This is a genomic window from Pontibacter beigongshangensis, from assembly GCF_014332515.1.
Taxonomy (GTDB): Bacteria; Bacteroidota; Bacteroidia; order Cytophagales; family Hymenobacteraceae; genus Pontibacter; species Pontibacter beigongshangensis.
The window spans coordinates 229,908-287,578 of sequence record NZ_VFSD01000003.1 but is presented as its reverse complement, the minus strand read 5'-3'; the positions used below and the strand labels follow the sequence as shown (position 1 = coordinate 287,578).

General features: G+C 50.8%; 47 protein-coding genes and 1 pseudogene (2 of these 48 cut by a window edge). 32 read left to right on the top strand and 16 right to left on the bottom strand.

Features of this window, described 5'->3' with window-relative positions:
* The 7 genes from FJM74_RS04830 to FJM74_RS04800 all read left to right on the top strand — a co-directional run.
* Nucleotides 1–225: the 3' end of a hypothetical protein gene (locus FJM74_RS04830; RefSeq protein ID WP_187261432.1), read on the top strand. The gene continues 246 nt to the left of window position 1, outside the view; only the last 225 of its 471 coding nucleotides appear in the window; its start codon lies off the left edge, out of view; it ends in the stop codon at nt 223–225.
* A gap of 765 nt (nt 226–990) precedes the next feature.
* Nucleotides 991–1,578 carry a hypothetical protein gene (locus FJM74_RS04825; RefSeq protein ID WP_187261431.1) on the top strand — a complete coding sequence of 196 codons (588 nt, stop codon included), beginning with the start codon at nt 991–993 and terminating at the stop codon, nt 1,576–1,578.
* Nucleotides 1,579–2,266: 688 nt separating this feature from the next.
* Nucleotides 2,267–5,689 (top strand): SusC/RagA family TonB-linked outer membrane protein, encoded by a 3,423-nt coding sequence (locus tag FJM74_RS04820; RefSeq protein WP_187261430.1) that lies wholly within the window; start codon nt 2,267–2,269, stop codon nt 5,687–5,689.
* 15 nt (nt 5,690–5,704) lie between these two features.
* On the top strand, nt 5,705–7,162 hold the full coding sequence (locus tag FJM74_RS04815; protein ID WP_187261429.1) for a RagB/SusD family nutrient uptake outer membrane protein: 1,458 nt from the start codon (nt 5,705–5,707) through the stop codon (nt 7,160–7,162).
* Between the two features lie 16 nt (nt 7,163–7,178).
* Nucleotides 7,179–8,024 (top strand): zinc-binding metallopeptidase, encoded by an 846-nt coding sequence (locus FJM74_RS04810; RefSeq protein WP_187261428.1) that lies wholly within the window; start codon nt 7,179–7,181, stop codon nt 8,022–8,024.
* Between the two features lie 17 nt (nt 8,025–8,041).
* Nucleotides 8,042–9,340: a DUF4302 domain-containing protein gene (locus tag FJM74_RS04805; RefSeq protein WP_187261427.1), complete on the top strand. Its 1,299-nt coding sequence runs from the start codon at nt 8,042–8,044 to the stop codon at nt 9,338–9,340.
* Between the two features lie 159 nt (nt 9,341–9,499).
* Entirely contained in the window at nt 9,500–10,585 is a 1,086-nt protein-coding gene (locus FJM74_RS04800) for an FUSC family protein (protein WP_187261426.1), read from the top strand.
* 504 nt (nt 10,586–11,089) lie between these two features.
* Here the strand turns inward: FJM74_RS04800 and FJM74_RS04795 are convergent.
* Nucleotides 11,090–13,477, bottom strand: coding sequence for an endonuclease MutS2 (locus FJM74_RS04795; protein ID WP_187261425.1), 2,388 nt, complete (start codon nt 13,475–13,477; stop codon nt 11,090–11,092).
* Between the two features lie 207 nt (nt 13,478–13,684).
* Here FJM74_RS04795 and FJM74_RS04790 point away from each other — a divergent pair, with 207 nt between their 5' ends.
* On the top strand, nt 13,685–14,134 hold the full coding sequence (locus FJM74_RS04790) for a YhcH/YjgK/YiaL family protein (RefSeq protein ID WP_187261424.1): 450 nt from the start codon (nt 13,685–13,687) through the stop codon (nt 14,132–14,134).
* 349 nt (nt 14,135–14,483) lie between these two features.
* Entirely contained in the window at nt 14,484–15,056 is a 573-nt protein-coding gene (locus tag FJM74_RS04785; protein WP_187261423.1) for a pentapeptide repeat-containing protein, read from the top strand.
* An 85-nt stretch (nt 15,057–15,141) separates the two neighbouring features.
* Here FJM74_RS04785 and FJM74_RS04780 read toward each other — a convergent pair whose 3' ends face one another.
* The 3 genes from FJM74_RS04780 to FJM74_RS04770 form a co-directional block, all read right to left on the bottom strand.
* A complete protein-coding gene (locus tag FJM74_RS04780) occupies nt 15,142–15,918 on the bottom strand; it encodes a TIGR02757 family protein (protein ID WP_187261422.1) in 777 nt (258 codons plus the stop codon).
* Nucleotides 15,919–16,297: 379 nt separating this feature from the next.
* A complete protein-coding gene (locus tag FJM74_RS04775) occupies nt 16,298–17,314 on the bottom strand; it encodes a LysM peptidoglycan-binding domain-containing protein (RefSeq protein WP_187261421.1) in 1,017 nt (338 codons plus the stop codon).
* 14 nt (nt 17,315–17,328) lie between these two features.
* A complete protein-coding gene (locus tag FJM74_RS04770) occupies nt 17,329–18,138 on the bottom strand; it encodes a DUF4905 domain-containing protein (RefSeq protein ID WP_187261468.1) in 810 nt (269 codons plus the stop codon).
* A 57-nt stretch (nt 18,139–18,195) separates the two neighbouring features.
* Between FJM74_RS04770 and FJM74_RS04765 the strand changes: the two genes are divergently transcribed.
* Together FJM74_RS04765 and FJM74_RS04760 are read left to right on the top strand one after the other, a co-directional pair.
* Entirely contained in the window at nt 18,196–19,566 is a 1,371-nt protein-coding gene (locus tag FJM74_RS04765) for an NfeD family protein (RefSeq protein ID WP_187261420.1), read from the top strand.
* A gap of 233 nt (nt 19,567–19,799) precedes the next feature.
* Nucleotides 19,800–20,147, top strand: coding sequence for a hypothetical protein (locus FJM74_RS04760; RefSeq protein WP_187261419.1), 348 nt, complete (start codon nt 19,800–19,802; stop codon nt 20,145–20,147).
* Between the two features lie 230 nt (nt 20,148–20,377).
* Here FJM74_RS04760 and FJM74_RS04755 read toward each other — a convergent pair whose 3' ends face one another.
* A complete protein-coding gene (locus FJM74_RS04755; protein WP_187261418.1) occupies nt 20,378–20,974 on the bottom strand; it encodes a hypothetical protein in 597 nt (198 codons plus the stop codon).
* Between the two features lie 787 nt (nt 20,975–21,761).
* On the opposite strand from FJM74_RS04755, the gene FJM74_RS04750 reads away from it, so the two are divergent.
* The 3 genes from FJM74_RS04750 (at nt 21,762) to FJM74_RS04740 (ending at nt 24,404) form a co-directional block, all read left to right on the top strand.
* Nucleotides 21,762–22,907 carry an acyltransferase family protein gene (locus FJM74_RS04750; RefSeq protein ID WP_187261417.1) on the top strand — a complete coding sequence of 382 codons (1,146 nt, stop codon included), beginning with the start codon at nt 21,762–21,764 and terminating at the stop codon, nt 22,905–22,907.
* 670 nt (nt 22,908–23,577) lie between these two features.
* Nucleotides 23,578–23,898, top strand: a complete 321-nt coding sequence (locus tag FJM74_RS04745; protein WP_187261416.1) for an ArsR/SmtB family transcription factor — start codon at nt 23,578–23,580, stop codon at nt 23,896–23,898.
* On the top strand, nt 23,895–24,404 hold the full coding sequence (locus FJM74_RS04740; RefSeq protein WP_187261415.1) for an SRPBCC family protein: 510 nt from the start codon (nt 23,895–23,897) through the stop codon (nt 24,402–24,404). The genes FJM74_RS04745 and FJM74_RS04740 overlap by 4 nt, the downstream gene beginning before the upstream one ends.
* 252 nt (nt 24,405–24,656) lie before the next feature.
* On the opposite strand, the gene FJM74_RS04735 is transcribed toward FJM74_RS04740, so the two are convergent.
* Together FJM74_RS04735 and FJM74_RS04730 are read right to left on the bottom strand one after the other, a co-directional pair.
* Entirely contained in the window at nt 24,657–24,998 is a 342-nt protein-coding gene (locus FJM74_RS04735) for an ASCH domain-containing protein (RefSeq protein ID WP_187261414.1), read from the bottom strand.
* A gap of 74 nt (nt 24,999–25,072) precedes the next feature.
* Nucleotides 25,073–25,618 carry an REP-associated tyrosine transposase gene (locus FJM74_RS04730; protein ID WP_187261413.1) on the bottom strand — a complete coding sequence of 182 codons (546 nt, stop codon included), beginning with the start codon at nt 25,616–25,618 and terminating at the stop codon, nt 25,073–25,075.
* Between the two features lie 310 nt (nt 25,619–25,928).
* Between FJM74_RS04730 and FJM74_RS04725 the strand changes: the two genes are divergently transcribed.
* Nucleotides 25,929–27,662 (top strand): DUF262 domain-containing protein, encoded by a 1,734-nt coding sequence (locus tag FJM74_RS04725; protein WP_187261412.1) that lies wholly within the window; start codon nt 25,929–25,931, stop codon nt 27,660–27,662.
* 150 nt (nt 27,663–27,812) lie between these two features.
* Complete coding sequence (hrpB, locus tag FJM74_RS04720; protein ID WP_187261411.1) at nt 27,813–30,269, top strand: ATP-dependent helicase HrpB; 2,457 nt, start codon at nt 27,813–27,815, stop codon at nt 30,267–30,269.
* Between the two features lie 83 nt (nt 30,270–30,352).
* On the opposite strand, the gene FJM74_RS04715 is transcribed toward hrpB, so the two are convergent.
* Nucleotides 30,353–30,772 (bottom strand): winged helix-turn-helix transcriptional regulator, encoded by a 420-nt coding sequence (locus FJM74_RS04715; RefSeq protein WP_187261410.1) that lies wholly within the window; start codon nt 30,770–30,772, stop codon nt 30,353–30,355.
* A gap of 115 nt (nt 30,773–30,887) precedes the next feature.
* Here FJM74_RS04715 and FJM74_RS04710 point away from each other — a divergent pair, with 115 nt between their 5' ends.
* The 6 genes from FJM74_RS04710 to FJM74_RS04685 all read left to right on the top strand — a co-directional run bounded on the left by FJM74_RS04710 (nt 30,888) and on the right by FJM74_RS04685 (nt 36,326).
* Entirely contained in the window at nt 30,888–31,520 is a 633-nt protein-coding gene (locus FJM74_RS04710) for an NAD(P)H-dependent oxidoreductase (protein WP_187261409.1), read from the top strand.
* A 34-nt stretch (nt 31,521–31,554) separates the two neighbouring features.
* Nucleotides 31,555–32,256: a DsbA family oxidoreductase gene (locus FJM74_RS04705; RefSeq protein WP_187261408.1), complete on the top strand. Its 702-nt coding sequence runs from the start codon at nt 31,555–31,557 to the stop codon at nt 32,254–32,256.
* A 482-nt stretch (nt 32,257–32,738) separates the two neighbouring features.
* The gene (locus tag FJM74_RS04700) at nt 32,739–33,230 is read left to right on the top strand and encodes a VOC family protein (RefSeq protein WP_187261407.1); all 492 of its coding nucleotides are present in this window, start codon (nt 32,739–32,741) and stop codon (nt 33,228–33,230) included.
* Between the two features lie 603 nt (nt 33,231–33,833).
* Nucleotides 33,834–35,279: an NAD-dependent succinate-semialdehyde dehydrogenase gene (locus tag FJM74_RS04695; protein ID WP_187261406.1), complete on the top strand. Its 1,446-nt coding sequence runs from the start codon at nt 33,834–33,836 to the stop codon at nt 35,277–35,279.
* A 504-nt stretch (nt 35,280–35,783) separates the two neighbouring features.
* Nucleotides 35,784–35,975: a cold-shock protein gene (locus FJM74_RS04690; protein ID WP_187261405.1), complete on the top strand. Its 192-nt coding sequence runs from the start codon at nt 35,784–35,786 to the stop codon at nt 35,973–35,975.
* A 177-nt stretch (nt 35,976–36,152) separates the two neighbouring features.
* Entirely contained in the window at nt 36,153–36,326 is a 174-nt protein-coding gene (locus tag FJM74_RS04685) for a hypothetical protein (protein WP_241738947.1), read from the top strand.
* Nucleotides 36,327–36,414: 88 nt separating this feature from the next.
* Here FJM74_RS04685 and FJM74_RS04680 read toward each other — a convergent pair whose 3' ends face one another.
* Nucleotides 36,415–37,023 carry a hypothetical protein gene (locus FJM74_RS04680; RefSeq protein WP_187261403.1) on the bottom strand — a complete coding sequence of 203 codons (609 nt, stop codon included), beginning with the start codon at nt 37,021–37,023 and terminating at the stop codon, nt 36,415–36,417.
* Between the two features lie 526 nt (nt 37,024–37,549).
* Here FJM74_RS04680 and FJM74_RS04675 point away from each other — a divergent pair.
* The 5 genes from FJM74_RS04675 (at nt 37,550) to FJM74_RS04660 (ending at nt 43,543) form a co-directional block, all read left to right on the top strand.
* Nucleotides 37,550–38,389, top strand: a complete 840-nt coding sequence (locus FJM74_RS04675) for a hypothetical protein (RefSeq protein ID WP_187261402.1) — start codon at nt 37,550–37,552, stop codon at nt 38,387–38,389.
* A gap of 125 nt (nt 38,390–38,514) precedes the next feature.
* Nucleotides 38,515–39,789: a nucleoside hydrolase-like domain-containing protein gene (locus tag FJM74_RS04670; RefSeq protein ID WP_187261401.1), complete on the top strand. Its 1,275-nt coding sequence runs from the start codon at nt 38,515–38,517 to the stop codon at nt 39,787–39,789.
* Nucleotides 39,790–40,320: 531 nt separating this feature from the next.
* Nucleotides 40,321–42,048, top strand: coding sequence for a DUF5060 domain-containing protein (locus tag FJM74_RS04665; protein WP_187261400.1), 1,728 nt, complete (start codon nt 40,321–40,323; stop codon nt 42,046–42,048).
* A 53-nt stretch (nt 42,049–42,101) separates the two neighbouring features.
* Nucleotides 42,102–42,236, top strand: coding sequence for a hypothetical protein (locus tag FJM74_RS22515; protein ID WP_262890423.1), 135 nt, complete (start codon nt 42,102–42,104; stop codon nt 42,234–42,236).
* Nucleotides 42,237–42,280: 44 nt separating this feature from the next.
* Entirely contained in the window at nt 42,281–43,543 is a 1,263-nt protein-coding gene (locus FJM74_RS04660; protein ID WP_187261399.1) for an acyloxyacyl hydrolase, read from the top strand.
* Nucleotides 43,544–43,968: 425 nt separating this feature from the next.
* On the opposite strand, the gene FJM74_RS22185 is transcribed toward FJM74_RS04660, so the two are convergent.
* The 6 genes and pseudogenes from FJM74_RS22185 to FJM74_RS04635 all read right to left on the bottom strand — a co-directional run bounded on the left by FJM74_RS22185 (nt 43,969) and on the right by FJM74_RS04635 (nt 48,643).
* Nucleotides 43,969–44,532 (bottom strand): molybdopterin cofactor-binding domain-containing protein, encoded by a 564-nt coding sequence (locus FJM74_RS22185; RefSeq protein ID WP_241738953.1) that lies wholly within the window; start codon nt 44,530–44,532, stop codon nt 43,969–43,971.
* Nucleotides 44,512–46,110 (bottom strand): annotated as a pseudogene (locus FJM74_RS22180) (molybdopterin cofactor-binding domain-containing protein); the annotation flags it as partial. The pseudogene FJM74_RS22180 and the gene FJM74_RS22185, both read right to left, overlap by 21 nt.
* 16 nt (nt 46,111–46,126) lie before the next feature.
* Entirely contained in the window at nt 46,127–46,576 is a 450-nt protein-coding gene (locus FJM74_RS04650; RefSeq protein WP_187261398.1) for a (2Fe-2S)-binding protein, read from the bottom strand.
* A gap of 172 nt (nt 46,577–46,748) precedes the next feature.
* Nucleotides 46,749–47,036 carry a cold-shock protein gene (locus FJM74_RS22175; RefSeq protein ID WP_206683998.1) on the bottom strand — a complete coding sequence of 96 codons (288 nt, stop codon included), beginning with the start codon at nt 47,034–47,036 and terminating at the stop codon, nt 46,749–46,751.
* A 247-nt stretch (nt 47,037–47,283) separates the two neighbouring features.
* On the bottom strand, nt 47,284–47,478 hold the full coding sequence (locus tag FJM74_RS04640) for a DUF2158 domain-containing protein (protein WP_187261397.1): 195 nt from the start codon (nt 47,476–47,478) through the stop codon (nt 47,284–47,286).
* 49 nt (nt 47,479–47,527) lie between these two features.
* On the bottom strand, nt 47,528–48,643 hold the full coding sequence (locus FJM74_RS04635) for a fatty acid desaturase family protein (RefSeq protein ID WP_187261396.1): 1,116 nt from the start codon (nt 48,641–48,643) through the stop codon (nt 47,528–47,530).
* An 892-nt stretch (nt 48,644–49,535) separates the two neighbouring features.
* Here FJM74_RS04635 and FJM74_RS04630 point away from each other — a divergent pair.
* From FJM74_RS04630 to FJM74_RS04610, 5 genes are all read left to right on the top strand, one after another.
* Nucleotides 49,536–50,798: a hypothetical protein gene (locus tag FJM74_RS04630; RefSeq protein ID WP_187261395.1), complete on the top strand. Its 1,263-nt coding sequence runs from the start codon at nt 49,536–49,538 to the stop codon at nt 50,796–50,798.
* 24 nt (nt 50,799–50,822) lie between these two features.
* Complete coding sequence (locus FJM74_RS04625; protein ID WP_187261394.1) at nt 50,823–51,872, top strand: sensor histidine kinase; 1,050 nt, start codon at nt 50,823–50,825, stop codon at nt 51,870–51,872.
* 653 nt (nt 51,873–52,525) lie between these two features.
* On the top strand, nt 52,526–53,293 hold the full coding sequence (locus FJM74_RS04620; protein WP_187261393.1) for a LytR/AlgR family response regulator transcription factor: 768 nt from the start codon (nt 52,526–52,528) through the stop codon (nt 53,291–53,293).
* 271 nt (nt 53,294–53,564) lie between these two features.
* Nucleotides 53,565–56,294, top strand: a complete 2,730-nt coding sequence (locus FJM74_RS04615; RefSeq protein ID WP_187261392.1) for a TonB-dependent receptor — start codon at nt 53,565–53,567, stop codon at nt 56,292–56,294.
* Between the two features lie 661 nt (nt 56,295–56,955).
* The gene (locus tag FJM74_RS04610) at nt 56,956–57,171 is read left to right on the top strand and encodes a hypothetical protein (protein ID WP_187261469.1); all 216 of its coding nucleotides are present in this window, start codon (nt 56,956–56,958) and stop codon (nt 57,169–57,171) included.
* 109 nt (nt 57,172–57,280) lie between these two features.
* Here FJM74_RS04610 and FJM74_RS04605 read toward each other — a convergent pair whose 3' ends face one another.
* Nucleotides 57,281–57,671: the 3' portion of a hypothetical protein gene (locus FJM74_RS04605; RefSeq protein ID WP_187261391.1), read on the bottom strand. The gene runs 299 nt beyond the window's last position; the window shows 391 of its 690 coding nt (coding positions 300–690); its start codon lies off the right edge, out of view; it ends in the stop codon at nt 57,281–57,283.

Below are 57,671 nucleotides of genomic sequence, written 5' to 3'. Positions count from 1 at the left end.
ACGGCCACGTATTCCGAAAAAGGCCAATCAGTGCCGCTTTCTGGCACCTGGGAGCTGCGCAAAGAAGACACGTCAATCTATTTTGACCTGCTCTCTACCTTTGGGCTGAACGAAGAAGTAGACATCAAAACCTTGACGGCGACCAGCCTTATTCTCACCACTACAGTAACGGTTCCTAACAATCCTTTACAAATCCCACTAGAAGTGCACTTTGTAAGCAATTAGTACCAAGCCGAACAGGCCGTACCGGCATCTCGGAACTTACCAGACTGCCAAAGCCAGAAAACATTTCATGCTCATCGGCCTGGTCAGCGCTAGCAGCCGGGCTGTGCTAAATATTTTGAGTGTAGAACTTACTGGCAGCTGACAGGGAGGACGCTAGAGGGCTACTGCCTGGCCTGATATCAGGCCATCGATCAGATTCCGGACGCTGGCTTGAAAGGCCGACCTTGCAATAAAACAGGGAAAGGACACCTGCCAGAGCGGCAGCGGAGACAGGTGCAAGCTACTTTATTGGTTACACCCTCCAATTATTCAAATAAAAAAGGCCCTCCAGAGGTGTTTTTACTTGTTACTGCTGCTGACCAGCATCTCAGCAACAACTAAGGCAAAGCATAGTTCTTAGAAGGCGAGCCAATTTTAAGTGGAGCAGCTTCTATGTACCATCACGTTAGCATTGCCGGGCTCGTTAGAGAAAGGCCTGGCAGGGCACTCGAATTATTCTAATCAAAAATGCCCTTCAGAGGCCTCTGCTGCCCCTGCTGATCCTGCTTTTGTGCGACGGGTTTTGCTTGCATGCAGGTAGCGTTGTACTCCCTGAGGAAAGCCCGGGTAGTGCGGCCAGGGTTATGGCCTTCTGTTTTTGGCGCTATAGCATAACAATTTGTTCAGACTCAAATAATAAAAGTGAAAACAATATTTAAATTCCTCAAAAAAACTTACTTTCCGATTTAATATGAATCACCATTCAACCCTCAACTTTCGATACTTATGAAAAAACTGCTTTACTTTATCATGTTCATAGGGCTTGCCTTTGGGCAGGCTTGTGAAGGCCCTGAAGGACCAGAAGGTGCTCCGGGACCACAAGGCCCGCAGGGGCCACAGGGACCGCAGGGGCCTGCCGGCACACCTGGCACGGCTACAGGAACTACAGCCCGGGTGTTTGACCTGGAAGCCACCTTTAATGCAGCAAATGAATACAGCGAAGGATTTGACCTGTCGAGCCTGGGAGCAGCCGAGTCCGACATGGTGCTGGTATATATGCCCACCTATACCCTTGATGATGGCACGCCACTCTGGAGCCCCCTCCCCCAGACTATTTTCCTGGAAGCGGGGCCCGTAATTTTTAATTTCGCCGCCTCCAACACGGTCTTGTTCCTTCTTCTGGAGGCAACAGATGCAGTACTGGCAGGCATAAACGCCGAAAACCTGACCGACATGTGGTTCAGGGCCGTAATAATTCCAGGTGAATTCGAAGGTGGCAGAAAGGCCTCTGCAAATGTGGATTACAGCAATTATGAGGAAGTTGTGAAATACTACAACATCTCGGAGCAGAACATCCCGAAAATCAGAAAATAATAGCCCTGGCAGTTAAGGCCATTAAACTAAACATGGCGGACTGTATCTAAAACAGCCCGCCATGTTTAGTTTAATGGCCTTAACTGCCCCTACAGTTTTCAGATCAGTAATGCCCAGGAACCTGACTGGCCGACATATTTTGAAGCGGAGCGGCAAGGCCCTACTTCTGACACCCTTAACCTTGAAGCCGGCAAAACTCCTTCACAACACTAGGATCTATGGCACCAAGCATACCTCCTGCTGCACATAAAATTAGTGGCTGAACAAAAAACTTAAACAGGGGTAATGAGTATAATTTACCTGAAATAGCATACAATTCCTTGCCGCCTGATAAGAGAGAGAACGCCGCCTGTCGCTGCAGAAAACGCGGCAATAGGTTTTCAGGATTATGCAATAAAGCTGACTTCGGTAGCTTGTGCCTCCCTTTTTTCCAGGTTATACTATACAGTTTACAGTGTTTTCCGGAAACTCCTGCTTTGATTTAGAAATAAGTAGTTACTAAAGTCGTCAGAACAATTTCAGCAAGTCAAAATTAAAAATCAGACACAAAACGCCTCTAGTGTTGTTAGAAAGCAGCTGTGTGAAAATTTATGGTTTTGAATTTCTAAGTAATTATTTGACGAAGCTCCCAAGCTTACTTGTTAGAAAAATACTGCCAACCCTTACCCCCAGGAAAGATCTGAATTATATGGATATCGATTTCTACAAAAAGAGAGTTTGCCTTCACCTCCTGCTCTTGCTGCCGCTCCTCCCAGTCACCTTTCTGGCACCCACTCTGGCTCTTGCGGCAGCCCGGCCGGTGCAGCAGGATGGCTTGCTGGTAAAGGGCACCGTGCTCATACCCGGCGCAAGAGGCGCAGCAGCAGAACCCATGATGGGCGTGGTAATAATGGAGAAAGGCACCAGCAACGGCACCGCCACCGACATGGACGGCAACTACCAGCTCAGGGTGCAGGACAACAACGCTGTACTGGTCTTTACCATGATCGGCTACAAGACTACCGAGGTTCCCGTGGCGGGCCAGCAGACCATTAACCTCACCCTGCAGGAGAACACCAATGTGCTGCAAGAGGTGGTGGTAACCGGCTACCAGACCATAGACCGCAAGATGTTTACAGGCTCCGCCGTGCTGCTGAAGGGCGACGATGCCAAACGCGAGGGTATAACCGATGTGAGCCGGATGCTGGAAGGGCGTGTGGCCGGCGTATCGGTGCAGAACGTGTCGGGCACGTTCGGGGCGGCCCCTAAAATACGGGTGCGCGGCGCCACCTCCATTACTGGCGACAATAAGCCGCTCTGGGTGGTAGACGGCATCATCCTGGAAGACGTGGTGAACGTGTCGAACGAGCAGCTTTCCACCGGCGACCCCTCCACCCTGATCGGCTCTTCGGTGGCTGGCCTAAACCCGGATGACATCGAAAGCTTTCAGATCCTGAAAGACGCCTCCGCCACGGCACTTTATGGCGCACGTGCCATGAACGGGGTGGTGGTAATCACGACCAAACGCGGCAAGATCGGCAAGCCGATTGTTTCCTACACCGGCAACTACTCCACCTACCTGAAGCCCAGCTACAGCAACTTCGATATCATGAACTCAGCGGACCAGATGGCCCTCTACCTCGAAATGGAAGGGAAAGGCTGGCTGCGGTACTCAGAGGTTTCGCGGGCGCAGAACGGGGGCGTGTATTCCAAAATGGCCGACCTTATCACAGATTCCTACGATCCTGCTACCGGCACTTTCGGGCTCATGAACACACCGGAAGCAAGAGGTGAATTCCTGAAGCGCTACGCCCGCGCCAACACCGACTGGTTCGATGTGCTGTTTAAGAACTCCTTTATGCAGGAGCACTCCCTCAGCATCTCGTCGGGCACCGAAAAATCGCAGCTCTATTTCTCTACCAGCTACCTGCAGGACGATGGCTGGACCGTGGCCGACAAAGTGAAACGCTTTACCGGAAATGCCAGGGCAAATTTCAATGTATCCGATAAGCTGTCTGTCGGCCTGATCTCCCAGGGCTCGATCCGCGATCAGCAGGCACCGGGAACCGTAACCCGAATCAGCGACCCTGTTACGGGAGCTTACAACCGCGACTTCGACATCAATCCCTTCAGCTACGTAGTGAACACCAGCCGCACCCTCACCCCCTACGATGAGAACGGCAACCGGGAGTTCTTCAGAAGAAACTACTCCCCTTTCAACATCCTGCACGAGCTGGACAACAACAGCCTCGACATCTCGGTGCTGGACCTGAAACTGCAGGGCGACGTGAACTACAAAATCCTGCCCAACCTGACTTACAACTTCTCAGGAGCCATCCGCTACGCCAAAACAAACCGGGAGCATAAGGTGCGCGAGGCTGCCAACATGGCCATGGCCTACCGGGCCGGCACCATTTATGGCCTAGGGGGAGTAGATGCCACCATCCAGGATCGCAACAAATTCCTGTACCGCGATCCGGACGACCCGGAAGCCCAGCCCGTATCGGTGCTGCCATACGGTGGTTTCTACATCGCTAACGACGACAACCTATCCAGCTACTACCTCCGCAACACCCTCGACTGGGAAAATACCTACAACGAAGTGCACATGGTGCGGCTGTTTACCTCGCAGGAGCTGCGCTATGCCGATCGGCAGAACAAAGGCTTTACCGGCTATGGCTACCAGTACGACAAAGGCGGAGTTCCTTTCATAGACCCGAATGCCATTAAGCAAGGCGTGGAAGGCAACTTCAATTACTATAACATGAACTATCGGTACGACAGGTTTCTGGCGTACATGGCAAACGCCGCCTACTCCTACAACCAGAAATATAACCTGAACGCCACTGTGCGTTATGATGGCTCTAACCTGCTCGGCGTATCGCGCACGGCTCGTTGGTTGCCTACCTGGAACGTGAGCGGCTCCTGGAATATCGACACAGAACCATTTATGGCATCCCTGGAGATGGTGAACCGGATGACCCTGCGCGCCACCTACGGCCTAACCGCCAGCATGGGCAATGCCACTAACTCCAGCCTGGTGCTGCAGAGCGGCAGTACCCGCCGGCCTTACCTGACTGAAGTAGAATCCATGATCTACATCCAGAACCTAGAAAACTCGGAACTGACCTGGGAGAAGCAGTACGAAACCAACGTGGGGCTGGATGTAGGCATGTTCAACGAGCGCCTGCAGCTCACCGTAGACGGCTACCTGCGCAACGGCTTCGACCTGATCGGCCGCATCCGGACCTCTGGTATTGGTGGGGAGGAATATAAAGTGGCCAACTACGCCGACATGCGCTCCTATGGAGTGGAAGTGACCCTTGGCGGCGGCGTGATCGACAACCAGGACCTGAAACTCAGAACGCAGTTCACACTAGGCTTTAACCGTGGAGAAATAACGAACCTGAAGAGCAACCCCGATATCTGGTCGCTGGTGATTCCGGAAGGCGGCCCGCGCGAAGGCTATCCGTACAGAGGCCTTTTTTCGATCCGCTACCAGGGCCTCGACTCGGAAGATGGCACGCCGATTTTCCGAAACGAAAACGGAGAAAGCAGTGGCAATGTGTATTTGCAGAGCGACAAGATATCTTACCTGAAGTACGAAGGCCCCGTAGACCCGATCCTTACAGGCGGCTGGTTTAACAGCCTGCGCTTTAAAGATTTTACGCTTTCTGCTCTGGTGACCTATAGTGGCGGCAATAAAATCAGGCTCACCCCTGCCTTCCGGACAAGCTACACCTCCATAGATGCTTTACCGAATTATTTCCTCTACCGGTGGGTGATGCCCATAGATGAGGAAAGAACAGATGTGCCCTCGCTGCTGGAGCTTTTTGAGGCATCGCAGCTTACAGAGGGTTACCCGTACAACAACTACAACTACTCCTCCGCCCGGGTGGTGGATGGTGATTTTGTGAGGCTAAAACAAGTGTCGCTGGGGTACGCCCTGCCCGCCAGGTACAGCAGCGCGGTGGGCATGAGCAACCTGTCGCTGAGCATTGTTTCTAACAACCTCTGGCTGATCTATGCCGACAAGCGCTTAAATGGCCAGGACCCGGAATTCTTTAACTCCGGCGGTGTAGCCATGCCAGTGCCGCGCCAGTTTACCTTGTCTCTTAAAGCCGGGTTCTAATTCAGTTTGATGACCATGAAGAAAATAATATTCTATACTTTTCTAGGCAGCATGGTAGCTGTGTCGGGTTGCAACGATTACCTGGAGCAGGCCGTGGACCAGCGTACCCAACTGGATTCTGTGCAGAAGGTAAGCGAGCTGCTAGCTACGGCCTATCCGCAGGCCGATTATGCCACTTTTACCGAAGCCATGTCGGACCTGGCGTTGGACAAGGGCAATACCTCTGGTGCTGTGGTGGATGAGCGAAACCGCAACCCGTACTTTTTTCAGGATGTGCAAAGTAAGGCCCAGGGCTCGCCAGACAACTACTGGAATGCCTGCTACGCTGCCATAGCGGCTGCCAACCATGCCCTCGATGCCATTGCCAACGCACCGGACCCTGCAGCCTACAACGCCCAGAAAGGCGAAGCCCTAGTAGCCAGAGCCTACGCCCACTTTATGCTGGTTACGCTGTTTGCCAAAGTGTACGACCCGGCTACGGCTGCCTCAGATCCGGGCATTCCGTATGTGACGGAACCGGAAAGAGTCGTGCTGGCGCAGTATGACCGTGGCACGGTGGCAAGCGTGTACCAGCAGATAGAAACAGACCTGACGACGGGCATTCCACTACTCAACAACAATGCCTACCGTGTTACCAAGTACCATTTTAACACGGCGGCTGCCCATGCCTTCGCCACCCGTTTCTACCTCTTCAAAAAAGAGTATCAGAAAGTGATAGACCATGCCAACCAGGTTTTTGCAGGCGGCAACATAGAGCCAAACCTCCGCCCCTGGGTAAGCGTGTACAGCAACCTGACCGCAAACGAGGGTCTGGCCATCTATACGCAAGCATCGCAAAACGCCAACCTGCTACTCGTAGAAACCGCCTCTTTATGGGCCCGTAACTATGCCCGCTACCGCTATGGCTTCGCAACACCTATCGTCAATCAACTCTTCAGGAGCAATAATGTGACTGGTGCCCGCTGGGTGCAACCGCTGTATACACAGGGCACCGACCATTGGCTGGTTCTGAAGTTCCGGGAGCATTTTGTCCGGACAGATCCTAATGCCGAGATAGGGTTTCCTTATACCATCTTCCCGCTTTTTACCGCCGAGGAGGTACTGTTTAACCGGGCGGAGGCATATCTGGGGCTCAACCAGCTGGCAGAAGCCCGGGCTGATCTGACAGTTTACGCCCGAAACCGTATTGCCAATTACAATGCTGGCAACCACGCTATTACCGACGCAAAGCTTCGAGCCTTTTATGGAACTTCCGATGTGAGGCAAGGGCTCCTGCTGGCGCTGCTAGACTTTAAAGCGGCCGAGTTTGTGCAGGAAGGCATGCGGTGGTTCGATATACTTCGCCACAACCTGACCGTAACGCACCCCACCGCCGACGGGCAAACCTACACCCTGACTCCGGACGACCCGCGAAGGGTGCTGCAGATACCGCAGGAGGCAACCCTGGCTGGCATTGAACTAAATCCCCGTTAAGAAAAGAAAGGCTCAGATGAAAAAGCACCTATTAAAGATATTGATGCTGTGTATGGCCACCACCCTGGCCACTTCCTGTTCCGACGAAGAGGAACTCAATATTTCAAACATCGACTTTACCCCCGACAGCTGGACACCCGGTGCCCTCGACAACTGGCTCATCCAGAATTTTGTAGTGCCTTATAATATCGAAGTAAAATACCGCTTCGATCGCCATGAGTTGGCGCTGGACCGGGTGCTGGCCCCCGTACGGGAGGATAAGGTGATTCCGGTAATGGAGACCATCAAATACACCTGGATTGACCCATATGAAACTGAGGCTGGCTCCACTTTTATCAAGCGCTTATCGCCGAAGCAGTTCGTGCTGGTAGGTAGTGCCTCATACAACAACAACGGCACTATTACACTAGGTACGGCAGAGGGTGGCCGCAAAATCGTGCTCTTTGTGATCAACAACTTCGCCAAAACTGAAAAAGGCGAAGTGCGGCAGATGCTGCACACCATCCATCACGAATTCGCCCACATTCTGCACCAGACCATTATGTACCCGCAGCCCTACCGCAACATCAGCACCGGCTATACCGCCAGCTGGAATGACTATTCCCTGCAGGAAGCCCTCTCCAAAGGATTTATCACCCAGTATGCCCGCAGCAGCCCCGACGAGGATTTTGTGGAGATGATCTCTATTATGCTGATTGAAGGCAGAGCAGGCTTCGATGCTATTGTGAACAGTGCGCCAGCTGAGGCACAACCTTTGTTCCGGCAAAAAGAGCAGATCGTGGTGCAGTATTTTAAAGATGCCTGGAACATTGATTTTTACAGCCTTCAGACCAGAACCCAGACGGCTATTGCCACCCTTTAAGACCAAGACTTACGGAGATGAGAAAGATACTTCTGCTTTGCCTTTTGCTTACTGCGTTCCTTACGGCCTGCCGCGAAGACAATGAGCCTGCACCTGGCGAGCGGCCGGAGGAGCGGCTAAGCAAGGCCCTGAGCGAATACAAAGCCCAGCTGATCAGCTCCCCCTACGGCTGGAAAGCTACTTTATACCCTAGGGGCGGAGGTGGCTACAACTTCCTGTTTAAGTTTACGGAAGATGATCGCGTGATCATGTCCAGCGATATAAATGCCTCTACCGCCACAGCCCTGGAAAGCACCTATCGCCTGAAAACCATGCAGCGCCCTTCCCTCCTGTTCGATACCTACTCTTACCTGCACATCCTCTCTGACCCGGACGCCACGGTCAGTGGCGGCGACTGGGGTGCAGGTAAGAATTCTGACTTTGAGTTCTCGTTTACGGAAGTCACACCCGATATAATTACGCTTACCGGCAACATCATGACCAGCCGCCTTGTGCTCACAAGAGCTACCCAGGCCGAAGCGGAAAGTTACATAGCAGGAGTTACCGCCTCGGCACAAATGTTTGCCAACTTCAGCAGGTTTACATCCTATTTCAAGCGACTTACCATCGGCACCAACGCCTTCGACATTAACTTCGACCCGGATAACCGTAGAATAACCTTTATTTATTTTGAAGGCGAGACACCCCGATCCTTTACCACCAGCTTTAGCTTTAAGGCCGATGGCATTATGCTGCTGGAGCCTTTTGCGGCTGCGGGAGTCAGTATACTTTCCTTCGATGCGGTGCAGTACGATATGGCGGCAAACCGGTTCAACCTGACAGTGAGCGGCGAGGCAGCCACCATTCAGGAAGCAGCCCGGCCGGCACGGGTGGATGTGCAGGCCGCCCGGGCTTTTCATAACGCAGGGGCAGACTACTGGGCCTCACCAGGCGGATTTACCATTAACGGTGTGGAAGATGCGCATAACCTGCGCTCCTTACCTAACTTCTATCAATTAAGCTACTGGGCGAAGTACGATGTATACCAGAACAAAGAGTACGATCTGCTTGGGTTCCTGTTTATTAACGCAGCCGGCAATGCCCTGGAGCTTCCTTACGGACTGGCTGCTTTTCCTACCTTTACCGGAGACGGCCGCATCGTTTTCGCGCAGCTGGGAACGTTGGGAACAATCCCTGAACAACACCAGGCTGCCGTGAGTGCCACCATGCAGCAATGGACCGATCCGCAGGGCTACTACCTGATCAGAACCAGCGAAAATACCGCCGACCTGGTAAGCGCCCGTGACGGAAAGGCCTGGTTGCCTTTGGCCAGATAAATGAGGCTGGAACTGGCGGATGCTTGATGCTTCAGGGAGCGATCTTCTGCCCTAAAATCTTCCGTTTACATGTACCCTACAGCCTCAGCACCTAACCACCTCTTGATCATGACTAAAATAAGGACGAACTAAATTGCATCCGGGAAGTAAGAATCATCTGTGAACAGGTTCATAGAAATACTCGAAAAGTTTGGGCTGACCTTACAGATTGTAAAAACAGCCTTTGCCGCTGCCCTGTCCTGGTTTATAGCAGCCAGCCTGCTGCACTCCGAATACCCTTATTTTGCAGCTGTTGCCGCTATTATTACCGTGCAGGTAACCGTGGCAGACTCCGTAGATAAAGCCACCCAGCGCATTGTAGGCATAATCGGCGGCGTGCTGCTCAGCCTGCTGCTGGGGCATTGGTTTAGCATAGGGGCGGTCTCTGTTTTTTTCATCATCCTGATCGGAATGGCTATCGCCAAAGCGTTGCGCATGAACCAGCAGATCATTTCGCAGGTGGCTATTAGCTCCCTGCTGGTTTTTGCCTTCAGCCAGTCTAAAGAAGGATACGCCTATGAAAGGATATTTGAGACCATCTTAGGTTCTATTATAGCAGTACTGATAAATGCCCTGGTGGTGCCTCAGAATGCGGTGCCTGATGTAAAACAAAGTATCCTTAGCTTTACCAAGCTGGCGGCAGGCACGCTCACCAGCCTCACTGCCCTGCTCGATACGGAGGGCACGAAAGTAAAAACCGGGCGATCTGAAGTGGATGCTCTAATTGAGGAGGCGGAGAAGTGCCGGAAAACGCTTGAACTGGCGGAGCAGAGCCTCAAATACAACCTGTTGCTGACGCACAAACGCAACAGGCTGGCTGAACTTACTGAGTGCGTCGTCGAGCTGGAAAGCATCACCATCCAAATCAGGGGAATCCGCAGGAGCCTGGCTGACATGCAGTTAAGCCAGCGCTCCCAGCTGCAGGAACCTTATGCCCAGCAGCTAAAGCTCACCATGGAGGCGACCGCCAACTATATTTCTGCCTATGGTCAGGCAGCCATTGATGCCTCTCCTGAAAACCTGGAAAACCTGAGCAAAGCAATAGAACAGGCACAGGTTGCACAAAAGCGGAGCCTGCTAAGCCTGCATAATTTAAACTCACTGACCCTGCTGCGGGACATGGGAAGCATTATGACTGATTTAGGCAGAATTGTAGCAGAGACAGAGACCCTGTACCCTCTTTCTCCTGAGGTAAAAGTTAGTTAATGACAAGACCATACCGTGCAGCAGCAGACCAGAACAGCTCCGGAGGGGCCTTTTCATTAGAATAATTGAAGTGTCTGACCTCGGAAGGGGCATCTGATTTTTTAACCTGGAGGCGTGTTCCATGCGAGTTGAAAACTCGCTTCATAAAAACCACGAGCTGAAAGCTCGCGGGAGTAGTCTTGCTGCCTGAAGAACACATGCCTAAAGTCCATATGGCACAACCCTATAGCCGTCAGGATGAGAAGGAAAAAGGCCGTCAGACGCTAATTTGAAACATTCACAAAGGGAACAGCAGCTGTGCTTGTTGGCGAAAAACGCCACTCCAGGGCCGACGGTGAAGTTTTCTGGAAGAACAGCACGAAAGCGTTTTGCTTAGCCTGACGGCTATGGACACTACTCTAACCCGGCTAAAAACGATTAAAACTCAAACAAATCAGAGCTGTTAAAACAAGAGAGGGCTCCAGTTGCTGGAGCCCTCTCTTGTTTTAACAGCTTTTTCTCACCCTACTTCAGCACCGCCAGCGTAGCACCGTCTCCGCCTCTTTCTTCGGCTTCGCTGCTCAGGCTGGCAACTTCGCGCACCGAGTACAGGTAATCGCGCACGATCTGGCGCAGAATGCCGTTGCCACGGCCGTGAATGATCTTGATCTCAGGCATGCCGAGCATGATGGCTTCGTCGGTAAAGTTCATGACTTTGGTCAGGGCATCTTCGGCATATTCTCCCCTTATGTCGAGGGTGGAGGTGAAATCGGCCATGCGTTGGGTAATGTTCATGCCGCGGGCAAAGCCTGTTTCTGCCTTGGCTTTCTTTTTCGTAGCCACCTGCCCTTCTACCCTTTCCAGGTTATCGACCTTCACGATCGTTTTCATGCCGCCAAACATCACTTCGGCCGTTTTGCCTTTAATCCCGACAATCTGCCCTACAGAGTCCTGCCCGATCAGCGCCACGTTGTCTCCTTCTTTCAGGGTGCCGGCTGCTACGCGTTTGTAGGCTGGCCGTGGCTCCTCCTTCCGCACTTCGGTGGCAAAGGTCTCCAGCTCCTGGCGCGCCTGCTTGGTCTGCTCCTTCTCGGCCTGGCTCTGCTTTATCTGCTGAATAGTGGCCTCTATTTTCTGGTTGGCGTCTTTCAGCAGGAGCTTGGCTTTGCCTTTGGCCTCGCGCATGATATCCTGCTTGCTCTCGTCGAGGAAGTTCTTCAGGTCGGTATAGTCTTTTACCGAGGCTTTCAGCTTCCGTTCCTGTGTCGCGACCTCGCGCAGCTTGTTCTCCAGCTCCATTTTCTCGCTTTCCAGTTCTTCGAGCAACCGGTCGTAGCGGATCTTATCTTTCCCTACCAGGCTGCTGGCTTTGTCTACGATATGCTTTGGCAACCCGATCTTTCGGGCTATCTCGATGGCAAACGACGAACCGGGCTTGCCAATTTCGAGCTGGTAGAGCGGCTGCAGGTTTTTGTGGTCGTAGCGCATGGCCCCGTTCACGATGCCGGGTGTGCGCTCGGCAAAGTTCTTCAGGTTGGTGTAGTGCGTAGTGATGACACCAAACACTTTGCTCTCGTTGAGGTTCTGGAGCACAGCCTCGGCTATAGCACCACCCAGCACTGGTTCTGTGCCGGTACCAAACTCGTCTATCAGCACCAGGCTGTTCTTGTCGGCCACGGTCACGAACTTTTTCATGTTGGTGAGGTGGGAGCTGTAGGTACTCAGGTCGTTTTCGATGGATTGCTCATCCCCGATGTCAATAAAAATATCCTGGAAGATACCGGCCTCCGAACCATCAGCTGCTGAAATCAGCATGCCGCACTGCAGCATATACTGCAGCAGGCCCACCGTTTTCAGGCTCACCGATTTACCCCCTGCGTTCGGACCCGAAATAAGCAAGATGCGCTGGTCGCGGTTCAGTTGCAGGTTCATGGGCACGGTTGGCCGCCCCAGCTGCTTGTGCGAGAGGTAGAGCAAGGGGTGAAAAGCCTCTTTCCAACTGATGTGCGGGTATTTCAACAAGGTTGGGATGGTTCCCTCCACACGACGTGCAAAAGCGGCTTTGGCCCGGATAAAGTCGAGCAGGCCCAGGTACTGATAGGCTTTCCGCAGCTCCGGCACGTGGCCACGCAGGGTGTTGGTCAGGCCGATCAGGATCCGGATAAGCTCCCGGTGATAGGCGTTCTCCAGGTCCTTGATATCGTTGTTGAGCTCGAAAATCGATTCCGGCTCAATAAAAACGGTCTGCCCTGTGTTCGACTCATCGTGAATCAGGCCTTTAAGGCGGCGCTTGTGCTCGGCAATAACCGGGATCACGAGACGGCCGCCGCGAATGGTCGGCTCCGCGTCGCCGGGGGTCCAGCCCTGGCTCTTGGCATGCTTGATGATAGACTGGATCTGCTTGCGCAGGATGCCTTGCTGGTGAATCAGCTCCCGCTTCAGGCGCTGCAGCTCAGGCGTGGCATCGTCCCGGACAAGTCCGGCATCGTCTACTACCTTATCTAAAGCAGCAATAAGCGAGCGCTCCACGGCCACGTTGGCACCGAGGGCTTTCAGGGCCTCAAACTTACCTTCTTCCGTTCCTGAAATAAAGGTGAGCGAGCCACGAATGGTTCGCAGCGACATCTTGATCTCGAAAAAAGCCGACACATCGAGGTAGGAACCTTCCAGCGTTGCCCGGTCGAGGTAAGCGGTTACGTCGTAGTAGTGCTGCAGCGGAATTTCGGCATCCGACTCCAGGAGTTGTTTAAATTCGTCTGTTTGCTGTAAAAGCTTCTGCACCAGGTCGTGCCGGGTCAGGAACTGCATGCGTTTCACGAAGTGGCGGCCCAACGGACTCAGGCAAAGCTCCGAAAGCATGTCGCGCACCTGCGAAAAACCGATTTTTATTTCAAAGTTATCTGGATAGATCAATGTTATCTTTTAATTTGTAGCAAAATTAGCCTTTTTCATAACATATTTGGCTATCTGTTTCGTTCGCTGCCGCTGCAAATTCAAAATGGAATTTTGAGGATTTGAAGATTTGAAGATTTGAAAATGTGGTTGGTTTGGGATGATTGACAAAAGCAAGCAATAAATACCAACTTATAACTTATAACTTATAACTTTTAACTAAATAACGTGATCTTAGATAAACTACAGAACGCATCGCGCTACTACGGCATGCACCCGCTTTTTGAGAAGGCTTTCAACTTTTTACAGGCCTTCGATATGGAGACTATTAACCAGGGCAAGCACACGCTGCAGGACGATGAGCTGTTTGCGATCGTATCGGAAGGTACCGGTGTGCCGCAGGACCAGACCCGCATGGAGGCGCATAAAAAGTACATCGACATCCAGTACATCGTGTCGGGCGTGGACCGCATGGGCTGGCAGGACCTGAGCCTCTGCTCAGCCCCTTCTGAGCCCTACACCGAAGAGCGCGATGTGGCCTTTTTCCCTGACAAGCCCAACTCCTGGATAGATGTGCCCGCAGGTTTCTACACCATCTTTTTCCCGGAAGATGTGCACGCGCCACTTGGTAGCCCCACGCCTCACCGGAAGGTGGTGATCAAGATCGCGGTGCAATAGCAGTTTATTTTGCCTCCGGAGGGGCTTTTTGATTAGAATAATTGGTTGCTAATAGTTAGTTGTTGATTGCTGGACTAATCAGGCCTGAAAAAAGACCTCGCAGCGTGCGCAGCTCCTGCGAGTGTCTGTAGGCAAAGCAGAAGCTATTGGCAACAAACACTCGCAGGAGCTGCAGGTTATTGGCTGTACCAGATTATTTGAATGAAAAAGCCCCTCCGGAGGCTCTGCTCCTGCTAAAAGGACACAGGGCTTTCCAAAATGAAAGCGGAATTTTCATTTTAGAAATCTTCCCCGGAAGTTAATCCCTGAATCTTCAGATCTTCAAATTTGCAAATTTTCAAATCAACCAATGGAAGAAGCCTACCACCAGCACAAAACGTTTGAAAAAGTAAGTTACGCAGGGCAGCACGTGAGCGGCAGGGAGTTTGAGAGCTGCACGTTTAAGGCTTGCGATTTCTCCGGCAGCAGCTTCTCCGGCTGCCGCTTCCTCGATTGCACATTTGTAGGCTGCAACCTGGCCATGCTAAAGCTGAACAGAACAACCCTGAACCAGGTAGAATTTAAGGAATGTAAGCTGACAGGCGTAAACTTCAGCGAGTGCGAAGACATGCTTTTTACGGTTCATTTTGAGGGATGCATCCTGGATTACGCCTCCTTTATGCGGAAGAAAATGCCTGGCACCAAGTTTATCAACTCATCGCTGCGAGAGGTTATGTTCAGCCAGGCAAATTTAGAAAAGGCCGTCTTTGATAACTCGAACCTCGAAAGAGCGATCTTTAACCAAACCCAGCTAAAAAGCGCCGACTTCCTGACAGCCTATAACTTCGACATAGACCCGGACCTGAACAACATCAAAAAAGCCAGGTTCTCGCAGTATGGCCTCGCCGGACTGCTAACCAGGCACGAACTGCGGGTGGAGTAGCGCTATTTCAAATTCAAAATTAGAAATTGATTTTGGCGCGCCCTCCTGCCTGTTTTGATAAGACAGCGTACTCAATTAGCATCCCCTAAAACTTCTCCTCCACCCCCAGCCCAAACAGCGCAAAGTCGTAGCGCACCGGGTCGGCTGGGTCGAAGGCGCTGAGGTGAGCGGTGAGTTCCTCGGCTGTTTCCCAGTCCATTTGTTTGCGGGAAATGAGGCCGAGCCGGCGGGCTACGCGCTCCACGTGCACATCGCAGGGGCAAATGAGGTCGGCCATGGGCAGGTTGCGCCAGATACCGAAATCGACCCCGGCCTTGTCTTGCCTCACCATCCAGCGCAGGTACATGTTCAGGCGCTTGCAGGCCGATTTTCGGGCCGGCGTGGAGATGTGCTTGCGGGTGCGGTGCGGCGCTTCTTCCAGGCTGAAGACAGTGTTATGAAAATGCTCCAGCCGCTGCTTCTGGGTCTGCAGCTGGTTTTGCTCCCCCGTAAATGCGGTTTCGAGGCTCTCGTGGCGCTGGTAGTACTGCCTGAAAAAGAACAGCAGGTACAGCAGGTCGGTATCGTTGAAGGTGCGGTGCTTAAAGCCGAGGAAGCGGGTCAGGTCCTGCTCCTGGTGGTGCAGCACAAAATCGTGTGGCGCGTAGTCCATGAAGTCCATCAGCTTCAGGCAGTTGTTGATGATGGTTTTGCGCTGCCCCCAGGCCAGGATGGCCGCAAAGAAGCCGCTTATCTCGATGTCCTGTTTTTTAGTGAAGCGATGCGGAATGGAGATCGGGTCGTGTGGAATAAAGCCGGGCTGGTTGTATTTTTCAGCACGATCGTCGAGCAAGGCCTTCACGCTGTTAAAGTCTGGTTTCATGTAGAGGTTGGTTTTTAGCTGTTATGGTTTTTGAGGAGGATCCGGGTTTAACTTTTCGCTTTGTTACGCAAGCAATTTTGTGTCTCCCTTGGGGGTAATGGCCCTCGCATAGTAATTTATGCGTAACAGCAATTATCAGATGAATGGTTGTCGCATTCTACTTTTATCTCCAATTATTGCGCCAGTCACCTGCCTCGCCCCCTACTACTTATTCCTCAATTAAGTAAACAGAAGAGCCTGAACTACTACAGCTCAGGCTCTTGCATACTATCTTTCAAATTATTCCAATCAAAACGGCCCTTCAGAAGTTCTGCTGCTGCTTATAAAGTAAAACGTATACTCAAGTGAAATATCGAACAATCAACAGGCAGCAACCAACCTACGGCACATACGAGAGTTCTACCCGGAACCGCTGGTCCACAGCGCCGAGCTTCTGATAGGCTTTTTTAGAAAGCCGCACAATTACTTTGTCGTTGGAGCCGGTGTCGGGCAGTTTGCCGATGACGCGCACATACACCACCTGGTTGTTCATGGCATTTTTTACCTGCATGATGGTGCCTACCGGGGCCGACTTGTGCAGCGCCAGGTATTTGTTGGTGTCTGTTTTAGGGTCTATCATTTCGGCCATGCCAGATTCCAGCACCTTCTTCACGCCGGCCATGTTCTCCTCCGTGTCGTTGTGGGCTGTGGTTGTTTCGGCGGAGGGGGTTCCGGCGGCTGCACCAATCGTGGTATATTCTGGGGTAGTGGCTGGTCCGGAGGGGCTGCCCGCAGGCACTGCAGCGGCAGTGGCCGTTTCGGCAGCGCGGTCCCGGTTTATCACATCATCCGACTCCGGCACGTATTGCGGCTTAGACGAGGTAACCGGCACATTTTTGCCTACAATCAGCCGGGCGCCTATATTTACCTGGTTGCCCGGAAGATTGTTCCAGGCCTTAACGTCCTCAATTCGCACGTCGTGCATCCGGGAGATGGCGTACAAGGTCTGCCCCGGCTCTACCACATGTATTTTGTCGCCGCGTTCTGTTACCACAAAGGTGCGGTTGCTGGCAGCGGCTGCCGGAGTGCCGGCAGGTGTGGCGGCTACCGGCGCAGTGCGCACCGGCGCTGCTGCAGCTGTAGCCCCTGCCCTGCTACGCGGAATAAGCACAACCTGACCGATTTTGATAGTGCTCTCCACAGAAGGGTTCGCTTCCACGATCTGCGCAACCGAAACGCCATACTTCCGCGCCAAGGCATACAGCGTTTCTTTGGGCTCCACCTTATGCTGCACAAATAGCCTCCCGTTTTTAGACTCAACGCCCACAGAATCGCGAACGGCATCTGTCCCTAACGCTGCGGCTGAAAAAGAAAGAAATGGCGCTACCAAAAGGGCAGCAAATAATACTCGGTTCATGGCTAAAATATAAACTAAAATTGCAGGCTGTGAATCTGCAGAATCTCCTTTTGCTGAATAAAATATAAATCGCCCCTAAAGATAAAAAAAGTATCTGAACCTATTCCACTTAATTCGGAGGCGAGACTCTCTGAGAAACAGAAATTTCCTTCCAGCTCAAAAACAACCAGAAGGTTCTCTAACTTTTCATTTTTCGTTCTTACGTAATAGCTTATCAGGATATATGCCTCTGTCTCAGCATATTCTATGGCGCTTACGGGGGTTACCGCCAGTGTATGAGCCAGAAAGCGGCGCACCTCCTCAAAATAGGGCTCCCCCTCCAGGTACAGCACCGGATAAACGCACTCGCTGAAACGAGCCCTGTTGAACTGGGCCACCTCCTCGGCCGCCTTTACCTGGCTTACGCGATGCCGGGCCTCCTCGCCAGCCGGCAGGTGCAACAGCCGGAAATCGGAGCCTGGCTGCGCTACCTCGTGGGCATACAGGCCACACTCCCCCAGCCCGTAAAAGGCGAGGTCCGGCTTTTCCCAGAGCACCTGCCCGCCTGCCGCCAGTGCGCTGATGCCTTTGTGCTGCCCCAGCTTCCGGTCGCCGTAGCCGTGCAGCAGCACCAGGCCGGCATGAGCGTCTTCCAGCCCTTGCCACCAGGCATTGGGCTGGGTCAGTTGCAGCTCCTGCAGCTCCAGCCGATCGCAGTCGAGCAGGAAAAAAGAGGCCAGCAATAGGTCGCCATCCCGGACCTCCAGCGCTAGTTTTCGACAGGCGGTATCGAGCTTGAGGCGCCAGAGGGCGGCTCCGAAGCTATATTTAAATCTGAGAGAGATGATATGCTATCTTTATTTTTGTTAACTTATTGGATTCTTATCAAGTTACTCAAATTTATGAAATCTATAACAAAGCAACCGCATGGGCAGCTACTCTGCATGGTGTTATATTTCCTGCTGCTGCCCCTTTTGGCGTCTGCCCAGGAGCAGAAGCCAAAGGTGTTTGTGATGAAGATCGAATCAGAGATTGATCCCCGCACCAACCGCTACAGCAAGCTGGCCCTGGAAGAAGCTACCCGCCAGGAAGCCGACCATGTTTTGCTTGAGCTCGACACCTTTGGCGGAGCCCTGAACGACGCCGACGAAATACGGAAACGCCTCATGGAATATCCGAAGCCGGTCTATGTGTTCATCAACTCCAACGCCGCCTCTGCCGGTGCCCTCATCTCGCTGGCCTGCGACAGCATTTACATGGCGCCGGGCGGCAACATTGGCGCTGCCACCGTGGTGGGCGCCGATGGCCAGGCCGCTCCCGGCAAGTACCAGTCGTATATGCGCTCCATTATGCGCTCCACGGCGGAGTCTAATGGCCGCAACCCGCATCTGGCCGAGGCCATGGTAGAGGCCAGCGTAGACAGCACGCTCTCTGCCGGCCAGGTCCTGAGTCTGACTACCTCCGAAGCCATTAAACTGGGTTTTTGCGAAGGCAAGGCTTCCTCCATACCCGAAGTGCTGCAGCAGTTGAACCTTGCCGATGCCGAAATAATTCATTTTGAACTTGGTACTGCCGACAATATCATCTCTTTTTTTCTGAACCCCTTTATCAGCGGCATTCTGCTGCTCATTATCCTGGGCGGACTGTATTTTGAGCTGCAGACGCCGGGCGTAGGATTCCCGCTTCTGGCTGCCCTGGTAGCCGGTTTTCTGTACCTGACGCCTTACTACCTGAACGGGCTTGCCGAGAACTGGGAGATCCTGCTGTTTATTCTGGGTCTGGTCCTGATCGCGCTGGAAGTATTCGTAATTCCCGGTTTTGGCATTACCGGCATCAGTGGCATTGTGGTGGTGTTTCTGTCGCTGGTGCTGGTCATGGTGAACAACCAGAACTTCGACTTCACGTTTGTTGCCTCCGAGGACCTGATGAAAAGCATGATCGCGGTAGTGGTGGGGATGATCGGGGCCGTCATTCTGATCACGCTCACCTGGAGCCACGTGGTGGGAAGCAAAGCCATGCAGCGCATGGTGCTGCAAAACACCTTCGAGAGTGAGGAAGGTTACCGCTCTGCCAACAACACCGACCACCTGATCGGCAAAACAGGCATCGCCCACACCCGCATGGTACCCACCGGCCGGGTGCTCATAGACGACGTGATGTACGACGCACAGGCGCTGGACGGCTATATCGACAAAGGAGAGACGGTGCAGGTAATAGATCAGAGCACTTTCTCGCTGCGGGTAAAGCGGGTCGAGATTAAGTCGGTGAGCTGAGGCAGCGTGGTAGCAGGCATGAGGTTGTAGAGCAGCAGAAGCTCTGGAGGGGCATTTTCATTCAAATAATCTGAATTGGCACAGACCTGGCAGCTTCTGTGAGGGTTTCGTTCAGGCGAGCTTCTGCTACACCCCAGCCGCTCGCAGGAGCTGCGCACACTGCGAGGTCTTTCTCAGGCCAGATCAGGCCAGCAACTGACAATCAACAACCAACCATCAACCAAATTATGCGAATGAAAAAGCCCCTCCGGACGGTTCTGCTCTTGCTGCTACCTCTCCTGCTCGTCCTGAACGCCTGCACCGACAAATCCAAGGCTCTTACAGAGGAGGCCGATGGCATGCTGTTCTGGTCTGGTGAATACATGGTGGATGGCTGCGGCTTTCATCTGGTCATAAACGATACCAACTACAAACCCGACAATGAGGACGATATAGGCGATGCCTTCAAAACGGAAGCGTCCGTGCCGGTCAGGGTCAGGTTTGAGCGACTCCAGCAGCAGATAGATCGTCGCTGCGGCCTTGCCACCCAAAGCCGGGCTATGCCAGGTATCCGGGTTCTTTCTATCAGCAGGAGAGAATAGGCATGCGGGAATCGTTCTGGCCTGCTGCAGAAACTGCCGCACCTAAGCTGCCGACTGGTATTGTTCCAGTTTAACTTCAAAAAAGGTTGGAGACTTTCCAAGCTGCCAGAGAGCCCGGCTGCCATAATTTCTACTTTTGAATTTCTAATTCTTTATATAGCAAAGCATATCTCTTGTTACCAGCGCAACCTGGGAGCGCCCTTATGGTCGGCGCTTCAGCGACTCTGGTCCTACTGCCCGGCGGTTAACAAGAGCACAGCCACCAGGTTTGCCCCAAACGCGATTCCCCAGTTTTTCCAGACTTTGCCTTGTTTTATTTTTTTGGCCTGGTGGGTGTATCCCATCAGATAATCAGATTGCACCATCAGACCTGCATCCGGCGAGTACAGACTCATGGGCTGAGGAGATGTGGACGAGCAGGCAATAGCCGGTATCAGGCCCAGCAGCGGCGACACCAGGCCAGCCACCAGGGTACCGGTCGCGGCTGGCTTATAGCCGCCGTAATACATCATGGCATCGGCCTGGCCTTTCATGTAGTAGTTAATAGCAGGAGCCGCGGTGGCAGAAGCATAAGCAGCCTGCTGCGGGTCGGCACTGAAAAGGTCGCTGGTGCCATTCTCATAGAGCACCAGCAGGATCTCAGACTTCGGAATAATGAACGTAGGCCCTTCCAGGTTGTCGAACCGCTTGTACTTTACCTCCGTTTGCCCCACTTCAAAAATCCTGGCCTGAATCTCCAGGCCCGCCCTGGTGGTAATAACATCCTGTCCAAAACAGAGCGTGAGCGCAAAGAGGCTTGCAAAAACAGTAAGTACAGATTTCTTCATTGTATGGTTATGATAATAGATAGTGCTCAGGCTACAGATTGCCAGGAGCTGCAACTGTAGCATTTCTATCAGAAAGGAAACAGACCCACGCTTTCTCCTCCCTGATCTCAATAAAATAAATATTCCTTTTTGCCTCAATAATACTATAAATAATAATACCTGCCACTGCTGATCCAAAATATTTCAGAAAATCATTATACACACTCTTCCGGAAACTCCCGGGCAAACGTTTTCCTCACTACCCTCCTCGACTATACTCCCGCAAAATGCGCTCTGTACAGCCCCTCCTGCTTCTGAAATCTATACTCCCGGCCCATGTTCAGGATTATACTGCCAGTAGCTGTTTTCAGGCCCAGGAGTTGACTTTATACCGCTAACTTGCTGAGAGTTACTGGCAATTCTACAATCGCTGGTACTTACTGGCGCGAGCTTGCAGCTCGTGCCTCCGTTGTTCCGGCCATGTCCTTTATCAATAGCGTGCCGCTAGCAAAGTGTTTGAGGCTTATATTTAATGTTACGGCTCGTTCCTTAGCCCCACATAACCTCCGGGAGAATAAAATACCCCTTTGGCTCTAACCTTTGCTTTAGCAGGAAAAAAATTACCAGGATAGGGAAAGGCACGTGCAATAGGCGGGTCGATGAAGGATTTTGAAAAGTGAGCTAGCCGCAATGTCAGATCAAATAAAATATAAAAAATGATGCACAGTAATTTTATTATAATTATATTTATTAAAAATAAAATTAAAACAAGCACCCAACACTTGTAGCGTTTTAATCTGGCTGGAACATGAATTATATTTCGCAACTGGACAGTCTCCGAGCTATTGCAGTGTTACTGGTGGTGGTTACCCATTGGTTTCCTGAAAACCATTGGGTCAATCATTATACAAGTTTTTATAATGGAGTAGATATATTCTTTGTATTAAGCGGCTTTCTGATAACAACAATATTGCTACAGAGTAGGCGCAAGGCGGTGGTGGAAAGTATATCCAAAGGCAAACTGATTAAAGTCTTCTTTATAAGAAGGATACTTCGCATTTTCCCGATTTATTACCTGGTAATTGCTGGGGTGTTTATTTTAGGTCCTTCTACAGGTACAAACATCAGGAGCGACATTTTGTATTACATCACATATGTCACCAACCTGCATTTCTTCTACTCTCAGAACTGGGATGGCATGCTTTCTCACCTCTGGTCGTTGGCTGTTGAAGAGCAGTTTTATTTATTGTGGCCATGGCTTATGGTGTTTCTGCACAGAAAATTAGTTCTTCCCTTTATTATAGCTTCCATCCTAACCGGACTGACAGCTCAATTTCTACTGAAGGATATCATGCTTGGGGATATCCTCACGGTGTCATGTTTTGATGGCCTTGGGCTAGGCGCCTTATTAGCCTGGGTATATGTTAACAAGCCGGATCTGATAAGGGCTCATTATCTAACTTTGTTTTTTCTGGCAATAGGATGTACTATTCTACAAGTTGTGCGGGTAACTGGCACAGGTCCGTATATTCTTCCCTCCCGTACGCTTACAGCGGTTTGTACGGTATGGGCAATATGTGGCATTATCCTAAACAAAGAGAGTAAATCTACTCTGTATAACCTGATCCTGAACAATAAACCTTTGATATTCATAGGCAAACTAAGCTACGGAATTTACCTGTACCACCTGCTGTTACCACACTTCACAAATAAAACATTTACATTTTTAAATTCTCATTTACCCGCATCTGTATTCCGCTATAACCTCTACCTTTTAAGCGCGGAGAAATTTTGTTTGCTGCTATTTGTCTCCTACGTTTCCTGGAAATTAATTGAACAGCCAATATTAAGTTTAAAGAAGCACTTCCAATACCAAAAAGATGTGCCAGCCATGATGTCACCTGTAAAGGCAGATGCACCTCCCTCTCAAGTTGGGGCGGTGCCGGCAAAGTAGGAATAGTCCTGACCTTAAAGTAAGAAAACAATCCAGTTAACGCAGGCGCATAGGGAAAAGTGAATAATTTATTCTGTTAATAATCAGAATCTTAGAGGAGTTGCAAATGAAGGACTGCAGCGGAGTTAGTGGCCAGTTAAGTCTTCCAGCCTTTCTCCTCAATCCGTTCTTCATTGTACCCTGGAAGAAAATTAGCGTATTGCCTGCTATTGTCTTGCGCCAATATACCTGCTGGCGCGAGCTCTAAGCCTTATCCTGTCCCATAAATCAGCAGATTTAACAAGCCGAAGCACCCGGCTCTTTCCCCCGGCAGAACCACATTTTGGGCGACTTATGACGCTTGCAGGTAATACTCAGCCTTGTAAGGGGGTAGGGAACGGAGAAGCAAAGGACGCGGCTGCATTGAATGTATAAAAAAGACACGGCTGCCGATCTGATAGCCGATGTAGCGCTTCCCGACCAGGTATGGGACAGGATAAGGCTGAAAGCGCGTGCCAGCGGGGAAGCAGGTTAGCTGATGACACTCTTCTACTTCCACTGCTCCGGCTCCAAAACAAAGGCAGCGGCTTCTATTTCAGCAGGTTAACTGAAAATAAATCAAAAAAAATTTGCGCAACCGATTAATTGCTCATATATTAGCAATCATTAGGTTGCGTATTTTAATTTAGAAATGAGAAGAGACGTTTTTCAGGCGATAGCAGACCCTACCCGAAGAGCCATTATTGGTTTAATTGCCTTGCAGGCCATGACGCCGAATGCTATTGCCGAACATTTTGACACCAGTCGGCAAGCTGTTTCAAAGCACTTGCAGATACTTGTAGAGTGCCAGCTTGTAAAACAGGAGCAGCAGGGGCGGGAAATTTACTATCTGCTTGAAGTTGCTAAAATGAAAGAAATAGACAAATGGCTGGAACAGTTCCGAAAGATCTGGGAAGACCGTTTTAACGAACTTGACACCGTATTATCAAACCTAAAAACAGATAAGCCATGAAAAAAGACCTGGAATTCGAGTTTTCCGTGAACAAGGAAAACAAAACAATCACCGTTAAAAGGGAGTTTGCAGCAGAGCTCCCGCTGGTGTGGGATGCTTACACAAAAAGTGAGATACTGGACCAGTGGTGGGCGCCTAAACCCTGGAAAGCCCGCACCAAAACCATGGATTTCAGAGAAGGCGGCTACTGGCACTATGCCATGGTTGGTCCGGAAGGGGAAGAGCATTGGGCATTGGCTAATTACAGGACCATTGACCCTAAAAAGCGCTTTACCGCGCTGGATGGCTTTGCAGATGCGGAAGGCGTGGTAAACACAGAAATGCCGCAATCGAAGTGGGAAGTAAGCTTTACACCCAGAGAGGAAGATACCTTAGTAGAGAACCTGATCACGTTCGATGACCTGGCACAACTCGAAACCACCATCCAGATGGGCTTTAAAGAAGGCCTGACCATGGCCATGGAAGGCCTTGACGCCTTATTGGCTGCTCAGAAACAGGAAGCCTAAGGTTTGTAGGCTGCAGAGAAAAGAGATTATATTGAATAGCATACTATAAAAGCGGGGCTGGTGCATAACCTTAGAGTCCCGCTTTTATAGTTTTTAGTGGTCTTTCATTGTCTGATTCTCCGTGCTGCTAGCCGGGTAATTACTTTTACTGAAAACATTGCTTGGTGAAAATAAGGATAGTATAGCTGCGAAGTAGAAAAAGGCACGAGCTACAAGCTCGCGCCAGCGAAGGAATCTCTTGCATTTTAATTTTTAAGCGGGTAGCAACTTAAAGTAAATAATGGTACAACGGTCTTCAGCTGTAATGTCTGGATAAAACACTTTAAGGTCTGCCCGGAGGTTTTCCAGGCTCTCACAGCCATCCGTTAGGGCATCAGCCTCGGTTAAGTCGGCAAACGATTTGGTAAAATCCAGCTTTTCTATATGTGCCTTTTCTGGTAAAGGCATATCGCCAAAAACCAGCGGCAACTGTATGGCGTTTGGCAGAACATACCCTAACCGGACGGTAGACGTTTTCTGGCCCTGCTGCACCAGCTCAAGGTATTTTTCATAAAAGTGCAGGTGGTTGATGATCTCCGTTTCAGTTTTTCTCATGCGCTAATGTACTTAAAATATACCAGGCTGTTACACCCGCTGGCGCGAGCTTTTAGCTCGTGTCTCCCTATACTTCAGGCAATATCAATCTCCAGCACACCAATAACGCCGCTATAGTTTATCGCACTGCTATACTTCCAATGCTCCGGCTCCGACACAAAACCTGCCTCCACTGGATTGTTGTGAATATAGTCGATTTTTTGGTCTATCACCGTGGCGCTCCACAGCTCAATAGGCTTATTGTGCTGCTGCCAGAACTGCCGGTGCTTCACGTTGCTGTTCTTCAGGCCTGCCCGTTCCATCAGCCACAGCATCCACTCTTTACGGCTCTCCTGGTTGTGTTCGGAGATAGCTTTTTGGATTTGTTTGGAAGTATGAGTTTTCAGCTCCTTCAGCAGCACGCTTGGGTTATTGTCTCTTGCTCGAAAGACGAGGTGCACGTGGCTTGGCATGATGCACCAGGCATAGATCTCCATGCCTTTGTTTTTCCGGCAGTAGTCCAGGCTGTTGGTAAGTATAGCAAAGTACTCCTCCCGCGTAAAAACGTCTATCCAGTACACCACCGTAAAGCTCACAAAGTACAGCCCTTCCTGGTTATGAAATTTATACTTCCGGCTCATGTTCAGGATTATACTGTCAATAGCTATTTTCAGGTTCAGAAGCTACCTATTTACCGGAACCTTGCAGAGCGTTGCTGGCAATTATATAATTGCTGGTACTTGCTGGCGCGAGCTTGCAGCTCGTGCCTCCGTTGTTCTGACCATGTACATACCTATAGCATGCTGCTACCAAAGTGTTTGGGGCTTCTGTTTAAAGTTAAAGCTCGTGGAGAGGGAAAAGCACGAGCTGCAAGCTCGCGCCAGCGGGGGATATTAACTTTTATTAATATATTGTAACTTCTTGAACAAGTTATTAAAAAAATTATAAAGGATGGATTTAACTACAGTTGATAATTTACTAAAACATGGCATTTTCACTATTCCAGAATATCAACGCGGCTACTCATGGACAAAGGAACAAATACAAGAGTTCAAAGATGACTTAGAAGATGTTGAGTATGTAAAGGAACATTATACTGGAACAATTACTCTTATTAGAGTAGAAAATGGTGATGAAAAAATTGGAATTAAAACACGTCCAAAATATGATATTGTAGATGGTCAACAAAGATTAACTACAATTCATCTTTTTCTAATAAGTCTTTATTTTAGACTTAAAAAGCTTGGCAAGGCTGATGAAGAGATTATAAACAACGTAATTTTTAAGGATAAAACCTTCCTTAGGTTAAACGACCCAAGTAATCAGAACTTTCTTAAGTATTTAATTACAGAAGAAGATATAAAGAACTTAGAAAATAAAACCCCACAGAACAAGACTCAGAAGAATTTAATATTTGCAAGAATTTATTTTGAGAAATATTTTGAAAGAATTAAGGAAAGAAAGGCACTTCAACTTTATGATAATTTATTATCCAAGTTTAAAGTCAACATTTTTGAATTGGAACAAGAAGCTGAAGTAGGACTTATTTTTGAAACTATGAATGATAGGGGACTACCATTATCAGATATAGACAAAATTAAGAACTACCTTGTTTATGTGTGTCATCGGTTGAATAAAAATAAACTTGCTATAGAAGTTAATAGGAAGTTTGGTGAACTTTTTTCCGACCTGATGAAGATTAGGAATTTTACCAATATTACTAAATTAGAAAATCAGTTTTTAAAGGACTCCTATTTAGTATTCACAGGTCAGACTAAAGATCTAGGTGATATTCACAAAAAAGTAAAGACTGACTTAATCCCTAAGAAAATAATTCATAAAGATATGGATTTATTTGACACAAATGAAAAGCTAAAAGAGTCAAAGGTAAATGATATTAAAGATTTCATCAATTTTTTAGTAAAGTCAGCTAAAGAGTATAAAAAGCTTTCAAACCAGACATTTGAGAGTAAAGAAATAAATGATGGTTTACACAGATTGCGAATACTTAATAAGTTAGATGCTTTTATTCCGATCTTATTAGCTGTTATGACCAATCCTAAATATAAATTAAGCTATCTAAAACCTATTTTAGATATACTCGAAGTACTTGCTATTCGGCTATACTGTATTGGTGACAAAAAGGCAAATACAGGGCAGCAATTAATATATGAGTTAGCTTATAAAGTGAAGACAAACAAAATAAATTTTACAGATCTTAAAAAAGAACTTAGATCCATAATTGCAAAGTATAACACCAATAACGACTTCAAAAACGCAATAGTAAATAAGCAGGCATACAATGATTGGGAAACTGATACTATTAAGTACTTCCTATATGAATATGAGGTTTTTAGAACATTAGAAAATAGATCAAGCTTCACTTTACAAGAGTTAAAGAAGTTCTTTGATTGTAAAAATTATACAGTTGAGCACATTCATTCACAAAATTCGATTCCAGGAGAAAAGAGTTTGATGAATACTCATTATTTAGGCAATCTTGTAATTACAAAGAATAATGGACAGCTCACTAACAAAGACTTTAACAGTAAAAAGAAGATTTATTCTAACTCGGAATTAACATCTAAGCGAGACATCGCTGAGTATGACGTTTGGGATGATAAGATGATTATCCAAAGAGGAAAACTATTAGCTAAGTTTGCTGTTGAAAGATGGAAAAACTAAATTGAGTTAAATAACGAAAACCGATCTAGATCGGCTTTCGTTATTGTTCTACTTGCACAAATTTGTGATATTCTGTCATTGGTTGTTCTCGCCTTTACCTAAATTTGTCATATCATTTAAATTGTAAATTCATTACTTCAAATATCCCCCTTGCCTTTCAACCCATTCACCATAGACCTCCCTGTTCGGGAAATCATACCTGCCGTCAGAGAGCACCTGTCAGTGCAGAACACGCTGATTGTAAACGCCCCTCCCGGAGCCGGTAAAAGCACTTTGCTGCCGCTGGCTTTGCTGGACGAGGCCTGGCTGCAGGGCCAGAAGATCATCATGCTGGAGCCGCGGCGGCTGGCGGCCAAAACCATTGCCGAGCGCCTGGCGCAGCTGCTGGGCGAGGAGGTAGGCCAGACCGTCGGTTACCGCATCCGTTTCGAGACCCGCATCTCGGAGCACACCCGCATCGAGGTCGTAACCGAAGGCATCCTCACCCGCATGATCCACAGCGACCGCTCCCTTACAGGAGTAGGCATCGTGATCTTTGATGAATTTCATGAGCGCAGCATCCATGCCGATGTCGCCATGGCCCTGAGCCGGGAAGCGCAGCACACGCTGCGCCCGGACCTCCGTATCCTGGTGATGTCGGCCACGCTGGACATGCCGCAGCTCACGAGCCTGCTCAAGGCCCCGGTGGCGCAAAGCATGGGGCGGCAATACCCCATCGAAACGATCTACACCGGCGATGCCGACGACCGTATGCTGCCCGAACTAACGGCCAAGGTCGTGCAGCAGGCAGCGCAGGAGCAGCAGGGCGATATACTGGTGTTTCTGCCCGGCGAAAACGACATCCGGAAAGTGGAGGAGCTCCTGCGGCGGCAGCTGCGCGGTTTTGCCATACATCCCTTGTTTGGAATGCTGCCCTTCAACAAGCAGTACGCCGCCATTATGCCCGACCGCAACGGCAAACGCAAAGTAGTGCTCGCCACCAGCATCGCCGAAACCAGCCTCACTATAGAAGGCATTTCGGTGGTGGTAGATACCGGCTACGGCAAAACCTCCCGCTTCGATCCGAAGTCGGGTTTGTCGCGGCTCGAGACGGTGCGCATCTCCAAAGACGCCGCCGACCAGCGCGCCGGTCGCGCCGGTCGCTTGGGGCCCGGCACCGCCTACCGCATGTGGAGTAAAACCACGCACGAGCGCATGGCCCCGCACCGCACCCCCGAAATTCTGGAAGCCGACCTGTCCTCGCTGGTGCTCGATATGGCGCAGTGGGGCATCATGGATATCCGGGGCCTGACCTGGCTGAATCCGCCGCCACGCGCGGCGCTGCAATATGCTACCGACATGCTGCACCAGCTGCAGGCGCTGGAGCATGGCCGCATTACGGAGCATGGCAAAAAGATGCACGCGCTGCCCTGCCACCCGCGCATCGCACATATGCTGCTCAAAGCCGAAGAAGCCGACCAGGTAGCGCTGGCCTCCGATATTGCCGCTATCCTGGAAGAGCGCGACCCGCTGGACCGCAACGCCGGCATCGACATTAATTTAAGAATAGAAGCCTTGCGACGTTACCGGAAGGAGCAGGGACAGGGCAAGCGTTTCGGCAAGATCGAGAAAGTAGCCCGCTCGTACCGCAGCCTCTTCAGCATAGAACCCGACAACAGCCCCTACGACGAATTTGAAACCGGCGTGCTGCTGGCGCACTGCTACCCCGAGCGCATCGCCTACGCCCGCCCCGGCAACAACGCGCAGTTCCAGCTGGCCAACGGCAAATACGCCTCCGCCGGCCACCGCGACGACCTGGCGCACGAGCCCTGGCTCGCCATCGCGCACCTGCACGCTGGCGGAAGCGACAATCCAGGCCGCATCTTCCTGGCCTCACCGCTCAACCCCAAAGACCTGGCCCCGCTCGTAAAGCAGCAGGAAGTCTACCACTGGGATGTAAACGACGGCGAACTCACCGCCTCCCTCGACACCCGCATCGGCAGCATCGTGCTGCAAAGCAAACCGCTTCCGGCCCCGGATGAGAAGCACCGGCTACCCGCCATCTCCGAAGCCATTAAACACGAAGGCGAGCACCTGCTGGACTTCAATGAGGCCGTAACGCAATGGCAGAACCGCGTGCTGAGTCTCCGCAAGTGGCGCCCACAGGAAAGCTGGCCCGACGTCAGCACCTCCACGCTGCTCATGACCAACTGGGACTGGCTCCGCCCTTACCTCCCGGACATAGAGGCCCCCGACGACCTGATGCAACTGGAGCTGCTGCCGATATTGGAAGCCAAGTACCTGAACGATGAACAACGCGCCCGCCTCAATGTTCTGGCCCCGGCCACTCTGGTGTTGCCGGATGGTTCCTCCATAGAGCTGGCCTATAAGCTGAACGGAGAGCAGCCAAAGCTGGAAATACGCCTGCAGGATGTGCTGGCCTGGGAGCATAGCCCGACCGTAGACGAAGGCGAGATGACTGTAGAACTGGCCCTGCTCACCCCGGACCTAAAACCGATCACTACTGTATCGGACCTGGCAGGTTTCTGGAAAGGAAATTACCGGGTGATCAGGCGGCAGCTGGAGGCCGTGTTCCCGGAGGTGAAATGGGAGCGACTGGCAGGATAAGGCCTTTACTTGTAGCTATTTGTGCGGCAGCTACCTGCTAAAAACGCATGGCTGCTGCTGCTGCACAAATAGCTTACCTACGCTCACTGCTGCGCGTACCGTTGGCGGGCGTCCAGTATTTCCTGGATATGCAGCTTGGCCCAGTCGGCCAGTTGGAGCAGCTGCAGCAGCAGGCCCTGGCCAAGCTCCGTGAGCCTGTACTCCACCCGGGGCGGAATTTCGGGGTAAACAGTTCGCGTTACCAGGCCATCCTCTTCCAGCGATCGTAGCGTAACTGTGAGCATGCGCTGCGAGATGCCCGAGATCAGCCCCTTCAGCTCGTTGAACCGAAGCTTTTCTTCCCGGCCCAGCATCAGGATGGTATAAATGGACCACTTGTCGCCGAAGCGGCCCAGAATGTCCTTAATGGGGCAGCAGCCAGAGAGGCCTTGCCTGTCGTCGAAAATATTATTTATCTTTTCCTGTACCTTAACCCGCTGGTTCTCAATATTAGTTACATCCATGTTCCTTAGTGTAGTGCTTGTGCCTTCTTGCGTACGTCAAAGTTACTAAATACTTTTGAGTTACTAAAAGTAACCTAGTATTGAATCATTACTGTTGTATATACGTTAATAGAACATGAGCAAGATAATAGAATCACTGAACTGGCGCTATGCCTCTAAAAGAATGAATGGCCGGAAAGTGCCTGCCGATAAAGTGAACAACATCCTGGAAGCAATACGCCTCGCGCCTTCCTCTATGGGTCTGCAGCCTTACACGGTGCTCGTCATAGAAGATCCGGAGCTGAGAAAGCAGATACAGCCGATAGCCTTTAACCAGCCGCAGATTGTGGAGAGCTCGCACCTGCTGGTGTTCGCCGCCTGGGACAACGTGACACCCGATCATATAAACGAATATATCAGCCACACCGCCACCGTCCGAAACATGCCGGAGGAGAACCTGGCAGATTTTAAGAACACCTTGCTTCGGATGGCTGAAAACAACACGCAGGAGCAGAACCACACCTGGGCTGCCAAACAGGCCTACATCGCCTTTGGCACCGCCTTGCTGGCAGCAGCAGCCGAGCAAGTAGACGCCACGCCTATGGAAGGTTTCGACAACGCCAAACTGGATGAGTTGCTGCACCTGAAGGAGAAAGGTCTGCGCAGCGTTACCCTGATGCCACTGGGCTACCGTGATGCTTCTAACGACTGGCTGGCGGCTTTACCAAAAGTAAGACGACAGAAAGAGAAACTGTTTATTGTTAGTTAACAACATCCCGGCATTACACAAAAAACTTAACAGCATGACAAAGCAGAAAATAAAAATAGACATTGTTTCGGATATAAACTGCCCCTGGTGCTACGTAGGCGATCATCGCCTGAAAAAAGCCATGGCCGAGGCAACAGACAAGTTTGAGTTTGAAGTAGGCTTTAAGCCTTTTGAGCTGAACCCCAATATTCCGCAGGAGGGCATGGACCGCGAGGAGTACTTCACGAGAAACTACGGTCCGCAGATTATAGCGCAACTAGGCGCCATGAACCAGCGCCTGACAGAGGCCGGGGCAGCAGAGGGCATCGACTTTAACTTCGACAGGCTGACTGCCGTGAACAACACCTTTAACGGCCACCGGCTAATCTGGCTGGCCGGCGAATGCGGGGTGCAGCAACAGGTGGCCGAGGCCCTTTTCTACAGCTACTTCACCGAAGGAAAGAACATGAACGACACCCGCCTGCTAACTGAAATAGGCATTGCCAACGGCATACCGGCCGAACGGCTGGAGGGCTTTTTTGAGGGAGAGGAAGGTAACGAGGCGGTGCTGGAGATGGAACGCTGGGCAAAAGCTTCCGGCATAACCGGCGTGCCTGCCTTCATCATCAACAACAAATACCTGATTAGTGGCGCGCAGCCGCCCGAGGCATTCCACCAGGTGTTCGCTCAGGTGAGCCCGGCCTTTGAAGAAATAAGCCAGGCCGGCGATAGCTGCGGCGTAGATGGTAATTGCTAAAAGGTCTTGCCCCTTTCTGGCCCGAAGCTAAAGGTAAAATGCTTAGCATTCTTTTAAAACAAAGATTATCCCGGAGCAGTAATAATAGCTAAGGCTGCCTTGTAGAAAAGTGTGTTGAAGCAATAAAGGCGTCGGCACACTTTTTTTGTTTATGGAGCATGTTGTTTATGGCTCACTTAATTTCAGATTACCAGTATTTTCTTTCTATCACCGATATCAACTATAAATAACTTCGAGAGGATATATTTAGAGGAGAAGTCCCCCTTTGTAGGGGGTAAGGGGGATGAATCACGGGCTGCAGAAAGAAAGAGTTTACCCCGCCACTTGATTTATTTATTCTCAGGTTTAGGTCATTCCCTACCTCCTTCTTTATAGAGGGTCTCAACCTCCGAGGTGGACAATAAACTGCCTGAGTAAGATCTTTTTTTCGTAACCAGATGACAGCTTCAGTCTAACTTCTAATAACTAGCATCAAAAAAGAAATGGAAGAGAACTATACCATACCAGCACAGACCCGAATCGGGCATGTGCACCTGAAGGTGGCCAACATAGACCGCGCCCTGAAGTTTTACCGCGACCTGCTGGGTTTCGAAATCACCACCACCTATGGCAAAGACGCCGTTTTTATCTCGGCGGGAGGTTACCATCACCACATCGGGCTGAACACCTGGTACAGCAAAGATGGCTCCCCTCCTCCTGCCAGTAGCACAGGCCTTTTCCATACGGCCATCCTGTACCCGACCCGCAAAGACCTGGCCGCGATCCTGCGCCGCTTGCTCGATGCCGGTTACCCGCTTACCGGTGCCTCCGACCACGGCGTATCCGAAGCCCTTTACCTCAACGACCCCGACCAGAACGGGGTGGAACTGTACTGGGACCGGCCAAAAGAAGAATGGCCCTCCAACCCCGACGGCTCTCTTAACATGTACACCCGCCCCCTCGATGTGCACGGGCTCCTAAAAGAACTCGACTGAAACCACCCTTCCTGCCCCTGAGCGTTCAAAATTATTCGGTTTATAACATATATAGGGATATGGAAATAGCAATCATTAGTTACACAAGGTTGTTGCACGGCATCAGACTTGGCTATCTCACAAATCCCAGTCGCTGGCCATCGGCGCCTTGAGAGGTCCGGTGCCGCAGGCAGCCTGAGAGAGAGCGAGTCTAAAAAGGGCCCCTGCACCCCTGGCAGGAGCGAACACAGCGCCGATGGCCAGGGACGAGGCCTCGCTTATAGAGGGCCCCTTCCCCAGCCGTGAGCGCCCGGAGCCCCAGCTATGCAATAGAATGGTTAAATGCACCGGACCGAGCAGCAGCTAAGACAGATGGAACCTGTAGGTAGTAGAATTTCTATATCCATACCCCCAGCATGTATCATATATCCTAGATTATTCTAATCAAAATGGCCCTCCGGAGGCAAAACTACTGCTGATGCTCCTGTTGCTATCCAAAGATGCAAACCACTTCCTTCAGTAGTTCGTTGCCTTGCGCCGGCAAGTTTCGTAGTAAGTACAGCAGCATGGCAGGTAATAATTTCCTAATTTACCTCCTGATACTGCACCAACCGACACAAGCACATGGAACAGAACAGTTTGATAAGAACCGAAGCCTACGTGAATGGCCAGTGGGTAAAGGCAGGCAGCGGCAAAACCTTTGCGGTAACCAACCCGGCCACCGGCAAAGTGATAGCCAGCGTAACCGACATGGACAGAGCCGACACCCGCCGGGCCATAGACGCCGCCCATGCCGCCTGGCCCGCCTACCGCGACACCACCGCCAAAGAACGGGCCAGCCTGATGCGGACCTGGTTTAACCTGATGCTCGAGCACAAAGAGGAACTCGCCCGCCTGATGACCATGGAGTGCGGCAAAGTACTGCAGGAGAGTTTAGGAGAAGTAGACTACGGCGCCTCCTTCATAGAATGGTTTGCCGAAGAAGCAAAGCGCACCTACGGCGATGTAATCCCCTCCTACTCCCGCGACCGCAGGCTGGTCGTGATCAAACAGTCGGTGGGAGTGGCAGCAGCAATTACGCCCTGGAATTTTCCGCTCGCCATGATAACCCGCAAAGTAGGCCCCGCTCTGGCAGCCGGCAGTACCGTGGTAGTAAAGCCGCCATCCGAAACCCCGCTTACCGCTCTTGCCATTGCCTACCTCGCCGAAAAAGCAGGCTTTCCGCCAGGCGTATACAACACCATCACCTCCAGCAACAGCAGCGACATCGGCAAAGAGCTCTGCGAAAACACAAAGGTCCGCAAACTCTCCTTTACCGGCTCCACCCCTGTGGGCAAGATCCTGATGGAGCAAAGTGCCCCTACCCTCAAAAAACTCTCGCTGGAGTTAGGCGGCAATGCACCCTTTATCGTGTTCGAAGATGCCGACATAGAGGCGGCCGTAAAAGGGGCCATCCTCTCCAAGTTCCGGAACAACGGCCAGACCTGCGTGTGCGTGAACCGCGTACTGGTGCAGGACCAAGTGTACGACGAGTTTGTAGAGAAATTTTCGGAGGCCGTGGCAGCGCTTAAAGTGGGCAATGGTTTAGAGAAGGACGTGCAGGTGGGGCCGTTGATTAACGAAAAAGGCTTGGAGAAAGTGAAGGAGCATGTAGAAGACGCCATTGCCAAAGGTGCCCGCGTAACGGAAGGAGGCAAGCCGCTGGACGGGCTCTTTTACAAACCCACCGTGCTGGCCGATGCCAACCCGGGCATGCTCATTTCCCGCGAAGAAGTATTCGGACCCGTGGCGCCTGTTTTCAGATTCAGCACTGAAGAGGAGGCCATTCAGTTGGCAAACGACACAGCGTACGGGCTGGCATCCTACTTTTACAGCAAAGACGTGGCCCGCTGCTGGCGCGTGGCCGAAGCCCTGGAATATGGCATGGTCGGTATAAACGAAGGCATGATCTCCACCGAGGTCGCCCCGTTCGGCGGCATGAAAGAATCAGGCTTTGGCCGCGAAGGCTCCAAATACGGCATGGACTACTTTATGGAAATCAAGTACATGTGTTTTGGCGGCATAAAGTAGCCTCTTACCTCAAAGGAGCGGCCGAGGCTCCGGAGGGGCATTTTGATTGGAATAATTCTCTCGATTTGCCAATTAGTAATTGTGCTGCTGTGCTAATGATTAAATTCGAAGATTTAGAGTAGTGTTGATTTAGATAGGAAAGTTTTCTCTAAAATTAAAAACCAGACCTCCGGTTTGTTTAGCCGATCAGCTAAAAGTGCGCCTGGAGACGGGCGCGAGAACGAAGCTTCTGCAGGCTGGGGCTGAATCAGTAACTATGCTAGCCCAGACCTTATAGCACCTGCTTACCCTCCCTTGCCGCTAGATCCTGCCTCGAGTACAAACTGAGCAGTGGAGTTATCCTTCTAAGGCACCTAGTTACTGCAGCAAAAATAAAGTTAACTAAATTATTTATGCCACTACAACGCGCCAGGCGCACTATTCCCGGATACGGCTAAAATAAATGAAGAATAAATGAACATTTTTTCATATCTTCATGTACTAATAGTATAACAAACAATTATTATGAATCAAGGAACAGTAAAATTCTTTAACGATCTGAAAGGATTCGGATTTATTAAAGAAACAAATTCAGACCAAGAGTACTTTGTGCACGTATCTGGACTAATGAATGACATCAGACAGAACGACGAGGTGACTTTTGATCTGCAGGAAGGTAAAAGAGGACTGAACGCTGTAAATGTGCAGCTGGTTTAGTTTTATCATATAAGTCATTCTGAAAAAAGCCTTACATGACCTGTAAGGCTTTTTTTATTTATATTTCTCACCAATTCACCTGCTTCATTTGTATTCACAAATAAAAAGGCGTAACTTACTTAAATGAACAGAAAATATCTAGTTGATAGCACTACAAGGGAATATATTTGTATTGCTTTGCAAAAAGGTCAGGACTGGGAACCAAACAACCAGGACTCTCTACCGAACTTTATGAACTCGCGCTCCAACAAAGACAGAGCTGACTTTGAACTGCTCTCCGGCGAGTATAACGACAACTCCTTCTTTGAAAAGTGGATTCGTAACGGCACTAATTTCTTGTTCCGATACTAAGTCTGGCTCTGATTGAGCAGTTAACCCACGTTAACAGGAAAGGTCCACAGCAAACAAAAGGCTGTGGACCTTTTTTTGTGCCGGTCGCCTACTGCCCTGCAGTACTTTTTGGCGGACTGATCATGATATGCGCCCCATGCGTGCCCGGGTGCATGATCCAGGGCATGGCCGGTCCTTCGGGCTTCAGGGGAAGGCCGGTGGTTTCGGAGGTCGCATACGGAATGTACACCACGTAACGCAGGTAACCGTCTTTTACTTCTCCGGTCGCCGGATCAAAATTGTCCTCTGCAGCCGTGTACACAAACAACGAGGTCGGCTGTTTGGGCAAAGCCAGCTTCCCGCTTTTTGCCTCATTCTCGCGCATGTCAAAAATTTCCCTGGTGTTCTTACCTGCTTTCCGTAGTTCCCGCCCCCGCGCCATAAAAGGTTCCAGGTCCTGGTGGTAACACGACACCGAAAAGCCTTTCTGCCCCGGGTCATCGGCCAGGCAAACCAGCTCGTTTGTTCCCTTCCGCAACTGCACCAGTTCCCCTTTCTGGTTATAGCCTAACACAGATGCCCCATTCCTTTTCTCCGATGGTGCCGCCAGCAAAGCCGCTTTAATCTGCACATCAGGAGCAGGCGCTTTGGTCTGTGCCATAGAGCAGGCGCCTGCCAGCACAAGTGCCAGCGTTACTACTGTTTTGATTATAGCCATAATTTTAGGTTGAGTTAAACAAAACAGAATTTTTCCGGGTCTGAATTGCAATGGAATTTACGCATTTAAGCGGTTCAAATCAAGCAAAAAGCAAATCCTGCTACGCCAGTTGAAGCGTTTATCAACTTTGTCGACTCTTTTGAGCCTTTATCTTTCCTGCTAGGGATGCCTTCTGCTGCCGCCCCAGATCTTCTACCTGATACACAGACAATGATGCGCCCCGTTCTTCGCCGCGCCACATCAGGAAATCATCTCTTATTGCTAATGAATGTTCCTTATTATTTGCACACTCTGGATTATCTGTTTATATTCCCTTCAAAAATAAATAAAGCGTGCATATATAAATAACTAAACAAAAGCAGCGGCACTAAAGGCAACAGGTTTTAGAAATCACCTGCCAACCCATTGCTTGCTGCAGACCTATTGCAAGTTACATATTTTGCAGATTGCATCCGTTAGGTATCCACAGAAAGCCCGAAGCATTTTATCTTTATAACTATATTAAAATTAATTTAACCAACCCTTCATGAAACTCTTTAAAACGTTTGTGCCCCTGCTGCTGCTGCTGCTGCTCCTTTCGGTTTCACCGGCCTTTCCGCAAAAGGTAAAGCTTACGGAGGTGCAGTGGCACGGCACCGGCTGCTACAAAATTGAGATGCCCATGGGCACCGTTTACTTCGAAAAAGACAATGGCGTATCCGGTTTTAAGAGCTTTATTGACAAGGAAGGCAACGACTGGATAGCCTCTTACATGGAGCCTGGCCCGAACGGCGATTTCAGGGGCTTCCCGAACAGCACCGGCAATTTTGGCCACGCCGGCCGCAACAGTAACTCCACCAATACGGTGCTGAATGGCAAAACCGAAGGCGACCTGGTGATACTGGAGTCCTCCAACCCCGACTTCACATTCCAGTACTGGTTTTTTCCGGATCGGGTAGCCATCAAAGTTTTAAAATCGAAAGGCGAATATGCTTTTCTGTATGAAGGCGTAGCTGGTGGCACTGCTGATGCAGAAGACTATTTTGTGACCGCCGATGGCAAAAAGCACATCCCGAGCGGCGAGTTTCTTGATTTCTCGCCGGAGTGGTTCTACCTCGGCGACCCGAAAGCAAAAAGCTACCTATTCCTGGCCAAAACGCCCGACGATGATGCGCCCAACGAGAATCACCGCCAGATCCGCAAAGGCAATGTGCACAACATGGACCTCTACAGTTTCGGCCGCTCCGGCCCCGAAAACGGCCACAAAGTGTACGGCATGAGCGGCAACGAGCACGTCTGCATTATCGGCTTCGCCGATGCCTCCAAAAGCCACCGGAAGATGTCTAAAATGATCACTAAATTCCTGAAAGACCCGTTTAGGAAATGAGTGAGTGAGTGAGTGAGTGAGTGAGTGAGTGAGTGAGTGAGGGTGGCATTATTTAAACGGAGATTTTTAACAATCCAACAATGTAACAATTCAACCAAAAGTCTGACCTTCAAAACCGGAAAGCCATGATCAAATCAGTTCAAATTTTGCTACTGCTATTGCTGACCATGCCGCTTTTGGGGCAGGACAAGGTCAGGCCACGGGTAATTGTGAGCACCGATATTGGCGGAACGGACGACGACGATTTTCAGTCGATGATCCACTACCTGATGTATGCCGACCATTTTGAAACAGAAGGGCTGATATCCTCGCCTTATGGGGAGGGCCGCACAAAGGATTTGCTGCACATCATCAACCTCTACGAAAAGGATTACCCCAGACTAAAGCCCCATGCCAAAGAACTGCCGGAGGCCGATGCTCTACGGGCTGTGGTGAAGCAGGGAGCCACTGAGCGGGCACCGGCCAGGGGCTGGAGCAGCCCGAGCGAAGGATCTGACTGGATAATAGAATGTGCCAAACGCAAAAGCCAGCAGCCCCTGTGGGTGCTGGTGTGGGGCGGCATAGAAGATGTGGCCCAGGCCCTGCACGATGCCCCAGAAATAGCCCCTAAGCTGCGGGTGTACTGGATTGGCGGACCCAACAAAAAGTGGGGAGCCGATGCCTACCACTACCTGGCCAGCAATTTCCCGAACCTGTGGTTCATTGAAGCCAACGCCACCTACCGGGGTTGGTTCACTGATCATCAAACCGGGAAGACGTTCGGCAACAGCAATTACTACGAGAAGCACATAAAAGGGCACGGTGCCATGGGCCGCGATTTCGGCAACTATTACCAAGGCGTCATCAAAATGGGCGACACCCCTTCGGTAGCCTACCTGCTCCACGGCAACCCCGAAAAGCCACAGGAAGCAAGCTGGGGCGGCAGCTTTGTGCCGCTACCATACAGCTCCCGCCGGATGTTCGGGAGAGCAACCACCTTAGCCGATCAGGTGCCGGTGTTCGGGCTGATAGAATGGGTGCTGCCGGGGCCGGACAAAGGACCAGCCACAGAAGAGCCTGCACTGTGGCTGGAAGTAAGCGGCCAACAATTTGAAGGCTATTACGAAGGCAAGGGGCGCTACCGTGTGCGGTTTGTACCCAAGTCTGCCGGCAAGTGGAGTTACCGCATCAGCAGCCCCATAAAAGAGCTGGATGGCCTGCAGGGGCAGTTCACCAGCGTTGACCCCTGGCCGGGAGAGCGGCACCAGCAGGACTTTGCGCCGCTCAACGGCTGGTGGTCCGACAATCCCGACCCGAAACTATTTGTGGGGCCGCACCAGGGAGCCAGAACTATTACCCGCTGGCAACAGGATTTCCTGAATGATTGGGCAAAACGCTGGGCCTGGCTGGCAGAAAAGTAAATCATCACATTCGAATCCTTGGGTGTTAATTTTAATGTTTTGACTGATTTAAGATTTTAGACTGATTTTTTTAACTATTGCCCCAGACGCTCACAGGAGCTGCGCGCACAGCGTGGTCAGCTTTAGTTTTTATCGAATTATTTGAATGAAAATAGTCCTCTGGGATCATTGCTGCTGCTGCTACTACTACTTAAACATTGGAAGTTTATAAACAAATAGTCTGGGCTACAAGCTAGAACCAGCAAATGGCTCAAGACCTCGCAGTGTGCGCAGCTCCTGCGAGTGTCTGAGGCGATGAGAGATAGCCGGTCAACTGCTATAGAAGCAAACCAGGTTAATTCTTTTAACCCTTATAATCAAGGTACAGACAGCAGCAGGAGCAGCAGGAGCAGCAGGAGCAGCAGAGCCGCTGGAGGGCCAATTTCATTAGAATAATTTAACGAAATGTCAGACTTCCTGGCCCACGATTCCAAATTAGCACATCAGCACCTTTATCACATCAGCACATTAAAAAATTTGCACATTAAAATAATGATCCAAAACCTGAAGCTCTTCGCCTTCCTTCTCCTCCTGTTGGCCTGCACACAACCGCAGCAACTACAGGGAACAGCTGCTCCTGCAGCAGGTACTCCGCCCGGCCAGCCAAACAGCTCCGGAAATTTGCAGGCTGCTACCACCGTGAGCCAGTACAAACTCTTCGAGGCTGCGCTTACCAACGAGAAGCCCTACGCCAACAAGTTCACTGATGTAGAACTGCTGGTGCAGTACCAGGCACCATCCGGCAAACTGGTCAACTTCCGGGGCTTCTTTGATGGCGACGGCAGCGGGAAAGGCAACGCTACTACAGGCAACACCTGGAAAATGCGTTTCATGCCCGACGAAGTAGGCACCTGGCGCTATGTCTACTCCTGGACCGACGGCACCAAAGGCGGTCAGGGCAGTTTTACCTGCACGGCCGAGGGAGCCGGCAAAGGCATTTTGCAGCCGTACGCCCAGAACCCGCACTGGTTTGCCTACAATGGCACCGAACCGGTATGGCTCAAGTCGTACTACGAAACCGGCCACGGCTCCATCGGGCAGAATTTTGACTGGGTGGTGCAGAACGTGTACAGCAAGTTTGTAGAGCACGGCTATAACCACCTGCAGGCAAACTGGCTGCTGTCGCTGTGCTGTTTTAAACAATATTACCTCGATGGGCCCGAACCCGAGACCCTGGACCTGGCGCTGTATGAGGAAGGCAAGGCCAGCAGCACCATGAACCTGGATGTATGGCGACGGATGGAGCAGCACATGGGCTGGCTCAACGACAAAAACATTGGCGTACACATGTTCCTGGGCGTAGATGGCAGCCAGAACGAAGGCCCTGACTGGAGCAAACTTTCCGCAGAAGAAAAAGATTTTATGGTGCGCTACATGGTGGCACGCCTCGCTCCTTACGCCAACCTGGCCGGCTGGAACTTTGTATGGGAAGTGCCCGGCGACCGCGAAAGCCATGAACTTGGTTTTGCCCGCCTGGTGGCGCAGTACGACGTGTTCAACCACCTACGCACCTACGAAGACGAGTTTCCGCGCGAAAACCACTACCACCTGCCTGAGTATACCTTTGCCGCCATTGAGAACCACCAGATTGCCGCCCCGGCCAAAACGCTGGAGCGCCACCTCTGGCGCGATGCCTGGACACACCACATGGCCTGCCTGCTCGGTTATGCCGGCAAGCCTGTTTTTATGAGCGAGGGAAATGCGCTCTGGCGCAGGTTCTGGCACGAACGTGTAGGCGCCACCCAGGACGACCTCCGGCGCTCTGCCTGGGCCTGTGCCACAGCAGGAGCCTCCTTCACCTGGAACGGCCACGCGAAAGAATACGAACTTTTTGCCGGCGGCCCCGATGGCCTGCCCTTCCACAAAGAAAATGCCTTCACCGCCTCTGAGCAGTACATAGAGGTGCTGGCACAGGTGTTCAGCAAAGAGGTGGAGTTTTATAAGATGCGCCCGCACGACGAACTGCTGGCAGCGCACCAGACCATGCGCGTTTATGCCCTGGCTGAGCCCGGAAGGCAGTACCTGGTCTTCGCGCCCGATGGCGAGCACTTCGCGCTTAAACTGGCAGAAGGCAACTATAACCGCAACACCTGGGTTGATACCAAAACCGGGAAAAAGAAGGCCGCTGTCGCTGTTCGTGGCAAAGGAGAAGAGGCTCCGGTAAGCTTTAAAGCCCCGAACAAAAACACAGACTGGGTGCTGATCCTGAAATCGGAGTAAGCCAGAAAAAACAATTCAAAGGCAAGGTTTCTCTGAGGTAAATCAGGGAAACCTTGTTTGTTTTATGGCAGAATGATGTGCGCGTAGATGCCCCTAAATTAAAGCATCCACCATCAGACTTCTCCTTTTGTACCGATGCCGGCATCAGGCATGGCAACAGACAGCATTTTGACCTTACCAACTTCTGAAAACTTTCAATCAGGCACAAAATCAGAAGCTAGAAAATCTAAACATGGCATTTTTAGTAAATACTACTGAAAATGGTAAAAACTTAGAAGAAAGGCGTATGTTTTTGATGGCACCTCTGCTATGTTTCCTGATTCTCTACCTCTCCTACTCTCCTAAAAGGCGCTTCCCAAAAATCTGCAGCTACCACAGACTCGTGCTTGCGCTGATAGTCTTTAGCATCTGTTATACCCAGGCGGCAGCTCAATCCGATTCTACTGATGCACATCAGGAGGCGGGCAGGCTACCGAGCCTGCTCTCTGTGGGTGCAGGATGGCAGTACGGGTTTATCTTTGCCCATTCGCAGGATGTGCAGAACACCAAAGGGTCCAACCCGCTAGGAGCCGAACTGGTATTAAGCTGGCAACGCAACGACCCCGACACCTGGGACCTCTGCAATTGTTTCCCCCGCAACGGGCTGCTGCTCTCTTACTACGATTTTGATAATGCCGTCCTGGGAAGAGGAGTAAATGCTTCTTATTTCCTGGAGCCGACTTATAAACTTACTCAAAAGTCATTCTTGTCCTTTAAGGGCGCTGCCGGGCTGTCGTACCTCACTAACCCGCACCATGAAACCAGCAACCCGGCCAACCAGTCTTACTCCACTTACCTAAATGGTTACCTGTTGTTAGGAATAGGTGCCTGGTTCCGGCTTAGTGAACATTGGTGGCTGAACCCGTCAGTCAATTACCAGCATATTTCGAACGGCGGCCTGCGCAAACCAAACAAGGGCATTAACTGGCCCACGGCAGGAGTCGCTTTCAGTTACCAGCCCAAAACCCGTGCCTACAATACCCACCCCCGCTCCACCGAAAAATACTGGGCCGAGGATTCCCCTCGCTGGGACATTACCTTGTTTGGCATCGCCCGGAAAGGCTACGACACGGAAGGCAACCGAAAGCGCTACCCCATGGCAGGTGTGGCGCTGCAGGGAGCAAAACAGGTAGGTAGAATAAGTAACCTGACGCTGGCCACCGAAGTGTACCGCGACAAGGAACTCCGCAGCAGACTAGATTCCGATTCGGAAGAGGGCAGTGAAGTTAAAGCCGGAGTCATGGCCGGCCATGAGTTTATCCTGGGCAAGTTCCTTTTTAGTCAGCAGTTGGGCGTCTATGTCTTTGACCAAACGCCTTACTTCGACCGCCTCTACCACCGTTGGGGCCTGCAGTACCGGGCTGGCCAAAACCTGGGCTTCGGCTTTAACCTCCTGGCCCACCGGCAGGTAGCTGAGTTTATAGATTTAAGGGTTACGTATAGTTTTAGGAGGTAATACTGTCGAAGGTGCTGTTGTTAGATGACATTCTGCTATCAATTCCTTGGCTCACCCTTACTTCCCGGACCGTCCCCTTGCAACCCCGTCTTTACCATGCAGCCCCAGCCAAAGTGCGCTGCCAGGGGACAGCGCATGCAATCGTATAGCCAGGGATCCAGAGGATTGGGGTATAAATTATTTGAATGAAAATGCACCTCCATAGACTCTACTGCTGCTGCTTCTAATAATGGAAGCAAGACGTCAGACAGAAGACTTTCTTTGAAAGTTAAAAATCAAAACTAAGGAGCTGATCGTTCTTTCAAAGCCGATGTAATTCACCTTCAAATTTAAAAAATCAACCGTTCAACAATTTAACAACCAACAATCAACAACCAATACAGCCCTCCCTAAGCCTCAACTGCTCCTGACGCTGCCCCGGATTTCTAGCTTTTAAAAGCTTCAAGCCCCTTCGGCACCAGCGGCAGCGCCTTTAGCCGAACACCAGTGGCAGCCGCAATGGCATTCCGGATGGCAGGGGCTATCCCCACAATGGGAGCTTCTCCGGCACCGGCAGAGGGCAGGTCTTTGCGGTTGAGCTGGATGATCTGGATGGCAGGCATGTCTTTAAAGCGGGGCACCCGGTACTGGGCAAAATGCGGGTTCAGGATTTTACCGTCCTTAAAATCTACCGCTTCGAAGAGCGCTCCACCCAGGCCCTGCACAATGGAGCCCAGGATCTGGTTATCGAGGTGCTCCGGGTTGATGACAGCACCGCACTCAAAGGCAGTTGTGAGGCGCAGCACCTTCACATCGCCCGACTTCGGATCTACGGCTACTTCGGCACAGGTTGCCGTGAAGCCGCCTTTCTCTGTGCCTCCTCCTATACCGTAGCCGTGGTTTTTGGCAGGTTTGGTTTTCCCCCAACCAAATGCTTTGGCAGCAGCCTCAAATGCGGCACGGAGGCGTGGCTCCTGCAGGTTTTTGAGCCGGAAGATGAGCGGGTCCATGCCTACAAGGCTGGCCAGGTCGTCCATCTGCGACTCCAGCACAAAGATGTTGGCCGTAGAAGCCAGTCCCCGGTAAGAGCCTTGTTTCAGGGGTGAGTCAACAGGGTGGAACTGTATCTGCTGGTTTGGCACCTTATATGGTGTTTGAATACCGGCAGGACCGGAGTTGTAGTTATGGAATTCCCAGGCAGTAAGCGTACCATCTGTTTTCACACCACTTCTCACCTCTATCACACCAGCTGGCCGGAAATAGGCCCAGGTAAATTCTTCTTCGCGCGTCTAGGTAAGCTTTACGGGTTTCTGCGCGGCCTTTGCCAGGCGGGCAGCCTCCAGTGCCGCCTCCCCGGAGTGTTTGCCGCCATAGGCAGAGCCCGTGTCGGGCATAATGACCCGCACCTGCTCCTTATCGAGCTTAAACGCTCTGGCCAGGTCGTCCTGCACGCCAAAGGGGCGTTGGGTACCGGTCCAGACGGTGAGTTTGCCATTCTCCCACTGCGCCAGCGCAGCACGCGGCTCCATGGGGGCATGGGCAATGTAGTCGATGTGGTAGGTGGCTTTCAGGGTTTTGTCGGCGGCCAGGCCAGCGTCTATGCTGCCCTGGCTAATGCTGCCTCTGCCCCCTGAGCGTGGTGTGGAGGCATTCTGCTTCAGGTAATCAAATATCTCGGCGCGCGATGGCTGCGGTGTAGTTTGCCAGATGGGTTTAATGGCGGCAATGGCTTTTTCGGCTGCTGCACGATCGGGGGCAGCTACACCCACAAAATTACCTTCCTGCACTACTACCACGCCGGGCATGGCCTTGGCAGCGGCAACATCAGCCTGTGTTAAGCTAGCGCCAAAGGCTGGTGCGCGCAATATTTTACCATGCAGCATGCCGGGCAGCTTCAAATCAGATACAAAAGTATGCCTGCCGGTAATAATGTCGTGGCCGTTTACTTTTGGCACCGATGTTCCGGCTATTTTCCATTGCTCAGTGGGCGTTAAGGCGGCATCTTCTGCCACTGCCTCCAGCAACGCCTTGCCTTTGGTCAGCTGCCCGAAACTGAGGCTTTCATTATTTCTGGTGTTGATGATTTTCCCGTCGGCTATACTGAGGGAGTTCTTGTCGGCTTTCCAGTGCTGCGCGGCCTGGTCCAACAGCATGGCGCGGGCGGTGGCGGCTGCCCTGCGGAGTTGTGGCCCCATGCTCGGGGTGCTGCGGCTGCCAAAGGTTCCGGCATCGTAAGGCACCAGGTCGGTGTCGCCCATCACCATTTTAATGGATTGCACCGGCACCCGTAGCTCCTCGGCCACCACCTGCGCCAGCGAGGTCCGGATGTTCTGCCCTACCTCTACCTTGCCTGTATAAACGGTTATCACATCATCCTCGCCGATGTGCAGCCACCCTCCTACTTGTTTGGAGGTAGCTTTCTGGGCGGGTGTTGGGGCATCGGTGTCGGAGAGCAGGGCAAAGGCATCCTGCAGCACAAAACTCACGGCTATGCCACCTCCCAGCAGCTTCAGGAATTTTCGTCTGCTTTGGTTTACTGCAAGCTGCTGCTGCTCCTGCTGCCCGGCTATACGTTTAATTTCTTCCATCATCCTCTCATTCTCCTTAGGCCTTAGCGGCTTCTTTTATGGCCCTGACAATGCGCGGATAGGTGCCACAGCGACAGATGTTGCCATTCATGGCGCTGATGATCTGCTCCTCGCTGGGCTGGGCATTTTGCTGCAGCAGCCCCACGGCCGCCATGATCATGCCCGGCGCACAGTAGCCACACTGGAACACATCTACCTTCAGAAAAGCCTCCTGCACCGGGTGCAGCTTTCCGTCCTGCTCCAGCCCCTCTATGGTGGTGATCTGCTTGTTCTGCGCCCCTTCTACCGGTACCCGGCACGATCGCACCGCTACCCCGTCCAGCAGCACGGTGCAGGCACCGCACTGCCCTTCGCCGCAACCATACTTGCTGCCGGTCAGGTCCAGCTCATCGCGCAGCACCTGCAGCAGGCTGGTATCCGGCGCAGACCCAACCGTTCGTTTAACACTGTTTATATGAAGCTCCATAATTTTCAGATCTGGGTAAAGTTGGACTAAACTTAGAAAAATCCGAACGAAATGGCAAGCCAAAACAGGAGTATCTTGCACCTGAAAGGGCAGCCTGGCCCTAAAACAAGAAAGCCGCCAAACAGCTGTTTGGCGGCTTATTCTTTGGCAACGCAATAAGATACTTTGTCCGCTATTGCGTCTGTACCTGCGGCAACATATCTGGCTCCCTTCCGGGATGCGTGCTCAGGTCATTTTTTTTCTGCTTTAGAAGAATCCCCGAGGCGTCTTCTTCTTTTTTCTCTTCAGGTGGCGTAGAAGAAATCACGCCAAACTCGTCGACATACGCAATCATGTCTTCCAGTTTTCCGCTGGTTGCGTTTTCCTGGCGTTCCTGCTTCCGCAGCTCTTTGTCTTCTTTTTTCTTTTGCTTTTTCCTTTGAAGTTGCTTCTTCATGAAGCTGTTCTGTGATCTTGCCATAATAAGCTTTTACAGGTTAAAATTTGGCGCTGTTATCACCAGTGCGCCTTGTTCAGTAATCAGGATTGCTGGCGTTGCCTTTAGTTGCAAGCACAGCAGCCGCCACATAGCTTCAGGAGCGTACGAGGCAGCAGAGGGTTGTTCTATTTCTTTTTGGAGGAGGCAGGCGCAGCATCAGGGCCAAAAATGGTCCGGAGGGCCATTTTGATTCCAATGATTCGCACTGGCCTTGCAAACTGCGCAGCAGCTACAGCACGCTTCTCCTGTCAGTTCGCACAACTACCTGAATCTGCTCAGGACCGAACTCACTCTCTTTCAGGTCCTGGCCATCGTGCCATTTGCAGTTGTAAGTGCCCGACTTCGTCTTGAAATCAATCGTCATGGTGGGGCCGCCTGTCTTTAACTGCACAGCATCACCGGTTTTGTATCCGTAATTAGTCATGTTGGTTTATTTCAACTATCTGAGTAGGCTGCCTGCACAGCCGGTTTATTTACACCCGCGCCATGCCGGATGTTTGTAAGGCGTATGCTTCTTTGCCGAGTTTTTTCAGGAGCCGGTAGTGCGACTTCAGTGCGGATAAAAAAGAGGGGTTTTCCAGGTAAGGCAGGTTAAACTCCTGCGCTACTTCTTTTACTATAACGGAGATCGCCGGATAATGGATGTGGCAAATCTTCGGAAAAAGGTGGTGCTCGATCTGGCGGTTCAGGCCACCGCATAAAAAGCTGGCCATTTTGCTTTTGGGCGAAAAGTTGGCGGTGGTCAGCATCTGGTGCTCCGCCCAGGCCTCCTCCAGGTTTCCCTGCTCGTTTGGTGTCGGAAAAGCCGTTCCCTCTACCACGTGCGCCAGCTGGAAAACCAGCCCCAGCACAAGCCCCTCCACAAAGTGCATCCACAGAAAACCGATCATAAACTGCCACCAGGCAATGTCGAGCACCAGCAGCGGCAGTACAATAAACAGGAAATAGTACACCCCCTTGTAAAAGAACAGGTTAAAGTACTCTTTCCGGGGGTGCCTGGTGTTAGGGTGCTGCCCGATCTTCTTCTGAAAGAACTTCAGAAAATCTTTTCGGGTAACCCACGAGAGCGAGGCGAGCCCGTAGAGCAGAAAAGCATAATAATGCTGAAACCGCTGCAGCTTGTTTACCTTCTCCTCCTCCGAAATACGCACCAGGCCGGGGGCAATTTCAATATCCTCGTCGTGGCCCGGAATGTTGGTGTATGAGTGGTGCACAATGTTATGCGAAATGCTCCACACGTAGGGGTTGGCACCGATAAAATTAAAGAGCAGGCTAAAGACCTTGTTCACGTTCTTGTTTCTGGAAAAGGAACCGTGAATGGCATCGTGGCAGATGTTGAACCCGATAAAGGCACTGAAAGCGCCCAGTAAAGCCGCCAGCCCCACCATAGACCAAATGCCAAATTGGTTCGACATAATGAGCAGGTATAGCACTAAAAAGCCCGTCAGGAAAAAGATCGTTTTAAACCACATAGCCCCGTTAGCGTGCCTGCTTATGTTGTTTTCTTTAAAGTAATCTTCTACCCGGAGGCGTGCGGTGGCAAAAAAAGAGGATTGATTCGTATTGGTAAATTTCAATTTTTGAGACATAGGTGTTGTTTAGGCACAAAAGCGAAAGTCAGAGCACTTTATGTGCGGGGTAAATACTTTTCCGGACCCGGGGCAGTATAAAATAAGGCTGCCGTTACAACTCCGTTAAGCTTTTTATCAGTCGAAATAGTGAAGGAGGTCTGGTGAAGGTCGATGAGAACTTACAAGAACAAATTCTTGCCAGAGAATTGCTTTAGACAAAGCTACACATTATTTAACTTATATAACTAACGCATTCCGGCCCCAATAGATTTCACACTGGCCATAATAGCAGAATTTTAGTGCAATTTATACAGGAAGTGCAAATACCTGCAGGATATTATGCACCTTGATCAATAGCTTCCTTTCGGGCAATTATTTGAATGAAAAAGGCCCTCAAGAGGCAAATCTTATAGGGAAAAGCAGGTCGCTGGTGCGAGCTTGCCGCTCGTACCAAATGTTCCTTACGGCTACAGCCTAAAAGAATGGATCCATAGCAAGCTGCTTTGGCCCCTTCTGGAAAGGCAGTGAAATGAAAGTACGAGCGGCAAGCTCGCACCAGCGCATAATCCTGAAAATGGAAGGCTTATTTTTCCCTACAGGATTTGCTCAGTAGGCTTCTGTTGCTGCTCTGTAACGCGGTTGGTAATGCACCAAAGCGTTATCCGTTCTGACAAATGATTCGATGTTTTGATATCCACGCAACCTCCAACAGCTTATGCTAAGCAGGGCTTTTTGAAAACTGGTGGGTAACAGCAGTTTCTAATTTATAAACTGGCGACGCATCAGATTAGGCGAAGCAACAGCAACTAGTTCAGCCATAGATAATCTCGGTTGGTCTGTGTCAGGTCCGGCTTGAACGGCATCAGGTTGCCGTTGTGGTAAAAAATCCGGACTTTTGTGGTTTTGGTACATGCGGCACTTCCCCCTGAAATATCTCATCCTTCTGCTTTTGCTCCTGGCGGCTGCCATGCGTCCTGCCGCTGCCCAGCACGAAGGCTTTATTTATGGTGAAGTAACCTTAACCAACAACGAGCGGCACAAAGGGCAGATCTTATGGAGCGCCGGCCAGACCATGTGGGTCGACCTGCTCACTGCCGAAAAAAAAGATAACCCGGTTCTGAAATACCTCAACAACGAACAGCTCGAAAAACTGAGCATTGAAGAGACCCAGAAGAAGATGGACTGGGGCTTTATGAACCTCTGGAAAAATCAGTACCCATCGCGCAAGCATACCTTCCGGTGCCGTTTCGGAGATATTGCCTCGCTCACCGTATCCGGAGGCGAGGAGGCGGTGGTGGCTTTTAAGAATGGGGAGAAAGTCAACATTTTCATTAACGAAGACCCCGAATACCGGAACCAGCTCGGCAGGCGCATTACGCTCTATATCGCAAGCAAAGAAAAGATCAGGATCGACTGGGACAACATTGCCCAGATCCGGTTTACCACCACTCCCCAGCAACTCCCCCACCTCAACACCATGCCCCTTTATGGCACCATCGCCACTCGCAGCGGCTCCTCCTATACCGGACTCCTGCAATGGGACATGGACGAATCGCTTACCTCCAATTTTGTGGATGGTAAAAATGAGGCGAACGAAAACATAAAAGTCAGGTTCCGGGATGTGCAGTCTATCCGGCCTAAAGACGAAGGGGCGCTGGTGAAGCTGAAATCGGGCCGGGAACTGTATATGCACGGCAACAGCAATGTGAACCGCAAAAACCAGGGCCTTGTGGTACGTCATCCGGACTGGGGGCAGGTCATCATCCGCTGGCGCGACTTCAAGGAAGCCACCATCGCCGCCTACCCCGAAAACCAGGACTTTGGTTTCAACGCCTTTCAGAAGCCCCGGTCGCTGAAAGCCAGCATTTTTACCAACGACAAGAAAACCTGGCGCGGGTCTTTTGTATATGACCTGGATGAACGGCTGGACGTGGAAACCCTCGATGGCTGGGACAGAGCAGGTGCTTTGCGCATAGTGCCGTTCCGGTTTATAAAAGAAGTGGCGCCCCACAACAGCAAGCAGTCGGTGGTGCTGCTGCGCAATGGCGTGAAGCTGGTGCTGGGCGACCGCAGCGATGTGTCCGAAAAAAACTGGGGGCTGCTGATATGGCCGCAACAAGGCGAATACAAATATATTCCCTGGAACAACGTACACCGGATTGCCTTTTACTAACATCGCACCAGACACCCGACCTGCATGAAAAAAGACCTGCCCAACCCAGTTACCAGGACCCGCCTCCACACGGGCGTTATCTGGGGAGCAGTGCTGGCCCTGGCGCTGCTGATCCTGGTCGCCACGCTGGTGGAGGGACTGGAATATGTGGCGGCGCTACTCTGGATTGTGGCGGTGCTCACGCTGCTCTGGTTCGGCAACCGCTTTATCCATATTAAACTGGACAGTGTTTTACCCTGGTCCCGGCAGCCGCTCCGGCGTTTCTTCATTCAGTTGCTGGGCAGCCTGCTGTACTCGCTGGCATGCATCAATGCCTCCTACTTTTTCCTGAAAACGCTGCTGCTGGGCATGGCGCCGGTGGCGGAGCAGGTGTTGGTGCTGAACCTGTACGGGCTGCTGTTCATCATTCCGGTTTTTTCGCTCAACTTTGGCCTTTACTTTATGGCCCGCTGGAAAGAGGCTTTTATCCAGACCGAAAAGCTGCGCGAGGAGAACCTGCGCACCCAGTTCGAGTCTTTGAAAACGCACATAGACCCGCACTTTCTCTTCAACAACCTCAACGTGCTCTCCTCGCTTATCGATAAAGACCCGCAGGACGCGCACCAGTTCCTCGACAAGTTCTCGGATGTGTACCGCTACGTGCTGCAGCACCGCGACGAGGAACTGGTGGAGCTGGAAACCGAGCTGAACTTTATCCATGCTTACTCCTTCCTGTTTCAGCGGCGGCTGAACAAGCAACTGAAAATTTCCGTGACGGCGCCACCTGCAGCAAAGGCTTATTACCTGCCCCCCCTCTCGGTGCAGATGCTCGTAGAGAACGCTATTAAACATAATAAAGCAACTGTAGCAAAGCCTTTAGCCATTGATATATATATGGAGGAAAAGGATTGGCTGGTGGTGCGGAATACCTATCAGCCGAAGCTGAAGGAACACTCCAACCTGCCTGAAACCGGCCTGGACAACATCAGAAAGCGGTTCGAGTACTTCTCTGACCGCCCCGTGAGTATACAACAGCAGGAGCAGTACTTTACCGTAAAACTGCCACTACTGGAGTGGGACGACCTGGAGCGGTAATTTTTTTGAATTAAAAATTAGAAACGGAGACTTTAAACTTACAAGCCAGCCACAAACAATCAGCGACCAAATTATTTGAATGAAAAAGGCCCTCCGGAGCTTATCTTGTAGGGGAAAGCAGGTCGCTGGTGCGAGCTTGCCGCTCGTATCAAATGTTCCTTAAGGCTACAGCCTAAAAGAATTGATCTATTAGAGGCTGCTTTGGCCCATTCTGGAAAGGCAGTGATATCAAAGTTCGAGCTGCAAGCTCGAACCAGCGCAAAATCCAGGAAATAGAAGCCTTATTTTTCCCTACAAGATAAGGTCCGGAGGCTTTGGTGTTGCTGCTGCTGAATGAATAACATATAAAGAATGAATGGGCTTATGGCCTTTTTAGAGTCCTCCTGCGGAGGACTTCAAACGTTAAATGAAAATTGGAAGTCTCTGACTTCCTGCTGGCGGTTTGTATTGTAGCTTACTAAAATGCTTTATTGTGAAGACTTTTTGAACATTCAAAAGTTTCCTGCAACTTGTCCGGAACGGAGTTCCTGCTACTTCATTTTAAGTTTGGAGTCCTCCTGCGGAAGACTCCAAACCGCGGAACTTACAGGATGTACTGCAATTGCCTAAATTAACCATTTAACCATTACGCCATTTAACAACGAACAAATCAAATGAAAGTAGTCATACTGGAAGATGAGTCTTTGGCGGCAGAGAAACTGGTCAAGATGCTGCTGACCTACGATGAGCATATGGAGATAGTGGCCACCCTTACCTCTGTGGAAGATGCCGTGGAGTGGTTGCAGGCCAACCCCTCCCCCGACCTGCTCCTGGCAGATATTCACCTGGACGATGGCCTGAGCTTTGAGATATTTCAGCAGGTGAAGGTGCAGAGCCCCGTTATCTTTACCACCGCCTACGACCAGTACGCCATCAGGGCCTTTCAGGTGCACAGCATCGATTACCTGCTCAAGCCGGTGCAGTACGACAAGCTCGCCCAAAGCCTCGACAAGCTCAGGGCGCTGCAGGAGAACTACCAGGAGCCGGCCCCGCAGCTCGACCTGGAGGAACTCGTAAAGCTCCTGAAGGCCGGGCAGGCCACCTATAAAACCAGGTTCCTGGTAAAGGCCGGCAACCGCATCAGAGCCGTAAAAACAACAGAGATCGCCTACATTTATGCCGACCAGAAACTGAACCTGCTCGTAACCCACGATGGCCAGAAATACCCCCTCGACTACTCCCTCGACGACCTCAACCTGATGCTCGACCCGCAGTACTTCTTCCGCGTAAACCGGCAGCTCATTACCCACATCGACTCGGCCGTAGAAATACATCCCTACTTTAAGGGCAGGCTCAAAGTGGAGCTGCAACCCCCACTCGACCAGGAGGTGATCATCAGCAGCGAACGCACTCCCCTCTTCAAGGCCTGGCTCGACAAATAGTCCAATGCCATAGCAGCACAGCACTAAACGCTGCCGCTGGCAGAAGTCCGTTTTGCTCCTGCCTTTTTTTCAAAAACTCCCTTCTTGTTCAGCAAGAGTATCTCCCGGTTCAGCCTGTTTAAATCCTTGTTGGTACATTAATCCTTATCTGGCTTAAATCATATAGCTAACTTGATTAGGAACGAAAGTTATCCTGACACCTCCTACACCTTAGTTGAAAATGCCAGAAAGCACGAACTGCAGCTATTTTGCAAAACACAGCCTCATTACTATGAAAAGCTTCCTGTCCCTCCTGCTTTTTCTGGCCATTGCCATCCAGGCTTCGTCACAAAGTATGGTGGTGCAGGGCATTGTACACAGCGCCCAGGATTCGCTGTCGCTGCCAGGGGCAAGCGTGCTGCTGTATAAGGCCGCTGCAACGGCAGGCGAACAAACACCCGCCGCCACGGCCACAGACATGAACGGCAAGTTCCGGTTCGAGAACGTAGCCCCAGGCCAGTACAACATAAAGATCAATTTTATCGGGTTCACGCCCTTTTCCAAAGCCATAAAGGTAGAGCAGGCAAACCTGAACCTGGGCAAACTGATGCTGCTGGAAGAATCGATGACCATGCGGGAAGTAGTGGTGGTGGGCCGCGTTGCGCTTGGCGAGCAGATGGGCGACACCACGCAGTTTAATGCTGCCGCCTTTAAAACCAACCCCGATGCCAGCGCCGAGGACCTGGTGCAGAAAATGCCCGGTATCACCATTGAAGACGGCAAAATACAGGCACAGGGCGAAGATGTGATGGAGATTCTGGTAGATGGCAAACGCTTTTTTGAGGGCGATGTAGACGCTGCCCTCCGCAACCTGCCTGCAGAGGTAATCCAGAACATCCAGGTCTTCGACAAGAAAAGTGATCAGGCAGAATTCAGCGGGTTCGACGACGGCAACCGGGCCAAGACCATAAATATTGTAACCAAGCCCGACCGCAGAAAAGGGACATTTGGCCAGGCCTCCGCCGGCTATGGCACCGACAACCGGCACATGCTCGGTGCCAGTGTAAACTTTTTTGACAACAACAGGCGCATAACCATTACAGGTGTTCGCAACAACATCAACATGTACGACTACTCTATTGGCGAGACGCCCGGAGGTGGCATGCGCGGCAGAAGAGGCGATGACAACGGCATCATCAAAACCAGCAGAATAGGCATTAACTTCAGTGATGAGTGGGCCGACAAAGTAGAACTGAGCGGTAACTACAACATAAACCACAGAGAGGTATTTCAGAGCCAGTTCAGGCGTCAGAACTTTATTATCGCCAGCGACTCCGGACGGGTTTACTCAGAGAGAAACAACTCTGATAATGAACAGCTGAACCAGCGGTTCCGGATGCGCCTGAAATACATGATGGATGAGAACAACGAAATCCTTTTTAAACCGAACTTCTCCATCAACAAAGGCAGCACGGCTTCGGACTTCTTCGGGCGTACCATAAACAACCTCGGGCCGATTAACCAGACCGAAAATACCTCCACTTCCGACAATAACAGCTTTAACCTGGAAAGCGACCTGCATTATCGCCACCGCTTTAAGAAACCCGGCCGTACCTTCGGAGCCAGCATCAACAACCAGTACAGCTCCAACAATGGCGACAGCTACCGTATTGCCGACAACATTTTTTACAACCGGGCCAACCAGGCCGAAAGGCTGGACCAGTATCGCGACAACCGAGGCACCGGCTACTCCTGGCGAACGAACTTCTCCTACACCGAACCGGTAGGCGACAGCGCCCGCATACAGCTGGAGTACGAGATCGGTAACCGCCACGATAATTCTGAAAGGCTTACCTATAACCTGGCTGAAATTACCGGCGATTACACCTTGCTCGACACGGTTCTCAGCAACTCGTTCAGAAGCGATTACCTGACGCAGGAGGTAGAGCTGGGCTACCAGTACAACACCCAAAAGCTGCTGTTCCAGGTAGAGACGGAGTACCAGCGGGCAGACCTGCAGAACGATCAGCGGTTTCCGCAGCCGTACGATATGGCCCGTACATTTCACAGTATTCTGCCCTCGGCCGAGCTGGAGTACCGGTTTACCAAAACAAAAAATATCCGCATAAACTACCGCACCAATACCAATGCGCCGGCGCTCAGCCAGCTACAGGATGTCATAGACCAGTCGAACCCCTTGCACATCAGAACAGGCAACCCCAACCTGCGGCAGTCTTACCAGAACCGGATCTGGATGCGCTACAGAAACTTTGATGAGGAAACCAATAAGGTATTTTATGTCGGTGTGAGAGGCTCCATCACCAACAACAGCATCACGAACAGTACCATCGTGGCCGATGAGACGATCAGGCTTAGCGAGGAGGTGGTGCTGGAAGAGGGTTCTCAGCTCACGCGCCCCGTGAACATGGGCGAGGCCAACTGGGATGTGCGGACGTTCTTTAACTATGGCTTCCCGGTGAACCTGATTGAGTCGAAACTTAGCTTTAACGGAGCCGTGGGCCACACCCGCCGGCCGGGTTTGGTAAATGAGGAAGTGAACATCTCGCATGCCACCAACTTCAGGCTGGGGGTATCGGTGAGCAGCAACATCAGCGAAGAGATTGATTTCAATATTTCGACCCGCTCCAACTACAACCTGGTAGAAAACACGTTGCTGCCCGGCCGAAACAACAACTACTTTAACCAGAGCACGAGTGCCCGCTTTAACTGGATCTTCCTGAAAGGCCTCGTGTACCGCACCGAACTAAACCACCAGGCAAACTCAGGCCTGGGAGCCGGCATCGACAACAACTTTCTGCTCTGGAACATGAGTATCAGCAAGAAGCTGTTCAGCAACGAGCGGGGCGAGATCGGCCTGAGCGTAAATGACTTGCTGGAGCAGAACAACAACATACGCCGGAATGTAACTGAGCTCTACGTAGAGGATGTGCAGTCTACCATTCTGCAACGCTACTTTATGCTCACCTTTACCTACAGCCTCCGCCATTTTGCTGGCGGATGATGGAGTAAATCTGCTAAGGGTGGATCTTGTATTTTCTTGCTCCCATATCAAGTTCAGCATGCTAAATCAATAATTTTATGTGGAGGAGATGGCAGGAGATTGTATGGCTGTGTCTGACTATGCGCTTCTTCGGTAACGGTTCGGGGCCTTTACTACAATATGGAAAAAACGAATAAGATTGGTTTTTGCGGAATTGAAAGCAAGAATATTTCATTTATCCTATCTGCATTTTGCAAAACCCTTGATGTGTACAGGGCTGCTTCGTTCTAACGGAAAAAGTCGGATACAATTTCTCCGCTTGCAAATAGTTTTTTCGGTGTTTGTCCCGTTAATTCTCTGATTTGGTCGATGAAATGGGATTGATCGTAATAACCTGCTTCTTAAGCTAATGCGGCTATGTTGACTTTAGCTGCAGCTTATTGTAAGAACATGGCGTGTTGGAAGCGAATAATCTTAAGCTATTGTTTTGGTGAAATTCCTATCTTTTCAAGTACCTCTAAGTTTAGCTCTCATACTCCACCTTCCCACTCCTTTAGACTAGGATAAAGCAGCAAGCCTACCATATAACCTTCTGCAAATAACTTTTTAGGAACGGTTGGGCAAATAAGTAAAACTTCATATTCCAAATGTCGTTTCTAACGAGAAACATAAAAATACTGCTATGAATAACTTATTCAGAGGATTGCTTGCTGGCTATGGCGCTAAAAAACTAGGTGGAGGATGCTTCAGTACGATTCTTATTTTTGTAATTATTTGGGTGGTGCTTGGTCAATGTAGCAATACATTTAGATCGAAAGAAAGCGAAGAAAACAAGACTAATCAAACCGAGATAAAAAAATCTGGAATGGTCACTTCATCTGACCCCGCCATTTGGTAAAAGTTTGTGTGCTTTTGTGCTAATTTCCTGCTTCCCCAATCATGGGTGTAAGTAGGGCACATGATACACTTCTTGAATTCAACGGATTGGTACATAAAGTGAGTAAGGCTTAGCCGATACTTGGTTTATGTATGGTGTTGGCTGTAGAATTTTTTAAGATTGACTGTATGTTAAAAAATGCTAATGCAATCAATAAAAGTAATGGAAGCCAAAATTTCCTACTTACTTCAATGATGCTGTCCTTATCAATTATAAATACATCACGAGACGCGGAATTAGTATGTGATGTAGATTGGCTAGCTGTACCGCAAAACGACATCGTTACTGACTTATGTTCAGTTTCAGGAATATTAAAAACCCATATTTCATTGTCTACAAAAAGGAATCTTTCAATGTCTTCTATCATAAAGATATTCAAAGTATTAACTATAGCCCCGTACTTTGCATCATTTGTGAAATAGAAGTAGACTCCATTGATGGTGTCGTTCGATATATGTTGT

Bases quoted from the DNA above. Each gene is read 5' to 3' on its own strand.
- FJM74_RS04715 (WP_187261410.1), bottom strand. From the start codon at position 30,772: ATGGATGTAACTAATATTGAGAACCAGCGGGTTAAGGTACAGGAAAAG.
- FJM74_RS04660 (WP_187261399.1), top strand. From the start codon at position 42,281: ATGGCATTTTTAGTAAATACTACTGAAAATGGTAAAAACTTAGAAGAA.
- FJM74_RS04675 (WP_187261402.1), top strand. From the start codon at position 37,550: ATGAAACTCTTTAAAACGTTTGTGCCCCTGCTGCTGCTGCTGCTGCTC.
- FJM74_RS04785 (WP_187261423.1), top strand. From the start codon at position 14,484: ATGGAAGAAGCCTACCACCAGCACAAAACGTTTGAAAAAGTAAGTTAC.
- FJM74_RS04780 (WP_187261422.1), bottom strand. From the start codon at position 15,918: ATGAAACCAGACTTTAACAGCGTGAAGGCCTTGCTCGACGATCGTGCT.
- FJM74_RS04825 (WP_187261431.1), top strand. From the start codon at position 991: ATGAAAAAACTGCTTTACTTTATCATGTTCATAGGGCTTGCCTTTGGG.
- FJM74_RS04745 (WP_187261416.1), top strand. From the start codon at position 23,578: ATGAGAAGAGACGTTTTTCAGGCGATAGCAGACCCTACCCGAAGAGCC.
- FJM74_RS04710 (WP_187261409.1), top strand. From the start codon at position 30,888: ATGAGCAAGATAATAGAATCACTGAACTGGCGCTATGCCTCTAAAAGA.
- FJM74_RS04670 (WP_187261401.1), top strand. From the start codon at position 38,515: ATGATCAAATCAGTTCAAATTTTGCTACTGCTATTGCTGACCATGCCG.
- FJM74_RS04805 (WP_187261427.1), top strand. From the start codon at position 8,042: ATGAGAAAGATACTTCTGCTTTGCCTTTTGCTTACTGCGTTCCTTACG.
- FJM74_RS04735 (WP_187261414.1), bottom strand. From the start codon at position 24,998: ATGAGAAAAACTGAAACGGAGATCATCAACCACCTGCACTTTTATGAA.
- FJM74_RS04630 (WP_187261395.1), top strand. From the start codon at position 49,536: ATGCGGCACTTCCCCCTGAAATATCTCATCCTTCTGCTTTTGCTCCTG.
- FJM74_RS04755 (WP_187261418.1), bottom strand. From the start codon at position 20,974: ATGAAGAAATCTGTACTTACTGTTTTTGCAAGCCTCTTTGCGCTCACG.
- FJM74_RS04650 (WP_187261398.1), bottom strand. From the start codon at position 46,576: ATGGAGCTTCATATAAACAGTGTTAAACGAACGGTTGGGTCTGCGCCG.
- FJM74_RS04695 (WP_187261406.1), top strand. From the start codon at position 33,834: ATGGAACAGAACAGTTTGATAAGAACCGAAGCCTACGTGAATGGCCAG.
- FJM74_RS04665 (WP_187261400.1), top strand. From the start codon at position 40,321: ATGATCCAAAACCTGAAGCTCTTCGCCTTCCTTCTCCTCCTGTTGGCC.
- FJM74_RS04765 (WP_187261420.1), top strand. From the start codon at position 18,196: ATGAAATCTATAACAAAGCAACCGCATGGGCAGCTACTCTGCATGGTG.
- FJM74_RS04615 (WP_187261392.1), top strand. From the start codon at position 53,565: ATGAAAAGCTTCCTGTCCCTCCTGCTTTTTCTGGCCATTGCCATCCAG.
- FJM74_RS04610 (WP_187261469.1), top strand. From the start codon at position 56,956: ATGAATAACTTATTCAGAGGATTGCTTGCTGGCTATGGCGCTAAAAAA.
- FJM74_RS04820 (WP_187261430.1), top strand. From the start codon at position 2,267: ATGGATATCGATTTCTACAAAAAGAGAGTTTGCCTTCACCTCCTGCTC.
- FJM74_RS22185 (WP_241738953.1), bottom strand. From the start codon at position 44,532: ATGGACCCGCTCATCTTCCGGCTCAAAAACCTGCAGGAGCCACGCCTC.
- FJM74_RS04680 (WP_187261403.1), bottom strand. From the start codon at position 37,023: ATGGCTATAATCAAAACAGTAGTAACGCTGGCACTTGTGCTGGCAGGC.
- FJM74_RS04625 (WP_187261394.1), top strand. From the start codon at position 50,823: ATGAAAAAAGACCTGCCCAACCCAGTTACCAGGACCCGCCTCCACACG.
- FJM74_RS04700 (WP_187261407.1), top strand. From the start codon at position 32,739: ATGGAAGAGAACTATACCATACCAGCACAGACCCGAATCGGGCATGTG.
- FJM74_RS04705 (WP_187261408.1), top strand. From the start codon at position 31,555: ATGACAAAGCAGAAAATAAAAATAGACATTGTTTCGGATATAAACTGC.
- FJM74_RS04775 (WP_187261421.1), bottom strand. From the start codon at position 17,314: ATGAACCGAGTATTATTTGCTGCCCTTTTGGTAGCGCCATTTCTTTCT.
- FJM74_RS04730 (WP_187261413.1), bottom strand. From the start codon at position 25,618: ATGAGCCGGAAGTATAAATTTCATAACCAGGAAGGGCTGTACTTTGTG.
- FJM74_RS04690 (WP_187261405.1), top strand. From the start codon at position 35,784: ATGAATCAAGGAACAGTAAAATTCTTTAACGATCTGAAAGGATTCGGA.
- FJM74_RS04750 (WP_187261417.1), top strand. From the start codon at position 21,762: ATGAATTATATTTCGCAACTGGACAGTCTCCGAGCTATTGCAGTGTTA.
- FJM74_RS04635 (WP_187261396.1), bottom strand. From the start codon at position 48,643: ATGTCTCAAAAATTGAAATTTACCAATACGAATCAATCCTCTTTTTTT.
- FJM74_RS22175 (WP_206683998.1), bottom strand. From the start codon at position 47,036: ATGGCAAGATCACAGAACAGCTTCATGAAGAAGCAACTTCAAAGGAAA.
- FJM74_RS04760 (WP_187261419.1), top strand. From the start codon at position 19,800: ATGAAAAAGCCCCTCCGGACGGTTCTGCTCTTGCTGCTACCTCTCCTG.
- FJM74_RS04640 (WP_187261397.1), bottom strand. From the start codon at position 47,478: ATGACTAATTACGGATACAAAACCGGTGATGCTGTGCAGTTAAAGACA.
- FJM74_RS04815 (WP_187261429.1), top strand. From the start codon at position 5,705: ATGAAGAAAATAATATTCTATACTTTTCTAGGCAGCATGGTAGCTGTG.
- FJM74_RS04620 (WP_187261393.1), top strand. From the start codon at position 52,526: ATGAAAGTAGTCATACTGGAAGATGAGTCTTTGGCGGCAGAGAAACTG.
- FJM74_RS04725 (WP_187261412.1), top strand. From the start codon at position 25,929: ATGGATTTAACTACAGTTGATAATTTACTAAAACATGGCATTTTCACT.
- FJM74_RS04810 (WP_187261428.1), top strand. From the start codon at position 7,179: ATGAAAAAGCACCTATTAAAGATATTGATGCTGTGTATGGCCACCACC.
- FJM74_RS04740 (WP_187261415.1), top strand. From the start codon at position 23,895: ATGAAAAAAGACCTGGAATTCGAGTTTTCCGTGAACAAGGAAAACAAA.